This is a genomic window from Holdemania filiformis (genome assembly GCF_003459085.1).
Classification (GTDB): Bacteria; Bacillota_I; Bacilli_A; order Erysipelotrichales; family Erysipelotrichaceae; genus Holdemania; species Holdemania filiformis.
On the sequence record NZ_QRUP01000015.1, the window covers coordinates 1 to 57,671 of the forward strand.

At 52.4% G+C, this 57,671-nt stretch carries 49 protein-coding genes and 3 tRNA genes; 39 read left to right on the forward strand and 13 right to left on the reverse strand.

Features of this window, described 5'->3' with window-relative positions; genetic code table 11:
• Positions 1-122: 122 nt before the first annotated feature.
• Entirely contained in the window at positions 123-2,315 is a 2,193-nt protein-coding gene (locus DWY25_RS11910; RefSeq protein ID WP_244925972.1) for a glycoside hydrolase domain-containing protein, read from the reverse strand.
• 176 nt (positions 2,316-2,491) lie between these two features.
• On the opposite strand from DWY25_RS11910, the gene DWY25_RS17755 reads away from it, so the two are divergent.
• From DWY25_RS17755 to DWY25_RS11930, 5 genes are all read left to right on the forward strand, one after another.
• On the forward strand, positions 2,492-2,647 hold the full coding sequence (locus DWY25_RS17755; protein WP_181981805.1) for a hypothetical protein: 156 nt from the start codon (positions 2,492-2,494) through the stop codon (positions 2,645-2,647).
• Between the two features lie 255 nt (positions 2,648-2,902).
• Entirely contained in the window at positions 2,903-5,419 is a 2,517-nt protein-coding gene (locus DWY25_RS11915; protein ID WP_117895407.1) for a transporter substrate-binding domain-containing diguanylate cyclase, read from the forward strand.
• A 106-nt stretch (positions 5,420-5,525) separates the two neighbouring features.
• Positions 5,526-5,999: a MarR family winged helix-turn-helix transcriptional regulator gene (locus DWY25_RS11920; protein ID WP_181981806.1), complete on the forward strand. Its 474-nt coding sequence runs from the start codon at positions 5,526-5,528 to the stop codon at positions 5,997-5,999.
• A gap of 182 nt (positions 6,000-6,181) precedes the next feature.
• A complete protein-coding gene (locus DWY25_RS11925; protein WP_117895409.1) occupies positions 6,182-6,787 on the forward strand; it encodes a sugar O-acetyltransferase in 606 nt (201 codons plus the stop codon).
• A 170-nt stretch (positions 6,788-6,957) separates the two neighbouring features.
• A complete protein-coding gene (locus DWY25_RS11930; RefSeq protein ID WP_117895410.1) occupies positions 6,958-8,316 on the forward strand; it encodes an MATE family efflux transporter in 1,359 nt (452 codons plus the stop codon).
• A gap of 124 nt (positions 8,317-8,440) precedes the next feature.
• Here the strand turns inward: DWY25_RS11930 and alr are convergent, their stop codons facing one another.
• Genes alr through vanW form a run of 3 tightly spaced genes read right to left on the reverse strand, consistent with a single transcriptional unit; the run spans position 8,441 to position 12,144 of the window.
• A complete protein-coding gene (alr, locus tag DWY25_RS11935; RefSeq protein ID WP_117895411.1) occupies positions 8,441-10,264 on the reverse strand; it encodes an alanine racemase in 1,824 nt (607 codons plus the stop codon).
• Positions 10,261-11,313 carry a D-alanine--D-alanine ligase family protein gene (locus DWY25_RS11940; RefSeq protein WP_117895412.1) on the reverse strand — a complete coding sequence of 351 codons (1,053 nt, stop codon included), beginning with the start codon at positions 11,311-11,313 and terminating at the stop codon, positions 10,261-10,263. Before DWY25_RS11940 ends, alr begins: the two co-directional genes overlap by 4 nt.
• A gap of 3 nt (positions 11,314-11,316) precedes the next feature.
• Positions 11,317-12,144 carry a glycopeptide resistance accessory protein VanW gene (vanW, locus tag DWY25_RS11945; RefSeq protein ID WP_039864629.1) on the reverse strand — a complete coding sequence of 276 codons (828 nt, stop codon included), beginning with the start codon at positions 12,142-12,144 and terminating at the stop codon, positions 11,317-11,319.
• 260 nt (positions 12,145-12,404) lie between these two features.
• Here vanW and DWY25_RS11950 point away from each other — a divergent pair, with 260 nt between their 5' ends.
• The 12 genes from DWY25_RS11950 to DWY25_RS12005 all read left to right on the forward strand — a co-directional run bounded on the left by DWY25_RS11950 (position 12,405) and on the right by DWY25_RS12005 (position 21,110).
• Entirely contained in the window at positions 12,405-14,414 is a 2,010-nt protein-coding gene (locus tag DWY25_RS11950) for a prolyl oligopeptidase family serine peptidase (protein ID WP_117895413.1), read from the forward strand.
• Positions 14,411-14,884, forward strand: coding sequence for a hypothetical protein (locus tag DWY25_RS11955; protein ID WP_117895414.1), 474 nt, complete (start codon positions 14,411-14,413; stop codon positions 14,882-14,884). The genes DWY25_RS11950 and DWY25_RS11955 overlap by 4 nt, the downstream gene beginning before the upstream one ends.
• Positions 14,885-15,064: 180 nt before the next feature.
• Positions 15,065-16,429 (forward strand): MATE family efflux transporter, encoded by a 1,365-nt coding sequence (locus DWY25_RS11960; RefSeq protein WP_117895415.1) that lies wholly within the window; start codon positions 15,065-15,067, stop codon positions 16,427-16,429.
• A 136-nt stretch (positions 16,430-16,565) separates the two neighbouring features.
• Positions 16,566-16,641, forward strand: a tRNA-Asn gene (locus tag DWY25_RS11965).
• A gap of 8 nt (positions 16,642-16,649) precedes the next feature.
• Positions 16,650-16,726: transfer RNA gene (locus DWY25_RS11970), tRNA-Glu, on the forward strand.
• A gap of 398 nt (positions 16,727-17,124) precedes the next feature.
• Positions 17,125-17,200, forward strand: a tRNA-Lys gene (locus tag DWY25_RS11975).
• A 257-nt stretch (positions 17,201-17,457) separates the two neighbouring features.
• Positions 17,458-18,042, forward strand: a complete 585-nt coding sequence (locus DWY25_RS11980) for a GNAT family N-acetyltransferase (RefSeq protein WP_117895416.1) — start codon at positions 17,458-17,460, stop codon at positions 18,040-18,042.
• 217 nt (positions 18,043-18,259) lie between these two features.
• Positions 18,260-19,090, forward strand: coding sequence for an HAD-IIB family hydrolase (locus DWY25_RS11985; RefSeq protein WP_147336690.1), 831 nt, complete (start codon positions 18,260-18,262; stop codon positions 19,088-19,090).
• A gap of 18 nt (positions 19,091-19,108) precedes the next feature.
• Positions 19,109-19,807 carry an MmcQ/YjbR family DNA-binding protein gene (locus DWY25_RS11990; RefSeq protein WP_117895418.1) on the forward strand — a complete coding sequence of 233 codons (699 nt, stop codon included), beginning with the start codon at positions 19,109-19,111 and terminating at the stop codon, positions 19,805-19,807.
• 66 nt (positions 19,808-19,873) lie between these two features.
• Positions 19,874-20,470 (forward strand): GrpB family protein, encoded by a 597-nt coding sequence (locus DWY25_RS11995; protein ID WP_117895419.1) that lies wholly within the window; start codon positions 19,874-19,876, stop codon positions 20,468-20,470.
• 2 nt (positions 20,471-20,472) lie between these two features.
• The gene (locus DWY25_RS12000) at positions 20,473-20,904 is read left to right on the forward strand and encodes a pyridoxamine 5'-phosphate oxidase (RefSeq protein WP_117895420.1); all 432 of its coding nucleotides are present in this window, start codon (positions 20,473-20,475) and stop codon (positions 20,902-20,904) included.
• On the forward strand, positions 20,904-21,110 hold the full coding sequence (locus DWY25_RS12005; RefSeq protein WP_117895421.1) for a hypothetical protein: 207 nt from the start codon (positions 20,904-20,906) through the stop codon (positions 21,108-21,110). The genes DWY25_RS12000 and DWY25_RS12005 overlap by 1 nt, the downstream gene beginning before the upstream one ends.
• A 68-nt stretch (positions 21,111-21,178) precedes the next feature.
• Here the strand turns inward: DWY25_RS12005 and DWY25_RS12010 are convergent, their stop codons facing one another.
• Positions 21,179-21,949 (reverse strand): AIM24 family protein, encoded by a 771-nt coding sequence (locus DWY25_RS12010; protein ID WP_117895422.1) that lies wholly within the window; start codon positions 21,947-21,949, stop codon positions 21,179-21,181.
• A 225-nt stretch (positions 21,950-22,174) separates the two neighbouring features.
• Between DWY25_RS12010 and DWY25_RS12015 the strand changes: the two genes are divergently transcribed.
• Positions 22,175-22,996, forward strand: a complete 822-nt coding sequence (locus DWY25_RS12015; protein ID WP_244925973.1) for a Cof-type HAD-IIB family hydrolase — start codon at positions 22,175-22,177, stop codon at positions 22,994-22,996.
• Between the two features lie 71 nt (positions 22,997-23,067).
• On the opposite strand, the gene DWY25_RS12020 is transcribed toward DWY25_RS12015, so the two are convergent.
• A complete protein-coding gene (locus DWY25_RS12020) occupies positions 23,068-23,697 on the reverse strand; it encodes a hypothetical protein (protein ID WP_117895423.1) in 630 nt (209 codons plus the stop codon).
• Positions 23,698-23,992: 295 nt separating this feature from the next.
• On the opposite strand from DWY25_RS12020, the gene DWY25_RS12025 reads away from it, so the two are divergent.
• The 4 genes from DWY25_RS12025 to DWY25_RS12040 all read left to right on the forward strand — a co-directional run bounded on the left by DWY25_RS12025 (position 23,993) and on the right by DWY25_RS12040 (position 26,689).
• Complete coding sequence (locus tag DWY25_RS12025) at positions 23,993-24,598, forward strand: uracil-DNA glycosylase family protein (RefSeq protein WP_117895424.1); 606 nt, start codon at positions 23,993-23,995, stop codon at positions 24,596-24,598.
• Positions 24,599-24,600: 2 nt separating this feature from the next.
• Positions 24,601-25,104, forward strand: coding sequence for a hypothetical protein (locus DWY25_RS12030; protein ID WP_117895425.1), 504 nt, complete (start codon positions 24,601-24,603; stop codon positions 25,102-25,104).
• A gap of 61 nt (positions 25,105-25,165) precedes the next feature.
• On the forward strand, positions 25,166-25,813 hold the full coding sequence (locus tag DWY25_RS12035) for a Type 1 glutamine amidotransferase-like domain-containing protein (protein WP_117895426.1): 648 nt from the start codon (positions 25,166-25,168) through the stop codon (positions 25,811-25,813).
• Between the two features lie 222 nt (positions 25,814-26,035).
• Positions 26,036-26,689, forward strand: a complete 654-nt coding sequence (locus DWY25_RS12040; protein ID WP_117895427.1) for an HD domain-containing protein — start codon at positions 26,036-26,038, stop codon at positions 26,687-26,689.
• Between the two features lie 215 nt (positions 26,690-26,904).
• Here the strand turns inward: DWY25_RS12040 and DWY25_RS12045 are convergent, their stop codons facing one another.
• Entirely contained in the window at positions 26,905-28,044 is a 1,140-nt protein-coding gene (locus DWY25_RS12045) for a GGDEF domain-containing protein (protein WP_117895428.1), read from the reverse strand.
• A gap of 109 nt (positions 28,045-28,153) precedes the next feature.
• The gene (rpoN, locus tag DWY25_RS12050; protein ID WP_117895429.1) at positions 28,154-29,434 is read right to left on the reverse strand and encodes an RNA polymerase factor sigma-54; all 1,281 of its coding nucleotides are present in this window, start codon (positions 29,432-29,434) and stop codon (positions 28,154-28,156) included.
• Between the two features lie 165 nt (positions 29,435-29,599).
• Here rpoN and DWY25_RS12055 point away from each other — a divergent pair, with 165 nt between their 5' ends.
• The 14 genes from DWY25_RS12055 to DWY25_RS12120 all read left to right on the forward strand — a co-directional run bounded on the left by DWY25_RS12055 (position 29,600) and on the right by DWY25_RS12120 (position 45,647).
• Positions 29,600-32,392 carry a sigma 54-interacting transcriptional regulator gene (locus tag DWY25_RS12055; protein WP_117895430.1) on the forward strand — a complete coding sequence of 931 codons (2,793 nt, stop codon included), beginning with the start codon at positions 29,600-29,602 and terminating at the stop codon, positions 32,390-32,392.
• Positions 32,393-32,546: 154 nt separating this feature from the next.
• Complete coding sequence (locus DWY25_RS12060; protein ID WP_039864616.1) at positions 32,547-32,981, forward strand: PTS sugar transporter subunit IIA; 435 nt, start codon at positions 32,547-32,549, stop codon at positions 32,979-32,981.
• Positions 32,975-33,448, forward strand: coding sequence for a PTS sugar transporter subunit IIB (locus DWY25_RS12065; protein WP_117895431.1), 474 nt, complete (start codon positions 32,975-32,977; stop codon positions 33,446-33,448). Before DWY25_RS12060 ends, DWY25_RS12065 begins: the two co-directional genes overlap by 7 nt.
• Positions 33,449-33,461: 13 nt before the next feature.
• On the forward strand, positions 33,462-34,232 hold the full coding sequence (locus tag DWY25_RS12070) for a PTS mannose/fructose/sorbose/N-acetylgalactosamine transporter subunit IIC (protein WP_006059472.1): 771 nt from the start codon (positions 33,462-33,464) through the stop codon (positions 34,230-34,232).
• A complete protein-coding gene (locus tag DWY25_RS12075; protein WP_006059471.1) occupies positions 34,225-35,046 on the forward strand; it encodes a PTS system mannose/fructose/sorbose family transporter subunit IID in 822 nt (273 codons plus the stop codon). The genes DWY25_RS12070 and DWY25_RS12075 overlap by 8 nt, the downstream gene beginning before the upstream one ends.
• 114 nt (positions 35,047-35,160) lie before the next feature.
• Entirely contained in the window at positions 35,161-36,237 is a 1,077-nt protein-coding gene (locus DWY25_RS12080) for an SIS domain-containing protein (RefSeq protein WP_006059469.1), read from the forward strand.
• Between the two features lie 22 nt (positions 36,238-36,259).
• A complete protein-coding gene (locus tag DWY25_RS12085) occupies positions 36,260-37,630 on the forward strand; it encodes an MATE family efflux transporter (protein ID WP_181981807.1) in 1,371 nt (456 codons plus the stop codon).
• Between the two features lie 198 nt (positions 37,631-37,828).
• A complete protein-coding gene (locus DWY25_RS12090; protein ID WP_117895433.1) occupies positions 37,829-38,725 on the forward strand; it encodes a cation diffusion facilitator family transporter in 897 nt (298 codons plus the stop codon).
• Between the two features lie 165 nt (positions 38,726-38,890).
• Positions 38,891-40,957 carry a serine hydrolase domain-containing protein gene (locus DWY25_RS12095; RefSeq protein WP_117895434.1) on the forward strand — a complete coding sequence of 689 codons (2,067 nt, stop codon included), beginning with the start codon at positions 38,891-38,893 and terminating at the stop codon, positions 40,955-40,957.
• Positions 40,958-41,238: 281 nt separating this feature from the next.
• Entirely contained in the window at positions 41,239-42,147 is a 909-nt protein-coding gene (locus tag DWY25_RS12100) for an ATP-binding cassette domain-containing protein (RefSeq protein ID WP_117895435.1), read from the forward strand.
• The gene (locus tag DWY25_RS12105; protein WP_117895436.1) at positions 42,140-42,964 is read left to right on the forward strand and encodes an ABC transporter permease; all 825 of its coding nucleotides are present in this window, start codon (positions 42,140-42,142) and stop codon (positions 42,962-42,964) included. Before DWY25_RS12100 ends, DWY25_RS12105 begins: the two co-directional genes overlap by 8 nt.
• Before the next feature lie 333 nt (positions 42,965-43,297).
• On the forward strand, positions 43,298-43,642 hold the full coding sequence (locus tag DWY25_RS12110; protein ID WP_117895437.1) for a cupin domain-containing protein: 345 nt from the start codon (positions 43,298-43,300) through the stop codon (positions 43,640-43,642).
• Positions 43,643-43,746: 104 nt separating this feature from the next.
• On the forward strand, positions 43,747-44,910 hold the full coding sequence (locus tag DWY25_RS12115; RefSeq protein WP_117895438.1) for an iron-containing alcohol dehydrogenase: 1,164 nt from the start codon (positions 43,747-43,749) through the stop codon (positions 44,908-44,910).
• A gap of 50 nt (positions 44,911-44,960) precedes the next feature.
• Positions 44,961-45,647 (forward strand): hypothetical protein, encoded by a 687-nt coding sequence (locus tag DWY25_RS12120; protein WP_117895439.1) that lies wholly within the window; start codon positions 44,961-44,963, stop codon positions 45,645-45,647.
• 76 nt (positions 45,648-45,723) lie between these two features.
• Here DWY25_RS12120 and DWY25_RS12125 read toward each other — a convergent pair whose 3' ends face one another.
• The gene (locus tag DWY25_RS12125; RefSeq protein ID WP_006059457.1) at positions 45,724-46,152 is read right to left on the reverse strand and encodes a GNAT family N-acetyltransferase; all 429 of its coding nucleotides are present in this window, start codon (positions 46,150-46,152) and stop codon (positions 45,724-45,726) included.
• Positions 46,153-46,272: 120 nt separating this feature from the next.
• Between DWY25_RS12125 and DWY25_RS12130 the strand changes: the two genes are divergently transcribed.
• Positions 46,273-46,740, forward strand: a complete 468-nt coding sequence (locus tag DWY25_RS12130; protein WP_117895440.1) for a hypothetical protein — start codon at positions 46,273-46,275, stop codon at positions 46,738-46,740.
• Positions 46,741-46,902: 162 nt separating this feature from the next.
• On the opposite strand, the gene DWY25_RS12135 is transcribed toward DWY25_RS12130, so the two are convergent.
• The 3 genes from DWY25_RS12135 to DWY25_RS12145 form a co-directional block, all read right to left on the reverse strand.
• The gene (locus DWY25_RS12135; RefSeq protein ID WP_117895441.1) at positions 46,903-48,204 is read right to left on the reverse strand and encodes an ABC transporter substrate-binding protein; all 1,302 of its coding nucleotides are present in this window, start codon (positions 48,202-48,204) and stop codon (positions 46,903-46,905) included.
• Positions 48,188-51,142 (reverse strand): response regulator, encoded by a 2,955-nt coding sequence (locus DWY25_RS12140; protein ID WP_181981808.1) that lies wholly within the window; start codon positions 51,140-51,142, stop codon positions 48,188-48,190. Before DWY25_RS12140 ends, DWY25_RS12135 begins: the two co-directional genes overlap by 17 nt.
• Positions 51,143-51,637: 495 nt before the next feature.
• Positions 51,638-52,975: an HdeD family acid-resistance protein gene (locus DWY25_RS12145; protein ID WP_117895443.1), complete on the reverse strand. Its 1,338-nt coding sequence runs from the start codon at positions 52,973-52,975 to the stop codon at positions 51,638-51,640.
• Between the two features lie 160 nt (positions 52,976-53,135).
• On the opposite strand from DWY25_RS12145, the gene DWY25_RS12150 reads away from it, so the two are divergent.
• Positions 53,136-54,743 carry an amidohydrolase gene (locus DWY25_RS12150; protein WP_117895444.1) on the forward strand — a complete coding sequence of 536 codons (1,608 nt, stop codon included), beginning with the start codon at positions 53,136-53,138 and terminating at the stop codon, positions 54,741-54,743.
• 186 nt (positions 54,744-54,929) lie between these two features.
• On the forward strand, positions 54,930-55,427 hold the full coding sequence (locus tag DWY25_RS12155; RefSeq protein WP_117895445.1) for an HIT family protein: 498 nt from the start codon (positions 54,930-54,932) through the stop codon (positions 55,425-55,427).
• 285 nt (positions 55,428-55,712) lie between these two features.
• Here DWY25_RS12155 and DWY25_RS12160 read toward each other — a convergent pair whose 3' ends face one another.
• On the reverse strand, positions 55,713-57,542 hold the full coding sequence (locus tag DWY25_RS12160) for a GGDEF domain-containing protein (RefSeq protein WP_117895446.1): 1,830 nt from the start codon (positions 57,540-57,542) through the stop codon (positions 55,713-55,715).
• Positions 57,543-57,671: the final 129 nt, after the last annotated feature.

Sequence of the window (57,671 nt, forward strand, 5' to 3'; positions counted from 1 at the left end):
AATGGCTGTGAGCTTATCGCTTCTTCTTATTTTCCTGATTTGTCACAGCCCCTGTCTTTTGGCAACCGCCGGGGCTGCACTTTAAAATCAGAGATGTCTTACGGTTGTAAATTCCAATCGGGTCAGAAATGATGAAATTCGTCCAGCGAAAAGAGCTCTGCAAGTTTTTGTTTTAAAACCGATAAATCCGATGACGCGGCGGCTCGTTTACGCGGCGCCTGTGCGGGATCCAAAACGGTGACAGTAATTTTTGCTTCAAGCTGATCGTTCTGCGGACACCGGACGGTAATGACGGCTGTTCCTGACTGACTGGCAGTTATGGTGCCCGTCTCATCGACCTGCGCGACGGTCTCCTCGCTGCTGCTATAAATCCAAGTCACGGGATTGGCGTTATGGGGAACCGGTTCAAGCAGAATCGGTGTGCTTTTCCCACTGCGCAGCGAGATGTTCTTCGTTTTCAGCTGGATGGCAGTGACCGGGATTACTCTTGATTGTATATATGATCTCGCAATGTCGTTCAGTCCTTCTCGCATCCGCAGCACTTCGCTTTGCACAAGCTCGCGGTCGGAGCTGCGGGCGTAGGTCGCGCTGCCGTAGCGGTTGATTTTCATCTTGGGCCGCTTCAGCGACTGAACCAGCTGCGTTACGGCTGTTTCGGATTCCTCAGATAAGCTTTGAAGAAATTTGGCTTTGTTGATATCCCGGATCCCCTGTTTTAACATTTTATAGCGCGGCGACTCATAAAAGCTTTCATCGGCTGAATCTCGTTCCGCAGGATAGATCAGCCACGGATCGCCCGGCTCAAATGTGCGGTAGGAGACGTCGGTCAGCGGATCTTCATTCCAACCATCCCAGGACCATCTCAAGAAACCATCGGTTCCCTGTTTCATGGTGTACCACATCGTCCAGGCGGTATCGGCCATGTCGGAGATAGTATAAGCGCTGGGATATTGTCCGGTACAGGTGTAAATCGTCGTCAACAAGCCCTGTTCCTGACGATGCCGGGCCAGATTGCGCATCGCGTCCGATTTCTCGTTGACATTGATCAGACTGACAGAGATGTCGTCGATTCGATCCAGAAACGCATAATCATCGCCGCTGGAATAATTCATCGCTGAGGAGATTTTAAAGGATTTCCCAGCTTCGCTGCGGATCCCTTCAATCAGATCCACGCAAGGCTGCAGCACTTCCATTTCCCGCTCATCCATGGCGATGTAGGTGAGATCGAACCAGCCTTTCTCAAGCGTATGACGCATAAAATCTTCCAGGAATGCTGTCCAGGCGGTCCGCCATTCCTCGCTGCCCGGCGTTAATGTCAGACGCTGGGACGTGCCGCTGGTTTCGTCATAAACCGTCACAATGTTGCCCCAGGGCGCGATGCTGTAAGCTTTGATCTGTCCCCGGCCGGTCTGCGGATCGAGGACGCCGGCCTGGATTGCCAGCTCGATCCACTGATCAAAGTCGGTATAATCGAAGCTGAAAGAGCCGTCCGCGGTTTTTGTCCAGTGAATCATCGACGGGTCGCTGTCATACGACTGGTGATTCCAGGCTTCTTCCACGATCGTGGCGATGACGCCCCGGCCGCCCATTTTGGCGTATTCTGACAGCTGATCGAGCAGATAGTTTTTATGTTCCTCGCTAAACGGGGTTACCGCATAGTAGCGGGCAGTCGTGTAGGGATGCTGCCACAGCTCAACCTGGGTCGCGCCTTCCTGCGGATCCGGGGCGGCCAGATCCAAAACCTCAAACGTTAGCGTCAGCGTTGTTGGGGGCTGCCCGGCGGCAGTGACCTCCAGCGTTCCCGTATAGACGCCACAGACGGCATCCTTGGGAATCGTCAGTGAAACCCAGGCGGATTTCAGCTGTCCGGCTTCAATGCGCGTTGTTCCGCTTCGGTGGATAACGTCAGGATACGCGGCAACCGGCGCTTCCGGATGAGCGCTGCCGATATTGGCGAGTGTTTCCTGCAGCCAGCGGATATCGATATTTTCGGCGCTGATGCGGTGTTTGCCATTGATGAAATCACTGCTGCGGATTGCGGCTTGTTCCAGGGGCTGACTGCCAGCCCCTACAGTGACTTTCGCGTCCAATACATCGTTTTGCCACACGGTGTCTGTCCATTCGCTGAGCGTGGAACGGCGGATCGAAGCGTAATCGGATTGCAGCGTGTGGCGGTAGGGTGTGTCAAAAACGGCGTTCATGACATCGGAAGCGGAGGGGGATTCAGCCAGAAGCTTTTGAGGGAAAGCGGCGCTTGTCCCCATCAGGACAAGGCATAAACAAAGCGTCATCAGACGGCGTAAACGAGTTTTCATAAGTCTCCTTTCGCATGCATTTTCAACCGCCAGGCGGTCATCGTGGTCAGGTCTGGCCTTATTATATCAATAAAATACACCGCGACCTATCTTAAATTATGAAGCTTCCTTTACAATATCGGGCATGGACGTTGCCACCATGACTTGAAGCTATTGGCAGCGGGAGTTCTGGAAAAATGAAAGAGGAAGCAGGAATGCTCAAACTGACGCCGAAGCTTGATAAAACCAAACCGTTTTTAACAGGGAAGCAGCGAGGGGGAATAACCCGGAAGGGGGGAGCCTTTGCGGAAATTGTTCGGATCCCCTGTGATTTTTGCGGCAGAGAGGCTTGATTCGGAGAACGGCGGACAGGGTAAAATATAAGGAATTCCTTAAAACACTGAAACACCGCTGTTTTTACTTAAAACGAGAGCGGGGGATCCCGGTATGGATTGTCGGAATACGAAAAATTTGTTATACTAAAAGTTATTAAGGATAAAAAATTATAACTATCATAAACGGGCTGATAAGCCGGTTTGGAAAAGTCTGGAATATGATTTTAAATCGCAGAATAAGAAATACTGAATTCGCGGGCAAGGAGTGAAGGAATGAAACCGGTGAGGACAACGGGGAGAAAACAGATTTATTTCTGGGGAAAAATCGGAATGATTCTTCTGCTTCTTTTTATGTGGGATTTTCCTGCCGTGCAGGCTCAGAAAAAACGTGTCGTCCGGATTGCCTATCCGATTCAGGCGGGTCTGACGCAAATTGATGAAGATGGCAAAATGAGCGGTTATACCTACGAATATTTACAGGAAATCGCGCAGTATACGGGATGGGAATATGAATTTGTAATCGGCTCCAACCGCGATGAGGATCTTCTGGCGCTGATGGATCAGGTGGCGGAGGGATCGATCGACTTAATGGGCGGCATGATGTATTCCGAATCCATGAAAGAACGGTATGATTACTCGGCCTACAGCTACGGCATGGTGGAAACCGTGCTGCAGGTTTCGGCGGAAGATACGCGGGATATCGTGATTGATTCGCGGATCGAACAAGATCTGACAGTCGCTGTTCATGAAAATTCGGTGGCCCGGAAAAATGAGTTTCTGGAATTCTGCGAAATTAACAAGGTGAATCCCCGATTTGTTTATTACACCGACTACGCCGACGTGCGGGCACTGCTGCAGAACAACGAAGCCGACGCGGTGCTGAAAACGAGCGCCGACCGGGTTGAAGGCTTGCGGACAATCGCCCGCTTTGCGCCTAAACCGTATTATTTTATCGCTTCCAAGAAGGACGACAGCGGGCTGATCAAAGAATTGAACTACGCCTTGCAAAGCATTGAACAATCCGATCCTTACTTTTCAACGCGACTGGAAGAAAAGTATTTCGGAAATTTAACCAACCGGCTTGTGCTGTCCGACAGTGAGAAAGCGTATATTGATAAGACGCAGAGCGTGCGCGTGGGCTATCTGCGCGATTATCCGCCGCTGGAATTTGAGGATCAGGGTCAGCCGGCTGGAATCGCCGTCGATTATCTGCGGTCGATCAGCGAGAAAACCGGGCTGGCGTTTGAGTTTGTTCCGGCGGACTCGACGGCGCAGCTGGATCAAATGGCGGCCGCGGGCGAAGTGGAAATGATCGCCGGGATGACCTACGACTATGATTCCGCCCAGCAGCGAAATCTGGGAATGACGCGGGTTTACTTGAATTCTCAATATGTCGCGGTCTTAAACCGATACATCGACGAAACGGATTTGAGCGGCAAGGTGATGGCGATCAGCGAAAACAGCTGGTTTACAGGCAGTGAAGACACCAGTCTGACCCGGGCGTATGCTTCTATGCAGGATTGCATGGAAAGTGTTTATGATGGGAAAACGGATTATACCATTGCCGACGGGTATGCGGCGCAGTATTATCTGAACCAGCCGAAATATAACAATCTGCGGCTGATTCCGCTGACCGCGCAGACGCATGAGATCTGTTTCGGCGTCGCCAACCGCGGCAATCAGGAACTGCTGACGATTTTAAATAAGGTTATCCTGGCGACCAGCGATGAGGAAGCTCAGTCGCTGATTTACAAAAACACCGTGTTCCATCACACGATGACGCTGACTGATTTTATCCGCGAGAATTCGCTGACCGCCGTCACGCTGATCAGCGGCGTCGGTCTGTTTATTATCGCTGTGCTGGCTTATGCCGGACATCAGCGGTCCAAAATGAATCGTGAGATCTCGCTGGAACTGAAAAAACATCTCCAGGTGTATCAGTTGGTCAACGATATGTTTTTTGAATTTGATATTAAAACGCAAAAGCTGATGATCTTTGATCCCGCGGCGGGACAAAAGGGAGAAGCGGCGCAGGTGCGTGAGCTGCCTCAGCAGGATTTCCGATGCACAAAGATCAAGCAGGAAATCGCCCGGCTGTTAAAGATGGAAAGCGGCGGCAAAGCGATCCGGGAGATCACGCTGAACGACCCTCAGCAACAGCCGCACTGGTTCCGCATCGCGATGCAGACGATCACGGATGAGAGCGGACGCTGCGTTTATGTGATCGGCCGGCTGAACAACATTGACGAACAGGTCAAAGAAAAAGAGCGGCTGCGGTTAAAGGCGGAGCGCGACAGCCTGACGCATATTCTCAATGCCGAAACCTCGCGCAAACAAGTGGAAGCGGAATTGGAAGCCAGGCCGCAGGCCGGCGCGTTGATTTTATTGGACATCGATCATTTTAAAGAGGTAAACGATACCTACGGCCACTGGGCGGGCGATCAGGTGCTGGGGCAGGTGGCCCAGCTTCTGCAGGAAGTGTTCAGCGGCGAAATTGTCGGACGGCCGGGCGGCGATGAATTCCTCGTGTATATCCGTCAGAGCGAACCGGAGAATGTCCGGCAGCGCTGCGAAGATCTGCGCCGGCGGATTCAGGATATCCGGCTGTCGGCGGCCGAACGGCTGAGCATCAGCGCCGGCTGCGCGGGCGCCAGCGCGGACAGTACGTTTGAGACGCTTTATCAACAAGCGGATAAGGCCTTGTATCAAGCGAAGGAAAAAGGCCGCAACCAGATTGTGTACGCCTTTCAACCGGCAACGTTAGCCGGTGAGGACGCTGTTCAAGAGTAAAAACAGAAACATGGAAAAGGAAGGGGAAATCCCAGGGATTCATACAAGGGGGATTTTCCTTTTTTCGGATGTGCGGTACAATGAGAGAAAGGAAAGGGGCCTGCGGATGGAAGCGAAAGAAAGACAATATTATGTGCTGCTTTCTGCGTTATGCACGACATATACGCAGTCGATCGATCAACAGATCGCAAAGTGGATTAACCCTCATTATTTAAAGGTGCTGGAATATATTCGAAAGCATGAAGGCGTAAAGCCAAGCGAGCTGGCCGCGGTTTTCCGGATGTCGAAATCGAACGTCACGAAGATTGTCAGCTATTTTGTGCGCAATGATTTTGTTGAGCGGGAGGTCGAACAGAAGGATCGCCGCAGCCTGCATTTAAAGACGACGCCTTATGGCCGGCGAGTCTGCGGAGAGGCGGATGCGATCATCATGCATTTTGCGGCCGTGATGGCGGAAGCCTTTGAAGATGAAGACCGCGAACCGTTTATGCGGCGGCTGGCCCTGGCGATGCAGAAGATCAACGAGGAATCGCATGTCATGCTGGACGAGGAGGATGATTTCTCCAACACTGACTTTTAAAATGAACGTGTTCAAGGGGAGGATCCACTCGAATAGAACGTTGTTTCTTACTTGAAGTCAGGATACTCACCCGGCGACAAAAAGGAAAACCTAGGGAAATAAGATAATCTTGGCACTTTTCTTCAACGGAGTCTTTCGTTACAATAAGCTTACAAGGAAAGTGAAGAAAGGGTAAAACAACGATGAATGAACAAGCGAAAATGTTGGCGGGAAAGCTGTATACGGCGCAGGATCCGCAGTTAGCCGAAGAACACCGGCGTGCGCTGCGCTTAACCCGGCGTTATAACATGACGGAGGAGGATCAGACAGAAGAACGCGAGGCGCTGATGCAGGAGCTGTTGGGCAGTGTCGGCGAAGACGTGGTGATCATGCCGCCGTTTCGATGTGATTATGGTACGCAGATTGAAATTGGCGATCATTTTTTCGCGAATTATGACTGTCTGTTTCTCGATGTGTGTTCCATTAAAATCGGCGATCATGTCATGCTGGGACCGCGGGTATGCCTGTATACCGCGGCGCATCCGCTGAGCGCGGAGGTCCGGGATACCGGATTGGAGTATGGCAAGCCGATCACGATCGGCCATTCCGTGTGGATCGGCGGCAATGTCATCGTCAATCCCGGCGTGACGATTGGCAATGACGTGGTGATCGGCGCCGGTTCGGTGGTCACCCGCGATCTGCCTGACGGCGTGATCGCCGCCGGCAATCCCTGCCGTGTGCTGCGGCCCCTTACCGAGGAAGACCGGCAATTCTGGCGGGCCCGCCAACAGGAATGGCAGACGGACTAAGCGGATCCGGGGAAATAAATCTGCTTGACAAGCGGACGTGGAAAGCGTAAACTAACCACGGGTTACGGCAAAGAGCGCCGCGAAACCGATCAAAAAGGAATCAAAAAATCAGTGAGGCAAAACCACTCTAAAAAACACAGAGTGGTTTTTTATTTTGAAGGAGGAATACGATGGAGAATAAAATGGGGACGATGCCGATGAAGAAACTGTTGATGACGATGTCGCTGCCGATCATGCTTTCGATGTTGATCCAGGCATGCTACAACATTGTCGACAGTATGTTTGTCGCACGGTATTCGCAGGACGCGCTGGCGGCGGTATCGCTCGCGTTTCCGATTCAGATGCTGATCATCGCGGTGTCGGTCGGCACGGCGGTCGGCGTCAATTCACTTTTGGCTCGGCGCTTAGGCGAAGGCCGGATGGAGGCGGTAAACCAGGCTGGTCAGCACGGCGTCATCCTGGCGCTGCTCAGCTCGGCGGTGTTTGCGCTCTTCGGTTTAAGCGGGGCGCGGATGTTCGCTGATCTGTTTACCACATCCGAAGCGATCGCTTCCCAGGCGGCGCAGTATATCGGGATCGTCACGGTCTTCTGCTTCGGCGTGTTCGTACAGATCGTCATGGAACGGATTATGCAGGCGACGGGCAACGCGATCTACAACATGGTGATGCAGGGCATCGGGGCGCTGGTCAATATCATCCTGGATCCGATTTTCATCTTCGGTTTATTCGGGCTGCCGGAAATGGGAATCACGGGTGCGGCGATCGCGACGGTAACCGGACAGATCCTGGCGATGGTGTTGGGCGCCTGGATCATCCATAAGAAAATCCCCTTTATCCACTTGGGATTGCATCATTTCCATTTTTCGCTGGAAACCTGCCGTCAGATTTATTCGGTCGGGTTCCCCGCGATTATCATGCAGTCGGTCGCTTCGGTGATGACGCTGGGGATGAACATGATTCTGATGCCGTATTCAGAACTGGCGATTTCCGTTTACAGCGTTTACGCCAAGCTTCAACAATTCATCTTTATGCCGGTTATGGGAATGAACAGCGCGCTGATCGCGATTGTGGGCTATAATTACGGTGCGCAGAAAAAACAGCGGATCTACCAGGCGACGCGGTATTCGCTGATCGCCGCTGCGGTGATCATGGCACTGGGAACGTTCTTGTTTCAGCTTGCGCCGCAGACCTTATTGGGAATGTTCAACGCTTCCGCTGAAATGCTGGAAATTGGGATTCCGGCGCTGAAAACCATCTCATTGTCGTTTGTGTTTGCCGGGGTGTCGATCGTGCTGTGCTCGATTTTCCAGGCGCTGGACGACGGGATGCTTTCGCTGTGGGTGTCGCTGGGCCGCCAGCTGATTCTGGTACTGCCGCTGGCCTGGCTGCTTTCCACCTGGGGCGGGCTGAACAGGCTGTGGCTGGCGTTTGTGATTTCCGAGGCAATATGTATGCTTTTCAGCATTGCCATGTACCGCCGGGTCAGAGTCCGCCAGATCGATGGGCTTAACCCTGATCTGGAAGCTTGATCAAAAAACATGGAAATCAGAAAAAACAGAAAATAAAAAAACTCGCACGATCACCGGGCTCTGAAGGAATTCCATCAGGACAAAGCCGGCGGCCTGCGAGTTTTCTTTGGGTAAAAGCAGCGGATTAAACGAGAATGCGCGGCATTCGTCCGCGAAGCATGCTTAACGTTTCGGGGACAATCGTTCCGGTTTTTTCGGCGACTTCCAGCGCGGAAATGGATTCGCTTCCCTGAACGCCGATCACGACGACTTCCTCGCCGATTGCTGCGGGCAGAGTACCAAGATCCACCAGGCATTGATCCATGCACATCGCGCCGATCAACGGACGCCGCTGGCCGTGAATCAAAACCTCGACGCCCTGGAATGAGGAACTGCGGAACAGGCCGTCGGAATAGCCGATAGAAAGAATCGCGATGGTTGTATCGCAAGGGGCGGTCCAGGCATGATTGTAGCCCGCGCCTTCACCTTTTCTTAAAGACCGTAAGGCTGCGATCCGGGTGTGAACGGAAGCGACAGGCCGCAAATCCAGCTCCATCCGGGAACGGAACGGGGCAACGCAGCCGAACAGTGCGATTCCAAAACGAACCAGATCACACCGCAGTTCAGGATAATTCAGAAATCCATAGCTGCCCTGCAGATGAAGTCGGCCGGGATCAATTCCCCGCTGTTTCAAAGCGTCTGCGACATGGAAAAACCGGTCGATCTGAGCCTGCGTATGCGCAACGGCTTCCGCGTCCAGGTTATCCGCTTCATAGAGATGCGAATAAAGGCCGGTAATCCGAAGATGGGACAGCGAATAGTAACGCACAATAGCGTCCAGGTCCTCCGCGGCTTCGCCCAGACGGTGCATTCCGGTGTCGATGGGCAGGTGCGCGTTGATCGTGAAGCCGGTCTGATCCAGCTGACAGGCCTGATCGTAACTGGTCAAGGTTAAGGAAAGCCGCAGACGCGATACTTCTGCCGCCCGCTGCGGAGGAACATAGCCTAAGATCAGAATCTCCGCGGTCGGATTGATTGCCCGGATCACCTTGGCTTCCTCTATCGTGGCGACGGCGAAATGCCGGACGCCCTGCCGGCTCAGGAAATCTGCGGTCGGCTCCAGGCCATGACCATAAGCGTTCGCCTTTAAGACTGCCATGATTTCCTGATGCGGCGCCATGGCTTTTCTCAAGACCGTCAAATTGTGCCGCAGCGCAATTCCGTCCAGCTCGACCCAGGCCCGGTCCCGGCCTTCCGGAATCGGATCAGGATCCAGCGCTTTGACGAATAAGCAAGTCGATTCATCCAGCTGTGAGCTTTCGACCGACGTGTTTTCAGTGGGCGGAAATGTTTCGGCCAGCGGCTGCGTCCACAGCTGCCAGCGGCGTTGTCCGTCATCATAGAGGTAGGGCCTGGCCTGGGTATAAGCTTTAAGAAAAGCAGCGTATTCCTCCAGTACCCAGTCATGATCGGCGATGATTTGCGCATGCGGCAGTCCAACGTAGCGGTAATGCCAGGGTTCTTCACTGATTCCGGTAATTTCCGTTTTGTGCTTGGGATAACGGAAAATAAAGCCGAACTGATCGGCGCATTCCCGCATCCGATCCGCCAGGGGGCCGGAGAAATCCGGACAGATCAGATCTTGATCCTTGCCGGCGATGCCCAGGTCGATGGCCAGTCCGGTATGGTGTTCGCTGGCCCGGACTTCGGCGACGAACTGATGCGCGTAATCCCAGCCCCGTTCGTTTTCAGTTTCGGTCATGATGGTTCGTTGTTGGTCATAACTGCGCCAGCCGCTGACGAACGTCACTTCCGCTTCCCCGCCGCAATGCGTGATCCAGTCATTTAAAGCCCGGGCGCAGACCGGCTGCAGCTGAGTATTTTCATCAATCCAGACCAGCTCGCGGGTCCAGCGGGATTCGTCGGCTTCCAGGCGATGTTCCCGGTTGACAAGGCGTACGCAGTTCATGCGTTTTTCCCTCGCCGCAGCGCTTCTTCAATCAACGTGTCCAGAATGGTTTCGAACGAAATTCCTGCCTGGCCCATCATGCGCGGGTACCGGCTGGTCGCAGTCATGCCGGGCAGTGTGTTGATCTCGTTGAACAAGATCCGCTGATCCGGGGTCAGGAAACAATCCACGCGCACCAGTCCCTGGCAATGATGAATTTCCCAGAGCTTCCGTGCCAGACGGCGCATTTGTTCGCTGACGAAATCCGGCAGCTGCGCCGGACATTCCACCTGCGCGTGGGTATCGACATATTTTTCTTCATAATCGAAGAAATCGCTGTTCAAATGAATCCGGTCGACTGCGCCCAGAACGAGTCCGTCCGGCGTTTCCAGTACAGAACAGCCGATTTCCTCGCCGCTGACGGCTTCTTCAATTAAAATCCGGCTGTCATGCTTCGCGGCGCAGGCACAGGCGGCGTCGAGTTCTTCCCAGGTGTTGATCTTAGTGATGCCGATCGAGGAACCGCCGCGGGCCGGTTTAACGAAGCAGGGCAGATGCAGCCGTTTCAGTGATTCCCGCTTTAGATCGATTTCAGAATAAGCGAAGACGACGAACGGACTGACTTCGATTCCGTTCTGCCGCGCCAGCTGATGACTGAGCGCTTTATCCATGCCTAACAAAGAAGCGTCCATGTCGCATCCGACAAAAGGAATGTGGAACAGTTCAAACATTCCCTGAAGCGTTCCATCCTCACCGTTACGCCCGTGTAGAACAGGAAAGAACACGTCGACGTCCACGGCTTCTCCCGTTTCATCTTTCAATTCAAAATTCCTGCGCGCCAACGTCAGCCGCAGCCGCTGATCCGACGCTGTATGCCATTGATCCGCTTCGATTTCCGCGGCGCTTGCGCTTGTGAGAAACCAATCGCCCTGAGGATCGATGCCGATCTTCACCACGGTGTACCGCTCGGGATCCAAAGCCCGCAGCACCCCGGCCGCGGAATGTAAAGAAACGCTGTATTCGTCACTGCAGCCGCCGAACAAAACGGCGACGTTTAATTTTTTGTTCATGGTTTAGTCCTCCTCGGTAATTTCAGTTTCCGGCGGCAGCGGATAATCGATCCGGCTGCGGCTGGTGTAACAGGCTTCTTCGCGCACAAGCTCGCCGTCTGCTGCGGCGTAAAGCGTGCGGCTGATGTCCTGGGTGCGGTAAATCTTCCCTTTTTTGCGGGAGTAGACCAGTGCGGAACCGGTCACCTCGTAACGGTAACAAGGCGGCTGGGCGCACCGGAACTGCGCGTGGACGGAATCCTCGTCAAAATCCAGAATCAGCTGGAACGGCTGATCCGTATCGTTGCGGAATTTCAGATCACTCCACCCCTCCTGGATGGTCGCATCGATGCCCGCCGGCATTTCCGCATTCGGATTGGCCGGCAGCGAGATGACCAGGTGCGGATGCTTCTCAATCACCGTCAGCGGCGTATGCAGAACCATCCAATATAACAGCTCGCTCATAAAGCACAGTCCGCCGCCATGAACCGGCACGATTTTACCATCGTGCAGACCCAGACCCGGCCGATACGGATCATCATGATCGGCGCCCCGCGCCAGCTGCCAGAACGAGAACACCTCGCCCGGCTCGATGATCAGCTGCTGCATCCGGCGGGAGACCACCTTCAGATTGTGCGCTTTGTTGTACTGGTACTGAATATCATACCCGCTGTCAGGATTGATCAATCCCTGGGTACATTCATACTGGATATAAGGCAGCCGTTCTTCGGCCTGCCTGCGGGCATAACGATTTCCGTCATGCTTCATTTTCTGATAAAAACACCAAATCTTCTGTTTTCTGCGCAGCGGCAGAAGAAAAGGCAGAAATTCGGTAACCCGGCGTCGGCTCATACAATTCACTCTCCTTGAAGTTTCCCTTATTATGCCACCAGAAGATGACTTTCCCATGGCCGCTCCGGTGACTTGTTTGTCACTTTCAGTATAAAAGGAAAAGATCTTAAGTTCTTTACTTCCCCATGACGCTTTGTGAAGGACTATGACATGTTTCTTAAGAAACGATGACGGCGCGCAGAGCTGCGGTTGAGGATGCTCATTCTCCGCGCATTGTGGTACAATGAGATCAACGAAATTTCAAGGAGGAAAACAGAATTATGAATTATCCGCAATGGAAAAAATCAGACTGGTCTGAAACCCGCTTCGGTGTGACGATGAAGGATGAGTATATTGGCTTGGAACAGCCGAAGGATCCTGCGGTGCTGAACTGGGTTGCCGCGGAAAACGCGCTGACCGACCAGTTCTTCAGCACGCTGCCGGGCTATGCTCAAAAAAAGGAACAGCTGCAGGCGCGCCCGTTTTATGCCAGCTATTCCGCGGTCACAGAAACGCCGGAGGGCTATTGGGCGACCCGCGCCAATCAGGACGGCACGCGCACGCTGGTCGTTTTAGACAAAGAGTTTAAAGAAATCCGGGAAGCGGATCTGAGCCTGATTCCGGACACAATCACGGTGTTCACCGCCAATCCGTCGTTTACGGATCCTGATTTGATCTATTATACCGGGCTGGAAGACGGCGCCGGCCGTCCGTGCGTGCTGGTTGTCGATCAAAAGGAAAACAAACTGATCCGCAAACTGGACGGGATTTTCTATTCGTTGTGGGATAAGACCGGCCGCCGGATTCTGTATTCCGACGCTGACGCCGATCCGGAAAAGGGGCTGAATGTCAATCACGTTCGCTGCTACGACTGCGACACGAATGAAATCCAAACCTGTTTTGATTATCATGAAAATGCCGTGCTGGTGCGTTTGGCCTGCTCAGCCGACGGGGCCACGGTCGTTGCGGAAGTGATGGAAAATTATGCCGATACCGTGATCTTTGTGCAGCAGGACAACGGTGCATTTCTCTCCGTCAGCGAGAACTTGAAAGGTGCATTCACCTATGTCGATACGCTGAACGGGGAGCTGATTTTCCTGACCCAGGCCCAAGCGCCGCTGGGACGTTTGATCGCCGTGAAGCAAGGTCAGACGCTGGCGGAAGGCCGGACGCTGGTTGAGGAATGTGAAATGAAGCTGGAAGACGCAATCCGTCATGGGGATCAGCTGGTTCTGTTCTATTTAAAAGATGCGGCGTCGTTAGTCCGGGTGGTCGGCGCCGACGGAAAGAAGGTCTGTGATCTGCCGCTGCCGAGCGCTTCAGGCGCGTGTACGCTGGCCATGCAGAACGGACGGGCGATCCGGAAATCGGATTCGTTGATTCTTGAATTTGAATCGTTTGTCCATTCACCGATGCTGCTGAAACTGACCGGCGATCAGCTGACAGTGCTGTATCAGCCGAATCCGAAGACGGCGGAGGATATCGAAGTCCGGCAGATCTTCACCGAGGCTCCGGACGGCGAGCGCATTCCAGCCTTTGTCGTCATGCCGAAGGGGCTGGAAAAGACCGGCTGTACCCCGACGCTGATGTATGGCTACGGCGGCTATAACAACGCGATCCTGCCGTCCTATAATAATCCGTTCGTCGATCTGGACATCGTCGACTGGGTCAGCCAGGGTCGGATCTATGTCAGCATCAACCTCCGCGGGGGCAGCGAATACGGCACCCGTTGGCATGAAGGGGGAAGTCTGGCGAACAAGAAAAACTGCTTCACCGATTTCATCGCGACGGCCGAGCGCATCCAACAGGAAGGCTGGACCTGCCCGGCTAAAACGGCGATCTGCGGCGGTTCCAACGGCGGTCTGCTGATGTGCGCGCTGCTGACGATGCGGCCGGATCTGTGGGGCTGCGTCATCGCGTCGGTGCCGCATACCGATATGATCCGCTTCCGCAACGACGACCGCGGTCCGATGTACATCACGGAATATGGCGATCCGATGGATCCGGCGCTGTTCCCGCTGATGCTTTCCTATTCCCCATACCACAACATTCAGGCAGTGGATTATCCGGCAACCTATATCCAGACCGGTGAATGCGATAACAACGTACCGCCGTATCATGGCAAGAAAATGGCCGCGAAGCTGCAGGAAAACAACCAGAGCGATCATCCGGTGCTGTTGCGCGTGCTGGCACTGGGCAGTCACGACCGCGGCAAGGGGGAAGCCCATCTGAAAACGATTGCTGAAATGCAGAGTTATATCGACTGGGCGTTAGGCGAGGTCCAGGAATGATCACGGTCTATCTTGTTGGTCCGCTGTTTACGGAAGCGGATCAGGTTCAGCGCCGGAAGGAAGGGGAACAGCTGCGCCGGGAACTGGCAAAACGGGATGTCGATGTTCAAATCGTCAATCCGATCGACCTGCCATTAAACGAAGGCGGCGCGTCGACGCCGGCAGCGATCTTTGAAGCTGATTATCATTTCCAGTGCGAAGCGACGCACGTGTTCCTGGATTTGGCGAACGAGGATACGGGCAGCCACATGGCGCTGGGGATTCTTCTGGAAAAGAAGCTGAGCGGCAAGCCGATCCAGCTGTATCCGGTGTATTCCGATTCCCGGATCGGGCGGAATCAGGCCTCGGGTCTGGATTGTCCGATCGGTTATAACGCGTTTGTGATCGGCGGCTTAAAAGCGAATGGAATCCAGACTTATTCCAGCTTCGATCAGGCGTGCGATCAATTCCTGAAGGATCTGGAAGGCTGAACGTCTGGAAAAGACGGACGTTCAGTTTAAAAGCAATATAAATTACGGAAAGAAGCAGCGGGAGGAAGCGAAAGAAAGCTGAAAACCGCGGCTTTTTCTGTTTACATCAAGGGAAGGATGATCTTCTTTGAAAAATATGATAAACTGATACCATTGATTTTAAAGAGGGAGGAAGGGAAAATGAAAAAAAGATTCTCGAAGTTTTTCGGTACGCGGCAGTTTTATAAGCTGGCGCTGGCCGTGGCGGTGCCGCTGATGATGCAGCAGCTGATCACCAGTTCGGTTAACCTTGTCGATAATTTAATGGTCGGCCAGCTGGGGGATGCGGCGCTGGGCGGCGTGGCGGCGGTCAACCGTTTCTATATCATCGCGACCTATGGGACTAACGGCGTGCTGGCTGCCGCAGCGATCTTCATCGCGCAGTTCTTCGGGGCGCGGGATGAGGAACGGATGAAGCAGTCGTTCCGCTTCTCGATCTTAAGTGCGTATGCGATCATGATTCCTTTCTTCATTCTGGGGATTTTAGCGCCGGAGGGAATCGTGCATTTCTTTACGAGCGACCCGGTGATCATCCAGCTGGGCAGCGCGTATATGCGGATTGCGGCTTTTACCTTCTTGCCGATGGCGTTGTCCTTGGGGATTTCCAGCGCGATGCGGGCGGTGGGTGAAACCAAGATTCCGTTAGTGATCAGCGCCGGGGCGGTGCTGACGAACACCGTACTGAATTATTGCCTGATTTTCGGTAATTTTGGTTTTCCGCGCTTAGGCGTTGAGGGCGCGGCGATCGCGACGCTGATCGCCCGGGTGTTGGAAGCCACTGTCTTATTGATTGTGCTGTCAAAACTGGATCTGCCGTTTAAAACCAAGCTGTCGCAGCTGTTTCATGTCTCCGGTCAGCTGGCCCGCAGCATTCTGATCAAGGCTGCGCCGTTAGCGCTTAACGAGGTCATGTGGTCGCTGGGAATGGCGACATTGTTCAAGTTCTACGCGACACGTGGCCCGGAGGTCATGTCCGGTTATTCAATCGCGAATACGATCGGCGATATCTTCTTTGTCTTATTCGGCGGCATGGCCGCGGCCACGACCGTTCTGGTCTCGCAGCCGTTGGGCGCGAACAAGCTGGATGAAGCGCGGGATCATGGTTATCAGCTGCTGGGCTTCAGCGTCATGCTTTCACTGTTGTTCGCAATCCTGATGTTTGGTTCCTCGTTTGTCGTTCCGCACTTCTACCAAGTATCCCCGACGGCCAAGCAGGTCGCGGTGGATGTGCTGCGGATCATGTCGGTGATGTTCTGGATTTATATGGGCAACACGCAGTGCTACTTTATTCTGCGTGCCGGCGGGGATACGCGTTCCACGTTGTTTATGGATTCAGGCTATATGTGGACGGTGAATATTCCGCTGATCTGCTGCTTCACCTATTTTACCGGCGTCGATATTCTGGTGCTGTACGTCATTGGTCAGATGACGGATATCCTGAAGCTGGTCATCGCTTATTCATTAGTGCGAAAAGAAAAATGGGTTGTGAATTTAACACAATTCTGAAATGAAGACAGACCTGCCGATCCGGCAGGTCTTGTTTATGTTAGAAATTGGAAACTGAAAAAAACCGGAATTTTAAAAAAAACGAAAAAAAGTGCTTGCATAGGATAAAGGGTTATGATATTATAATTAAGCAAACGCCTAAATAGCTCAGTCGGTAGAGCAAACGGCTGTTAACCGTTAGGTCACAGGTTCGAGCCCTGTTTTAGGCGCCATTTTTTTTGGCTCGTTGGTGAAGTGGCTTAACACAGCGCCCTTTCACGGCGTCATTCACGAGTTCGAATCTCGTACGAGTCACCATTAAAAATGAAAAGTCCGCAAGGGCTTTTTTGTTTTATGCGGGGCATGCCCTCACAAGCGTTCAGGCCTTGACTGCAGATCAGGCATCCAAGAGAGACTTAGATTGCAGAATATAGAAGTCGTATAAATCCCTTACCGCGGGGATAAGCGGAGTAAGGGCCTGGTGAACGATGAGTGCCTTTATGGCAAATTAGCCTGCGTTTACGCTTTCAAAGGATGGGAGTAATAAATTTTTTAAAAAAGCAAAAAAAGGCTTGCATTTCATAGGACGCTGGAATATAATATCAAAGCACGGCAAGAGAAAGCCCTTGAAAATTAGGAAGCTTTCAACAAAACATTGCATTCCACCGTCAGGTGTGATAAGATGATTTTGCTAAAATCTTGCTGTTGATATATATGTCTTCTTAGCTCAGTTGGTAGAGCAACTGACTCTTAATCAGTGGGTCTAGGGTTCGAGTCCCTAAGAGGACACCATTTGCTTATGAATAGGTCGAATACTTAAGGTATCCGGCCTTTTTTCTATAAATCCTGTTTTCAATGTTGAAAATAGTTGAAAACGCAGATCTTGAAAAGTGAGGCTGTCGGAAAAACTCCGTCCCTATCGACGGGAAAAAGTTCTGATAAGGCAAGAAAGCAGGCTCTGGGGAAAAGAATATTTTTGCTTTATAGAATTTTTGCGTATAATGAAATCAAACCGAGTAGTGGCGAGAGGATAACGGAGGAAGAAAAGAATGAATACACCGGAATTGGAAACAGAACGTCTGCGGTTAAGAAAATTCACAGAAAATGATATTTCGGCAATCTATGCGATTTTCAGTGATCAGGAGGTCAATACTTATCTGCCGTGGTATCCGCTGGCAAGTTCGGCTGACGCTCAATCTTTTTTTGAGAAACACTTTCTATCGGTATATGCCAAACCGCAAGGGTATGCTTACGCGATTTGCCTGAAAAGCGACGATATCCCGATTGGCTATGTCTGTGTAAGCACGAGGGAAGGTTACGATCTGGGGTATGGATTACGCAAGGAATTCTGGCGGCGCGGAATTGTGACCGAAGCGGTCCGGGCGGTGATTCAACTGGTTAAAGAAGAGGGACTGTCGTATATCACTGCGACCCATGACGTTAATAATCCGCACAGCGGCTGGGTTATGCAGGCGGTCGGGATGCGTTATCAATATTCCTATGAAGAAATGTGGCAGCCGAAAAACATTTTAGTCACATTCCGAATGTATCAGCTTAATCTGGATGGAAACGAGAATCATGTCTACCACGGGTATTGGGATCAATATCCGAAGCATTTCGTAGAGAAAGTTTGATTGACATTAATGGCAGAGTTACTAAAGAATTCACAGCCAGCCAGTTATACAAAAACAGAAATAGAATGACAAAACTTACGGAATTTGCATTGAAGGAATTGACGGCTTTTCAAGATTGTAGTATATTCTATTTAGAATATATCTATATAGATATATCGAGAGAAAGGACCGGCGGAGTACCGTGAATACGGACGCTGAGACCGGACTGGAAAGAGCGATGAAACTATTAATTTCGGATTTAGACGGGACGTTATACCCGCGAAAGGAGTCGCTGAATCCTCATCAGCGGGAAGAAAACTTCAAGGCGGTTAAGCGCTGGGTTGACCGCGGACATCAATTCGCGGTGGCCACAGCACGGGGATTGCATCATTATCCGGCAATTCGGGAAGCGCTGGGCTTCGATGTTCATTTCATCGGCGGCAACGGCGCCGCCGTCCGGCTGGTGAATGGCGAAACAATAATCAAACAGCTGCCATGCAGCGTTTACATCGATTTGTGCCGATTTGTGCGCGATCAAGATTTAAATGTCAGCGTCACCACCGGATATCACAATCAATGGATCTGGTCGCACAACGACCGGTATCCGCGCGGTGTAGCGGCGTATGACGGGATCTGGGATTCCATCGAAATTGCGAATCTGGAGGAAATGAATCCGGAGGACGGTGTGGAGCGCATTCAAATTTTTGTGCCGCCACATCAGCGCGATGCCTTCCGGGAAACGCTGGCGCAGCGAAATTATCCGGGGATCATTACGACCAGCGATCAGGATATGATCGATATCGGCCCGCTAAACAGCTCGAAAGGCATCTCCATTTCCGAATTGTGTCAGCGGTATAACATCGGGCAGGATGATTTAATCGTCGTCGGCGATTCGGAGAATGATATTCCCATGTTTAAAACAACACCGCACAGCTACTGCATCGATCTGGCGGAACCGCGGGTAATCCAAAGCGCTTCGCACAGCGTCGCTTCCGTGCAGGAACTGATCGATAATTTGTTGGAAGAAGAACTGTCGGAATTTAACTTTTCGGGACAATCCGCGGAGTAAAACGAGGGAGTGGAGGAAATGATTGAGATCGAAACCTTATTTCATTTTAAAAAACCGGTGCCTGAACGACTGCGAGCGTATGGTTTCCATCCTGCTGAGGGGCGGTTTTTATGGGAAACGCCGGTTTTGGATAATCAGTTTTTGCTTCAGGTTATCGTGACGGAGACCGGACAGGTTGATTACACGGTCATCGACCCGATCACCCAGGAGGAATACATCCTGATCAAATCCGAGTCTGCGCAGGGGAACTTCGTAACGGAGCTGCGCCGCTGCTGTGAACAGAAGCTGGCCGAGATAGCTTCAACCTGTTTTATCACCGACGAGTTCCAGGCGGAACAAACTCGCCGGATTATCGGGTATATCCGTGAGCGCTATGCGGTGCAGCCGGAATATCTCTGGGAAGGATCGGCAGATTCCGCCGCGCTGCGTCACAAAACGACGCTGAAATGGTTCGGCGTTCTGATGACGATCGACAGCCGGAAGCTGGATCCTCAACGGCAGGGCTCTGTGGACATTCTGGTCGTGAAGACACGGCCGGAAAGGCTCAATGAATACATTGATCAACCGGGCTGTTATCCAGCTTATCACATGAATAAAAAGCACTGGCTCACGCTGGTGCTTGATGGAACGCTTCCGGATCCGGAAATTGAGGAACGGATCCAGGAAAGCTTCGCGTTGACGGAAGCGGGAGGAAAGCCCGCTAAAGTTCAGAAATAAGGAGATCCGATTGATGATAGCCCGAAAGATCCGCAGGCAGCGGACTTTGAAGAAAGGAGGAAGTTCATGCCGAAAGCCTTAGCTGAAATGACGCTGGAAGAACTATGGCGGCGGTTCCCGATCGAGCTTGTTCCGCCCCGCCCGGAATGGCCGATGATGTATGCCGATGAATCCGCCGGTTTGAAAAACAGACTTCCCGCAGACTGGATTGTCCGCATGGAGCATATCGGCAGCACGGCAGTCGGAACGATCTGGGCAAAGCCGATTGTGGATATTTTGGTGGAAACGACAGGGGAGGCGGATTGGGAGGTCCTGAAAACCATCCTTTTGGATGCGGGATATTTGTGCATGAGTCAGTCGGAAAACCGGATGGCTTTCAACAAAGGATATACGCCGCAGGGCTTTGCGCCGTCTGTCTTCCATCTGCATCTGCGTCGTCCGGGCGATCATGACGAGCTGTTTTTCCGGGATTATCTGATCAATCATCCCGAAGCCGCTCAGGCTTATCAGCAGCTGAAGCAGCGGCTGGCTGGTCCTTACCGCTTTGATCGCGACGGCTACACCGCGGCGAAGACGGAAATGATTCAGAAGTACACGCAGAAAGCGAAAATGGAAAATCAGGACAGGCCGATGCAGAAATTCATCGAGAACAAGGAGAAATAACGATGATCAGAAATCCGGAACAAACGATTGGAAAGCTGGCGGACAACGCCGGTTATGCTGTATGCAGCTTCATTGACGAACAGGGATATCCGGAAACGCAGACGTTACCGCAGCCGCTGCGGCGTGAAGGCATTCGTGAGTTCTTGTTTGACATCGATCCCACCGCTTTCGCTTTGACGCCCTTGACCGGTTCCTGTCCGGCCAGTCTTTACTTCATGGACCAACGTTTCTACCGCGGCGTCTGCTTAAAAGGCTGGCTCATGCTTGGCGATGAGCGGGAAGAAATTTTAGAAGACGCGGGGGGAAACGAGAAGGAGACAACGGAAACGACGGAGCTGAAAAAGCGTGTCATTCTGAAATTTACGGCGGAGAGCGGCCGCTATTACAGCCATTTCCAATCGTCGGATTTTCCTGTCAGCGAGGAGAAGATGTAATGGATAAGGTTGAAAAACTGTGGCGAAGCGTTCAGGAAAGCGGTGTACCGGTTTTAAAATTAACGTTTGCCGAAATCGAAGAAATACTGGGTTTTCCCATTGATCATGCTTTCCTTTCTTATAAGAAAAACAGTTTGGCTTACGGCTATGAAGTGAAAAAAATATCCCAGAAGGAAAAAACAGTCGTCTTTTGTCAGCGGATATAAAAAGATCCGGTATCTCCGGATCGGAAGGGGATGGAAGCTCAGACTCCGCCTTTTTTGTATTTACTGAATTACAGCGGAAGTTTCGTGACCGGCGCTAATAAAACCTTTCCCGTACCGCGGTAAACGTTGACCAGTCCTTCGCCGGAAGCGGCGGAACCGATCAAGGATTTACTGGAACGCTCCACGGTAAACTGCAGTGAATTGCTCCAGGCAATCGCAAAGTTGCCATCAACCTTCAGCACGTCGTCTTTCAGCGTGATTTCCACAAATTCTTCTTTCGGACAATCCGATTCAATACAGAAGACGCCGGTACCGTTCAAGCTCAAATTAAACAAACCTTCGCCGCCTGCTACCGCGGAGGAGAAATTCGAGCGCATCACGGCTTTATGCTGCAGGCGGGAATCGCAGGCTAAGAACAAACCATCGTCCAGAACGACAGAACCATTCCACTCTGCGGCATCCATCAAGATTAAATGTTTGTAAGTCGGTTCCAGCACCAGGGTGCCGCTGCCGGTGTATTCCGGCTTGATCGCCGATTCACCGGTCGCTTTGCCGCGGATTGCTTTCCCTAACAAATCGCCGACGCCCTTAACGCCGGTTGTCGCTTTAACGTCGCCGACCATCCATTGCATCGCGCCAGCCTGAATGGTGATATCAGCCTGCCCCAGATCGCACAGAACCTGCCGTTTGCGAACATTCATTTCATTGCAATAATAAGCGGTCATAGCGGAGCCGGGCATAACGCTGAGGTCGCGCAGATATTCGATGACGGTAAACGGGCCGAGCTGATCAACGGTGCGGACGTCGTCGTTATCCTGAAAATTCTTTATCTGATACATGGGATTCCTCTTCTTTCTTTTTTCAATTATACCATGCGAGGAGGTGCGTCAAGCCGGACTTTTGTTAACTTTCGGTTAAGTTTCAGGGCTTCCCGAAAATTGGAATCTAAAAGACAACAAGGAAATTTTCAGCGTTCTGATTGTTGATTTTACAAATCCATGTCCGCATTCCCCGGTTTTTGTTCTATAATGATGAAGACTGTAAAATCAGAGAGGAATAGAAAAATGGCGATCAAAGCAATCATGTGCGACGTTGACGGAACGTTGCTGAACAGCCAGGGAGTCGTTTCTCCCTATACCATCGAACAAATCAAAAAAATCAAAGCACAGGGTGTTCTGTTTGGTCTGGCGACCGGCCGCGATGTGCACAGTGTTAAAAATCAACTGGAACGCTGGGGTATTGGCGGACTCGTCGATGCCATTGTCGGCACAGGCGGTGCGGAAATCGCGGATTTTCAGCTGAATGTGGAAAAAAGTAGTTTTCCGCTGGATGGGAACGTTATCCGCCAGGTCATCCGGCATTATGAAGATCTTGATGTGAACTTTGCGATTCCCTGGCAGGGAGAATTGTATGCGCCTAAAGATGACCGGCTCATCCAGAGGCTTTCCCGGGTTGATCATATTCCCTACCATGTGGTCGATTATGAAGAATTTCTGAATCAGCCGCGGCCGAAGGTCATGATTGTCTGCGATCCGGAAACGATGGAACGGGTCGTTGCCCGCAGTCATACGTTTACCGTTCCGAAAACCAAGTCGGCAGGACTGATCACGGCCAGCGTTTTGTTTGAATACATGGATCCGCGGGTATCAAAAACGCAGGGCCTGAAAGAAATTATGGCGCTGCATGGTTTTACGATGGATGAGCTCTGCACCTTCGGCGACGCGGACAACGATTACGACATGACGATGAATGCCGGGATGGGCGTCGTCATGGCTAACGGCAGCGAGAAAACCAAAAGCGCCGCGGATGCTATCACGGACGATAACGATCACGACGGCGTCGGCAAGTTCATCGCGGAACATTTGTTGACAAGTAAAGAAATTTAAATGATCCATCGTTCAGAAGGAACGATGGATCGTTTTCACTTACGTTTTTACTTTTGAGTCTCCGCCTAAGGTTATTCTTTTGAAGGCAGCTGAAGGGAATGATCGGAACCCTGGAAAATCAGCGTCAGCGCCCAGACATCATCCTGTTTGGCAAAGGTATCAGGCTTGAAAAACTGTTCTAAGTCAACGAGAATTGTATCATTCTCCGTGGAAATCCGCTGGAGAATGACAGGGATCTCTTCGTTCAATTGAAATGGAATTTCCTGCTTCAGGGATGCGGTTGACAGAACGGTGTCTTCCGGCATCGTAAAATCCGGATCGTCGACCCGCAGTTCATCTTTTACGCAGATATTGTCACATTGCAGGATCAGAGTGTAGCCGGCGGGCAAGCTGTCGCTATAAACGGCGATGCGCCCGCGGGTTCCGGATAAACTTTGATCGCCAGTCCACTGGACTTCCCATTCTCCCTGATTCAACTTATACACCGTGTAATGCAGCGATTGGACGGTACTGTCCGCGGCGAACTGAAAGACCTGAGGTTTCTCAGAACATCCAAATTGATTGGCGATGGCGGTGTCCTCCTGATTGAAACTGGCCGCTTTCAGAATAAATTCCGATTCCAGTTCGGGAACTTGTTGGCAGCCGCTCAGGAAACCGAGCAGAAGCCCGGCAACACTCATGATTTTAATGATTGGCTTCATTTTTTTTCTCCTTATCTCTAACGTCTGAACTGATAGGAATGAACATCCTTTAGCGCTTATGGCTCATGGATCGTCGGTTTCCTTTGTTTAGCTATTCTCAAAATGAAAAATGATGATCGGCTGCCGCTGAATTCCCCGGGATTCTTTGCTCTGCTTCAGCGGTCTTCCTCTCTTTGAATTAAAGCATTTTCCCTCTGCTTTTGCAATGAAATTCCCCTTGGAGCCTGAGCTGACGAGCGGATAATGTTGACCCAAACCGTGGTATAATAAAATAAATGAGAACAGGATATAGACTATGAATAAGGAAGAAAGATTGGAAAGCTTTGAACAATTGAAAACGCAGCTGCAGCATTGCCGCGTCTGTGAGAATCTGATGAAGGATGAACCGCATCCAATATTTCAGGGCAGTCTGGATTCTAAAATATTTCAGATCAGCCAGGCTCCGTCGCGGCGCGTCATGGAAACCGGGCTGCCGTTTAATGATGCCAGCGGGAAAAAGCTGAAACAGGAATGGTATCAGATTACAGACGAACAGTTTTATGATCCGCGGCTGTTTTACATCGCTTCGATTGCCCGATGTTATCCAGGCAAAGCGAAGGGCAGCGGTGATCTCCGACCGCCGAAGCACTGCGCCGAGCTGTACTTACGGCGGGAGCTGGAGCTTGTTCAGCCGCAGCGGATCGTTTTGATCGGCAGCTATGCCGCGCAGTGGTTATTTCCTGAACTTTCACTGGAAGACTTAATCTTTCAGACGCAGGACTTCCGGGGAATTCCCGTTTTTACGCTTCCTCATCCATCGCCGTTAAACCGGAAATGGCTGAAGGACCATCCCGATTTTGAGCTGCGGCGGATGCCGGAAATCCGGGCTCAAATTCACGCCGCAATCCGTAAAGGAGAATAAAGATGATTTCCCGCTTAATGAAAGCCTGCCCCGTTGGGATTGCGATGGTGCTGAGCGTCAGTATTCTCTTTCATCCCTTGGAAAAACGATGCGTGTTTAAACCGGAAGCGTTCGGAGATCCGGAATTTTCGATCGAACTACCGGCGGGTTGGAGCTGCGTGTGCGATCAGAATATCCATACCCCGCTGATTAGTGAAATTCCGCCGAATTTTGGTTTGACACTCAGCGATCCCTCCGGTCGGAATTCGCTCAGGATGATTTATCAATATGGCGTACCCACCTGGACGTTCCCGCTGGCGGATTCTGAAGATCAACTTGTTACTTTGAAACAGGGCGGCCGCGGCCGGCTGGCAATACTGAGGGAAGGCGAAAGCGTCAGACTGCAGCTGTTGTTCTTTGAAGGTCAGGCTCAGAATTATACCGTAACGGGAACGTTTGACCGGGATTTTTACGATCAGAACGAAGCGCTGATCCGCCGGGGGGTCACTTCCGTTTCCCTGCGTTAAGCTTAAAAAACAAAAAATAGCCACAGAGCATTGAAATTATGAATTTCAGGAGGATTTGAGAATGCAGACTTATTTTCTGACCAGTGACTTTCCCAACGGCTTCCCTGAAGCTTTTATCACAGCACTGAAGCAAACGATCGTCAGGCAGGAACATTTTGTTTTCGCCGCATCTTCATTTGACAAGGCCGAAGTGAATGAAAAATATGCCCGGAAGATCATGGACATGTTCGCCGCCGCCGGATTTCATTTTCAGACGCTGACGATTCTGGACGATCGGCTGCCCCTGGCTCAAATCGGTCAGGTTCTGGAACAGGCCGACGTGATCTGGCTGGCGGGCGGGGATACGCTGTCTCAGCATGCCTCGTTTGAACGAATCGGGCTGCGGGAGAAATTGAAAACAACGACAGCCGTTCTGATCGGAATGAGTGCCGGTGCGATCAACATGGGCGATCAGATCGTGTTGGCCAGGCATGAGCTGGACAATGTCCCGGAGCTGACACAGTACCATGGATTAGGGTTGGTTCCGATGAGTCTGGAACCCCATTTCAACCTGGCAAGCGCGCAGCATCGGGAAGAAATCCGACAGGCCAGCCGGATTGCGCCGATCCTGGCGTTATGCGATGACGCTTTTGTCCAGGTGACCGGCGGAAAAATTCAAATCGTCGGCGAGTATCAGATTTTTGATGAAACGAGAAATAAAAATAGTTAAAAGGGAAAGTCCGGCGAAAACCCGGGCATCTTACGAAAAAGCGCCTTGAAGAAAAGAAGCTGAGATTTCTCTGTTTGGACAAGTCGAATGTCGGCCGAGCGGCTGACGGGATTGTTTGATTTTTCAACTTGAATTCATTGCCGGTCTGATTTATGATAAACAAACGGAGTACAAGTTAACCTATAAACAGAACCGGGCGGTTTTCGCCCTCAAAGGAGAAGCATGAATAACACGCAAATTGAAAATTGCAAAAAATTCTATGTCCTTGCGCAATCCAAATTAGCCGGCGATACCAGCGGGCACAGTCTGGATCACATTCTGCGCGTGGTAAACAACGCAGTCTTGATCGCCCGCAGCGAACCGCCCTGCGATCTTTATTTGATCGTTGCGGCGGCGCTGCTTCACGACGTTATTGACGATAAGCTGACGGCGGATCCTCAAACGGAGCATCGGTTTTTGGAAGAGCGTCTGGCGGAAATTGATCCGTCGATTCAGGCGTCAGTATTCGCGATCATCGATCATTTGTCTTTTTCCAAGAATCTGAGTGAAAAGCAGGTCTTATCCCAAGAAGGTCAGATCGTCCAGGATGCAGACCGGCTGGATGCGATCGGCGCGATCGGCATTGCCCGCACTTTCTATTACGGCGGTCATGTCGGCAATCCGATGTACGACCCTGAACTGCCGCCGCGCACGCAGATGGACGCCGCGGCTTACCGCAGCGAGCGCAGTACGGTGATCAACCATTTTTATGAGAAGCTGCTGCTTCTGGAAAGTAAAATGAACACGGAAACCGGCCGGCGTCTGGCCCGGAAACGCACGGCGTTTATGGAACAGTACCTTCAGGAATTCTTTGACGAATGGAACGGTCAGGCTTAACCCCTGTTTTAACAACAGCGAACAAGCCCTAAAAAAGCGAAACAGGTCAGAGTCCTCTCTGGCCTTTATTCTGTCTTTTCAGTCCTAAAAATCATGAAAATTCATTTTTGGATTCGACTTTAATAAAATTTTGAACAGGCTTCAGGAACGAAGCCATTAATTCTACATTGGAAAAGCCAAATATAAAAGCAACGCTCAGCTCGCTGAACATTGCTTTATCGTGGATGCGTCATCGCTTTATCTTGATACATCGCGTTATCTGCCCGCCGGTAGATATCCTCGACAGAATGATCGCCGGCCTCATAAACAGCCCATCCCACCGATAAGCCAGTTTCCACAGGCCAGTCCGGCCGCTTCTTTTGATAAAGAGCTTTCAGCTGGGCGCAGAGTTCGCTCAAGTTCTTTTGTCCGGAAGTGTCGGCAATCAAGGCCGCAAATTCATCGCCGCCGGTCCGGTACAGAATCGCCTGCGGTTCCAGGCATTCCTGCAGAATCGCCGCCGCTTTCTGGATATACAAATCTCCCTGAATATGCCCCAGTTCATCATTCACCTGTTTTAAATGATCCAGATCCACCACAAGAATTCCCATCGTTTTGAACTGACGGGAGGCGTTGAGATTGCCGATATCCACTTCAAAAGCATTGCGGTTGCGGATTTGCGTCAGCTGATCTGTAATTGCCAGATCTTTATAATGCGGATTGGAAATCCGGCGGAAAACAAAGAAGGCGATTCCGGTGGCCAGAACACAGGCGAAGATTAAGATGAGCGGAATAAAGTTTCGCAGCTGATGATAAATTTCAGCCTGTCTCCCGGCGTCGAATTCAACGCCGACCACGCCGATGACCGTCTCGTTCTGATAGACCGGCGAATAGGCTATAAAAATTTTCCCCCAATCCGTCGACTTGATGGCATCCGGCATAATCTCGTTCCCGGCCAGCGCTGTCCGCAAATCCTGCTGAATCTCCGGTTCGATCAGATCGCCGGGATACCGGAAATCCTCGCTGTCCGGATCCAGGCCATCTAATAGATAGATCAGGGTATCGTTTTCTGTGACCGTCGCGGTATATAAATAACGAACGCCGGTTGCGCTGCGAACATCGCGCAGCGACTGAGCCGTCTGTTGATACAGTGGAGAGGCCATGTCGTCCCGGTCATGGATTTCAGTAAAGGTAAGCGGATCCAACGACGTGTTGACATAGCTGACGATGGCATGAACCCGTTCTTTTAATTCTGAAATCATCCCATTATACGTATACGAGTAACATAAAATAAAAACGATGGAGGAAGACAGAAAAACAATGACTGCCGTAAGCAGGGATACCTGAAGATCGACGCGTCTTTTCCATCGCTGCATAACTTCACCTTCGAACTTTTATAAGTTCCCTTTGTAAGTTCATTATAACAGAGATCAGAAGATTCGGTTGTTAATAATTGAAACAAGCCGGAAAAAGGGAGAATCCGGGCTACTTTTCTATTTTCCCTGAAGGGGTGCGGCACAAAGCGGTACGGGCCCATTGACGGCGGACACGGGAATCAGGAATCCGCAGTTTTTCCCGGTATTTGACGACCGTCCGCCGGCTGATCGGACAGCCCAGCGCCTTCAGCCGGTCGCTCAGCTGTTGATCGCTCAGCGGCGCTTCCGCGTCTTCTTCATGGATCAGGCGCTTCAACTGTCGCAGCACCTGATCCTGGCTCAGATCATTCCGGACTTGGGCGGAGAAAAAAACAGAGAAGGGATAAAGCTGACCGTTGAATTCCAACCCCTTGCCGGCCAGCGACCGGGAAATGGTTGAGGGATGCAGACCGAGCTGATCGGCGATCTGATGGCGGGTTAAGGGAATCAACGGTTGTCCGCGCAGAAAGAACGCGCTTTGATTCAGACAGATCGCACGGGTGATCGAAGCCAGCGTCTGATTGCGTTTTTGAATCGCCAGAAGCAGGCTTTTGGCTTCCGCGGTTTTCTGCTTCAAGTAATCCTGAACTGTTGGATCGTCGATCGGCATCGGGTTGAAAATGAGCTCGCTGAAGCTGTGGGTTAATGCGATTTTAAACTGACCGTCCTCGATCTCCACCTGGACTTCGCAAACCAGCGGCGCCGCGGCCGCGCCCTGACTGCGGCCAGGCTTGGGATCGCAGCGGCGAAGCAGGGTGATCGCTTCGTTTAACTGATCCGCTGTGCAATGCAGCATCCTGCACAACGACGTTGTACCACCCCGGGCCAGCGCTTCCAGGTGTTCGGTCAGCCGCCGGGCCAGTTCATTTTCCGGATGCTGCTCCATAAGCTGAAGCAGCAGGCATTCACGCAGATCGTGCGCGAAGATTCCGGCTGGCTTCAAAGTTTTCAGCTGGGACAGAATTCGATTTAATCTTGTTTTGTTGATGTGCACCAGACCGCACAGCGCGTCCAGCTCCTCCCGCAGATAACCGTCGTCGTCCAACAAGCCGATCAAGGTTTCCGCGATCACCTGATCCGCCGGATCCAACAAAACTGCCGCCTGTTGCCGCAGCTGTTGTTTCAGGGAAACCTCAGCGGCGACAAATTGTCCGGCTTGTTCATAGAGATCATCGCTCCGGGCAGTCCGCTGATCGCTCCATTCCAGCAGGGGATTGCTCAGCATCTGCTCGTTCAGATAAGCTGCCAGGGCGTCGGAGCTCATGTGCAGGATGTTCAAAGATTCCAGCATGGCCGGTTTCAAGCGGTGCTGCGGCTGGATGTTCGGCGTTAAAGCGAGCGTACTTTTCATGCGGTCCCCTCCTTTTTTCTTATTGTAGCACAATCCGCTCCCTGTGAGAGCGCTCTCAAAATTAATCCGCGTTGGATTGACAAAGTCGGATTCCGAACCTATTCTTAAATTGTAATCTTTTTTGATCGAATTATTCTAAGGGAAGAACCCAAGGAGGGGAAACGTATGGAAAGTCCGGCAAAGAAAAAAATTCTCGACGCGCTGGCGGAAGCGACCCGGCATTTTGCCTGGAACGATCTGTCCGGCTTAAGTGCTCAGGGACTGGCGGAGTGTTTCGGGGTGAGCCGCAATCTTGTTTCGCAATATCTCAACGAAGCGCACGGCGAGGGGACGGTCATTAAAATCAACACGCGTCCGGTCTACTTTTTAAACAAAGCCGCGCTGTGCGAGCGGACGAAGGCGGAAGATCTGGAATCCACTTACGATTCGGTGGAGGAACTCATGCGGGAGGCAGCGGCGCGGAAGGAGAAGATCGTGTCTTTCCGCAAGCTGGTCGGACATCAGGAAAGTCTGAAGCAATGCGTCGAGCAATGCAAGGCGGCGATCACCTATCCCGGCATCGGCCTGCCGATTCTCCTGCAGGGACAGACCGGCACGGGCAAAAGCTACATCGCGCAGCTGACCTATGAATACAGCGTGGAAAAAGGAATTCTCGACAAGAAGGGCAGCTTCGTCACCGTCAACTGCGCCGAATATGCCAACAATCCGGAGTTGTTTCTGACGAATTTGTTCGGCTATAAGAAAGGCTCTTACACCGGTGCGGAGAAGGACAAGGCCGGGTTACTGGCGCTGGCCGACGGCGGCGTGCTGTTTCTCGATGAGATTCACGCTTTGAAACCGGAATGTCAGGAGAAGATCTTTCTGTTTATGGACAAAGGGATCTATCACATGGTCGGCGATAATGAAACATGGTATTCCGCGAAGGTGCGGCTGATCTTCGCGACGACGGAGGATCCGCAGAAGGTGCTGTTAAAAACGCTGCTGCGGCGGATTCCGATTCTCGTTCAGGTGCCTTCGCTCGTCGACCGTTCTCTGCAGGAAAAGCGCGAGCTGGTGCATGAGATCGTTGCCCAGGAAAGCGGGAAGATCGCCCGGCAGGTCGTGTTCAGCGAACTGGCCTACCAGACGCTGGTCAATCATGCCTACCCCGGCAACGTCGGAGAATTGGGCAACACGATCCGCGCCAGCGTTGCGAAAGCTTATCTGCGCGATCCGGCCGCCGATCCGGTTGAGCTGCATCTGTATGATCTGCCCAGCTTCCTGCTTCAAAGCGGAACCGCCAACGGCGAGCTGATGGAATATGACGACGGCAAGATGATCGACACCCGCCAGATGATGAAGCAGAAGTATTTTGAAACGATGCTTTATACCTTCAATAAAGGTCTGATCGAACAATACCGGAATCATCTGCCGATGCCGGAGTTCATTGAAAAAGCGTATATCCTGCTGGAAGGCTACACGGATTATCTGTTTTTCAACAATCCCGCAGGCAAAACGCCTAAGGACGATCTGACGGCCAGTCTGGTTGAGAATATCTATCAGATCACCGCGCAGAAATACAATCTGGAAAAGTTGAGCAATTCCGAGGTCGTAACGATGTCGCGCTTCATTCTCGATTTCGCCAGCCACAGCGTTTCCTGCCTGCCGCTGGATAAGAAATACCACAAGGAAATTCAGGATTGCATCGAGGCGATTCAGCGCCTGTTTCCGATCAACGCGACGGCGATCCGCAACGTTGCCCGGCTGATTCAGGACAGTCTGAACATCAAGCTGGAAGGGATCGGATATCTTGATCTGTTGATCTACATGATGTATTTTAACCGCGAAATGGAAACCTCGCAGATTCCGGTGCTGATCATCGCGCATGGCTTCAACATTGCCAGCAGTATTGCCGAGGTTGCCAACCAGCTGCTTCGCCGTAAGATCTTCGACGCCATCGACATGCCGATCGAATGCGGCGTGGACGTGATCATCCGCAAGGTGTCCGACTATCTGAAACATCTGGAAGGGTGTAAGGAAGTGCTGCTGATGGTGGATATGGGATCGTTGGAGGAAATCTACAAGTACACGGAAAATCTAAAGAATGTCGATATCGGCATCATTAACAACGTCACGACCAAGCTGGCGCTGGATATCGGATGCATGATCATGGAGGGAGAAGGGATCGAAACGATCCTGGAGGAAGCGGCCAACCGCAACCAGCACCGCTACCTGATCGTCCGCAACCGCCAGAAGGCCAACGCGATCCTGTCGATCTGCCAGAGCGGCTTCGGCACGGCGGAGAAGATCAAGAAGCTGCTGGAAAAGAGTCTGCCGGCAGGGCAGAACATCCCGGTGCTTTCGTATGAATACGACAGTATCGAGACGATGGGTTCTCAGGCTCCGGTGTTTGACAAATACAACATTCTGTTCGTTGTCGGCACGATGGATCCGAAGATCAAGGGTGTGGAATTTATCTCGCTGGAAGAGCTGATCGAACAGAAGAACATTGAGAAGATCTCCGAGCTGCTTAACGAATTCATGAGTCCGGACGAGATCCAGCAGTTTAATGACAACCTGCTGCGGAACTTCCCGATGGAAAATCTGTTGAACTATCTGACGATTCTCAACCCGGAAATCATTCTCGGCAACGTCGAAACGATCATCCGGTCGATTGAAGCCCAGCTGGGCCTGCGGATTACAAGCAACGTCAAGGTCGGTCTGTATCTGCACATCAGCTGTCTGATCGAACGGCTGATCATCAACAAGACCGTCGCGCCGTATGACAAGCTGGACGAGCTCCAGCAAAAGCATCAGGATTTCATCGCCGTCATCCGCAAGAGCTTCGCCGAGGTGGAACGGATTTACAATGTGTCAATTCCGTTGTCGGAAATTGGCTATTTGTATGAATACATTGCCCTCGGCAGTGTCGAGAAAGAGGAAAATAGTGTCGAAGATGAAACGGGTTACTTTGAATAAAAGCATGAATCGCCCCGCATTGAAGCTGAAATTTCAGAAAGAATTCCGGAATTTCAGCTTTTTTTCTTCCAAAAAATAGAAAATAAGAAAAAAAGCACGAATTGGCATACTAATTGCTTATATTTGAGCGTAAGTAGAGAAGGGAGGACAGCCCGTGAGAAAGATAATTCTGGCTTCTCATGGATCCATGGCCGAAGGGGTGCTCAGCGCCGCCAAAATGATCATGGGCGATTGTGAAGAAATCCAGGCTCTGGGGTTGGATCATTACGAATCCCCAACGGAAATCGCCCGCCGGATTGAACGGCAGGTTACAGCCGAGCCGGATTGCGACTTCATGATCTTCTGCGATATCCACGGCGGCAGCGTGCATAATCAGCTGACGGAACTGTGCCGGTATCCGAATGTGTATCTGGTCGGCGGCATGACGTTGTCGATGATCCTGGAATGCCATCTGAACGTTCAGGACATCTCCACGATGGAATTGTTGGAAAACGCCGTGCAGTCGGCAAAGGACACGATCACCGTGTTGTCGCACAAGCAGGCGGTGGAACAAATTGAAAAGGGAATGGAGGATGATGTTTTATGGTAGAGCTGTGCAGAGTGGATGACCGGATGCTTCACGGACAGGTCGCGGTGACCTGGGTGAATCAGGTCGCGCCGGATGCGATTCTCATTGCCAACGACGAGGCGGCGACCAACGAGATGAGCAAGCTGGCGTTCAAGATGGCCAAACCGGCCGGCGTGAAGCTCGCGATCAAAACGGTGAAGGACGCAGCGGTGCTGCTGAATGATCCGCGCACGAAGAAGACCCGGATTTTCCTGATTGTCAGAACGGTTCAGGACGCCTTGGAGCTGGCGAAAGCGACGGGCAATCAGATTACCACCGTCAACATCGGAGGAGTCAAGAAAAAGGAGGGAAGCAGACAGGTGGCGGCGAACGTTCACATGGATGATGCGGACATCGACGCCTTACGGGAATTGAATTCTCTGGTGGACAAAGTTGAAATTCAGATGGTTCCAAGCGAATCAAAGACCGACGTAAAAAAGATTATTTGAGGAGGAAAAACTTATGATGCAAGCAGTTTTGGTAGGATTGACTGTCTTCGCACTGGAGTTCATTGAAACCTGGTGCTCCTACCCCATGACAACACGCCCATTGATCGTGGGCACGGCGATCGGAATTGTTTTAGGGGATGTCGCGACCGGCGTAACCGTCGGCGCCAGTTTGGAATTGGTCTTCATGGGCGTTATGGCGATCGGCGGCACAGTTCCGCCGGATGCCTGTTCCGGTACCGCTGTCGGTACCGCCTACGCGATTATTTTGGGTCAGGGCGTAGAAACCGCCTTTACTCTGGCGATCCCGGCTTCAATTTTGTGCCAGACCTTGTTCGTACCGTTAGTCGCGCTGCGTTCCCTGTGGTCGCCGATGATCGACAAGATGGTAGCCAAGGGCGATTATAAAGGCTTACAGCGCATGATGCCGGTCGTTTCCGCAACGATGTATGTCTTCAAAGCCCTGATCTGCGGCGGCGCGGTGGCGCTGGGTTCCGTTGCGGTCCAGCAGTTTATCGACGTTCTGCCGGCTGTCTTCTTAGATGGCATGGGCGTTGCGGCCGGAATGTTGGCCGCGGTCGGATTCGCGCTGTTGTTGAAGATGATGTGGACCAAAAAGCTGGCGGTTTACTTCTTCGTCGGATTCATTCTCTCATCGTATCTGGGTCTGCCGTTGATGGCGATCGCAATCCTGGGCATCCTGTACGTCATCGTGCTGTATGTCGAAAGCAGTCACAAACCAACGCAATCATCCGCTGAAGAAGAGGAGGAACTGTTCAATGATTAAGGAAAAATTCAATTTAACTGAAGACGAAAATAAGATGTGTTTCCAGATCGCGATGCGATCCCATACCATGAGCGCTCCGTATTGCTGGGAAAAAATGCAGGCGCTGGCGTTCTTATACACAATGATCCCGGTTATCAACAAGTATTATCCGGAAAAAGAAGACCGGATCGAAGGCTACAAGCGGCATTGGGAACTGTTTAACACGACCCCAAGTGTTTCCGGCTTCATCACCGGCCTGGTTGCTTCGATGGAAAAACAGGGCGCAGAGGATCCAAACTTTGATAAATCTTCGATCTCCGCGGTGAAGTCTTCCCTGATGGGACCGTTCGCCGGCATCGGCGATTCGATTTTCCAGAGTACCTGGCGCGTTATCTCGATGGGCGTCGGCTTGAGCTTAGCGGCCGGCGGCAACATTCTCGGACCGATTGTCTTCTTATTGATGTATAACATCCCATCCGCATTCGTCCGTTTCTTAGGTCCGTATGTCGGTTACAGCTTAGGCGCGAAGTTTATGAGCAGCGCCGCGGAAAACGGCATCATGAGCTTTATCACCAAGGCGGCCAGCACGGTCGGTCTGATGACGGTCGGCGCGATGACCGCGACGATGGTTTCCTGCAATATCGGCTTCGTATTCACGATGGGCGGCGCGGAACAGTCGATCCAGGCAATGCTGGACACGATTTTCCCGAACCTGCTTCCGCTGTTACTGACACTGTTCTGCTTCAAGCTGCTGAATAAGAAAGTCAACGCAACGCTGCTGATTTTCGGCCTGATGGTCTTCGCGATCCTGGGGACCTGGATTGGTATTTTCTAAGCGAAGTCTGTAAAACAACCGGATTTCAAGCTACAATAAAAGAAAGAAGAATGACGATCAGGCAGGGAATCCTCTGCCTGATCAGATTCTATTCCATTTGAAGGAGGAAAAGAAATGGTGACATTACTAGATTGCATCTATCGCGTACCGTCGGTGATCGAAGGGATCGTCGCACGCCGGGAAGAAACCTTTGCGCCGCTGCTGGACGCGGTGAAGGACCGCCTGGGCGAGCTGAACGAAATCATGTTTATCGGTTCCGGCACAAGCAACACCTGTTCGCTGACGGCGTACCGCTTTGTTGAAAAAGCAAGCAAGCTGTCAACCAGCACGATGATTCCCAACGAGTTCCTGGCGAAAACCGTCTACAATCCGAAGGCCTTGTATGTCTTTGTTTCCCAGTCGGGTACCTCGACGCTGACGCAGCAGTCGCTGAAAAAGGTCAAAGCGCTGGGCTGCCTGACGGCGGCGATCACGGAAGCGCCGACAACCCCGCTGGCAAAAGAAGCGGACGTGCATATCGACATGGGCTGCGGCTACGAAGAATACGGCATGCGCACGATCGGCTACTGCGCGAGCATCCTGACGGAAATGTTGATGGGCGTGGCCCTGGGTCAGGCGCGCGGCGTTGTCAGTGAGACGGAAGCGGCGGCCTATACGGAAGACGCGCTGGCAGTGACGAAAGACCACAAGGAAATCTGCGACCGGACGCTGGCCTGGTTTGATCATAACAAGGAAGCGTTGATGGACGTCGATGCCTTTGTTCTGTATGGCCCGGGCAGTCTGTACGGCGTTGCGATGGAAGGCGCGCTGAAAATTCTCGAGATCGCCAAGCGCTTCATGTGCGTCGGTTATGAAATGGACGACGGTTTGCACGGACCGACGATGGGCTTCACGAAACGGCATGCGGTCATCGTACTCAACGACGGCGGCAAGGATAACCATCTCGCGATGGGCATTGCGAAATACATGAAAAACGACGTCGGCCATGCGTATGTGATCGGCGCTAATCCGATCGACGCCGATGATTTGGGCTTCACGCCGGCCTCGAAGGACTTCGCGTGCCTGGAATATGCGCCGGTTGTGGAAATCCTCGCTTACCGGCTGGCGGTGGATTACGGCATTGAATTGAAGGACATTAAAACGCAGGATCCGCTCCCGGAGATGAAATACTTCAATACGCACGATGAATAAGCAGAGGAAGAAGCACGGGAACGTGCTTTTTCTCAACCCTCAACGCTTCGGTTTGCTGAAAGCGATCCTGTTAATCGCAGTGCCGGTAGCGCTGCAGACGATCATTTCCGTCGGGATCAACATGGTCGACACGCTGATGGTCGGGGCGCTGGGTGAAACGCAGCTGACCGCGGTGTCGCAGGCCAGCCAGCTGTTCTTCATCTTCCAGCTGACATTGTTCGGGACAACCGGCGGCGCTAACGTGCTGATCGCGCAGTATTGGGGAAAACAGGATGGCGAAGCGATCCGGTCGGTGATCGGCTATACGTTCCGCGTGATGCTGAGCGCAGCGGCGGTACTGGTTGCGATCGCAGCGTTGTTTCCGCGCGAGGTCATGACGCTGTTGTCGAACAACCCCGAAGTGATCGCGGTCGGTACACAGTATTTGCGGATCGTCAGCGTGTCCTACCTGTTTTTTGGGATCACGACGGTTCTGGGCAATACGCTGCGGGCTGTCGGCGATGTCAATGTGGCAATGGGCGCTTCGCTGGCGTCGATCGGGGCGAGCGTGATCTTCAACTGGCTTTTCGTATTCGGCAATCTGGGCGCTCCGGCCTGCGGCGTTGTGGGCAGTGCGCTGGCGAACATTCTGGCGCGGATGCTGGAATGCGCCATTCTGATCATTTATTCGCTTGGGTTTGAGAAAAAGATTCGTTTCCGTTTCAGCTGGATTCTCCATCCGCAGAAGGTTCTGTGGCCTTCGTTTGTCAAAAACTGCGCGCCGGTGGTCGCCAATGAATTGACATGGGTGCTGGGCAGCTCGGTGCTGACGATGATCTCCGGTCACATGGCTTTCGCGTTTGCGACGGCGTATGCGATCTTCAACGTCGTGGCGCAGATTTCCTGCGCGCTCTCGCAGGGGATTTCCGCAGCCGCCTCGGTCGTCGTGGGCAACTTGATCGGCGAAGGGAAACAGGCCGAGCTGGATCAGCCGATTCGGCTTTTGCAGCGGGTCGGGGCGGTGAGCGGGACGCTGGCCTGTCTGTTTATTCTGGCGATCATTCCGCTGATGCCGAAATTTTACAACATTACGCCGGAAACGTTCGGCGTGCTCGTTCAAATTATGACCGTGGGCGCGTTGATTGAAATCTTCCGCTGCATGGGGTTTGTCAATAATGTCGGCATTCTGCGCGGCGGCGGGGATGCCCGGTTCGTCTTTTTCAACGATGTATTTTATTTGTGGGTGTTTTGTATTCCAGTCGGCTGGTGGTGTTCGCAGCAGGCGGGAATTCCGGTATTCATGACCTTCTTTATCCTGCGGTGCGACGATGTGATCAAGGCGTTTGTGGGGGACTGGCGGATTCATCATGGGCAGTGGATTCATCAGGTGACGGTTCAAGAGCGGACGTCATGATCTGACCCGGGATGGCCACGTTGGATCTGGGAAAGAACGCAAAAAGCGAAATTGGATTCCATCCATCATACCGCACGGCAACTAAACGAAGTGATTGTGAAACAGAGATTCCTTGTTCCAAGAGCCTGAAAAATCAGAAATTAAATCACCGGAAGACCGCAGACTTCATAAGATAAGAGGAATGCGAGGGATTAAATCATGACAGAGAAATCTCATTTTTCCGATGCTGCTGAAAAGCTGGCGCTGAACGTCAGCCTGGCCAGCTTTCTTATGAATTTACTGCTTTCTGTTTTTAAGCTGTTTGCCGGGATTGCCGGTCATTCGCAGGCGATGATTTCCGATGCCGTCCATTCCGCATCCGATTGCGCCAGTACCGTCGTCGTGATGATCGGCGTGCATTGCGGACATCGCCAGGCGGATGCCAATCATCCATTTGGCCATGAACGGCTGGAAAGCGCCGCGTCCCTGATTCTGGCTGTCATGCTGGGAATAACAGGCGTCGGCGTCGGGGTCAGCGCGATCAGGACGCTTTGTCATCCGGCAGCCTTGCAAGTCCCGGGCAAGGCGGCGCTGATGATGGCGGTGGTTTCGATTTTGGTCAAGGAAGGCCAGTACTGGTGGACACGCTGGGCCGCGCTCACCGTGGATTCTGATGCTCTGATGGCAGATGCCTGGCATCATCGCTCCGATGCCTTGTCATCGGTCGGCGCCTTGATCGGGATCGGCGGTGCGCGGAAGGGCTGGCTGTGGATGGATCCGGCCGTTGGTTTGATCATCTGCGTCCTGATTCTGGCCGTAGCTGTCAAGCTGTTCTGTCAATCGTTAAACAAGATGATCGACCAGTCCTGCGACACAAAAGCGCTGCATGCGATAGCCGAGACGATCCTCAGCCAGCACGGTGTGGTCACGATTGATACGCTGCGCACCCGGATTTTCGGAAACCGGATTTATGTCGAACTGGAGATCGGCGTCGACGCCCAGCTGCCGTTGGTTGACGCTCACGCGATCGCTGAAAATGTTCATCAAGCCGTGGAGGAAACGATCCCGCGGGTGAAGCACTGCGCCGTGCACGTTAATCCGGTGCAGAAAGAATAAACCGGACTCTCCTCTTTTGCTCTGCCCATCCCCCGGCTCCGCTCAGATCCGGATCCAGTCAGGTCCTGATTTTCTCCGTTGATCGCCGCCGGCTTGTTTTTGCCGGTCAGCTGTGTTTTAATTACAGTCAGATCGAAAAAAAGATCAGGAAGTTGAGGGATTTTAATGAAAAAATGGAAATGCCTGCTGGCGTTGTTGATCATGGCGTCCGGCTGCACAGCGCAGCCGCAGCCGACGCCAAGCAGCGAGCCGGCGCCGGATACCGCGGGACTGACGCAGACCGCGGATCAGCTGGCGGAGATGTTAGTCAGTCAGCTGGGCGCCGCAAGCGTTCAATATGCGCTGATGGATGGGGATACGATCCTCGTGTCGGGTCAGAAGGGCGTGTTTGCCAAGGGCTCCGATCAGGCGTTAAGCGCGGACGATCAATATGCGATTGGATCGGTCTCCAAGGTGTTTACGGCCGCGGCCGTCATGAAGCTGCAGGAAGAAGGCAAGCTGAAACTCGACCAGCCGGTCGCAGAGCTGCTTCCGGAATTCACGATGGCGGATGAGCGTTATTCTGAAATCACCGTGCGGATGCTGCTTAACCACAGCGCGGGACTGCCGGGTTCGACCTTTGACGAGGGCTTTGTGTTCACACCGAGCACAACCGCTCATGATACGTTCCTGGAAACGCTGAAAACGATGCGGCTGCAGGCGGATCCGGGCGCATATTCCGTGTATTCCAACGATTGTTATGTGCTGGCGGAGCTGGTTGTGGAAAAGGTCAGCGGTCAGGATTTTACCAGCTACCTCCGCTCGCAGTTTTTAGAACCGCTGGGCATGACCCGGACGCAGACGCCGGTGGAAAACGTTGATTTCAGCGCCATGCCGAAAGTCTATTCCGCAAGTCAGCCGGAGCGGGAGATTCCGGCGGATATCGTATCGGTGATCGGCACCGGCGGTCTTTTCTCCACGGCGGAGGATTTATGCCGCTGGGGCCAGGCGTTCATGCCGGGTTCTCCGGTACTCAGCGCCGATTCTTTAAGCGCGATGAGTGAAAACGAAGCCGCAAAAGGGATCTGGCCAAGTGAGGAAGCCAACAGTCTGGATTACGGCTTAGGCTGGGACAGCGTCGCGCTCGCGCCGTTTGCCCAGGGCGGCATCCAGGCGCTGACCAAAGGCGGCGATACGATGTATTCGCATGCCAACTTCACAGTCGTTCCGGAATACGGCCTGACCTGTGTCGTTCTGAGTTCGGGCGGACTGAGTTCCTATAATCAGATGATGGCCGCGACATTATTGGAACAGGCGCTGTTGGAAAAAGGCGCGATCAGCGAAGCACTGCCGCATTACCAGCTGCCGTCCGTGCCGGAAACAATCCCGGCGATCCCGGATGAAGTCAAGGACTATGCCGGACTGTATGCGGACTCCACGTCGCTGTACCGGATCGACTTTACCGACGAGGGGATGCTGAACTTCACGGTCGAACAGATGCCGGATACCCCAACACCGCTGACACATGTCGGAGAGGGCAAATTCCTGCTGCCTTCGCCGATGACCAATCAGCTGTTCAGCTTTGAAGAAAAGGGCGGAAACACCTATCTGAAAGTCGAAGCCGTGACGGAAATTTCGGGACTGGGTTATACGGCCGCCACGGTTTACTACGCGATGAAGGTAGAAGAAAATCCGCTGTCCGACACTGTAAAATCAGCCTGGCAGCAGCGCAGCGCCACATCGTACCTGCTGCTCAGCGAGGACGCCTCGTCGCAGATTTACGAAATGATTCTGCCCGTCGCGCCGGCACCGATCAGCACGTTTGCGGAAGGCTATGTCAACGCTCACCGGATCGTCGATGAGAACCGCGCCGAGGCGATTGTCCAGATTCCGGGCAGCGGCAGCCGCGATCAGTTTGATTACCAGTTTTTCACGAAAGACGGAATCGAATATCTGCAGGCCGGCGGCGATGTGTACGTCAGCGCAGAAGCCGCGAAGATTCTTGAAGACGGCTTGACTGTCACGATCGGAGAAGACGGATATACCCAATGGCTGTCGATTCCGGCAGAGCTGGAAGGCAAGACGCTGACGGTGAGCACAGAAGCTGACGGGGTCTTCGTCTACAATCCCGCGATGCTCTGCCAATACAACCGCGTTACGGACGGCGATCAGCCGGTCACGCTGCCGGCCGGAGGCTATCTGGGGCTGGCAGGCGATCCGCAGGCAATGTTTACGATTACAATTTCTGATTAACAGAATGGACAGGACTTCGTAGGGAGATCCTGATTCCGAATAAGTTACAGACTGCCGGAGCTTCATGACTCCGGCAGTTCTTTTCTTTTTCGCGGGATTTGTCCGTTCAGTCTGAAGGAGCGCGGACAGGCTGGGGGCGGATGAATTCAGCGATTATCCGGCGGCATGCGGAAATTCTGAATTTTTCTTTTCCGATTCTTTCTTTATTATTTAGCATTTTCACCCCGGTTTTCCTCTCTTTTGCCCTGTATACTGAGGACGCATAAAGGAGGAGAAAGGAAATGGACTTTATTTTGACCATGCACGAACTAAGCAAGCGGTACCGTCATTTCCAGGCGTTGGACAAACTGACGATGCATATCCCAAAAGGTTCGATTTACGGCTTGATCGGCCGGAACGGGGCGGGAAAAACAACGCTGATCCGGACGATTGCCGGACTTCAGCGGCCGGACGAGGGTTTCTATTGCCTCAACGGCGTAAAACACACGGATCCGCGCATCGCGGCCGTCCGGCGAAAGACAGGCGCGATTGTCGAAACGCCGGCAATTTATCTGGACATGAGCGCTTCTGAGAATTTACAGGCGCAGAATCTGCTTTTGGGCAAACCGAAAAACGATCAGGTGGAGCGCCGGTTAAAAAGGCTGGGACTGGATCAGACGGGGACTAAGAAAGCCCGGAATTTTTCTCTGGGTATGCGTCAGCGGCTGGGGATTGCCTCCGCTCTGGCCAGCGATCCGGAGTTCTTAATTCTCGATGAACCTTTCAACGGTCTGGATCCGCAGGGAACCGCAGATCTGCGGCAGCTGATCGTAAGCCTGAATCAACAGGGGATGACGATTCTGATATCCAGCCATCTTTTAGACGAGCTGTCGCGTCTGGCAACCCATTACGGGTTTATTGATCACGGCACGCTGATTCAGGAGCTGAGCGCCGAAGAACTTCAAAAGCAATGCCGCGGCGGCTGGCGGTTAACGGTCACCAACCCTCAGCTTTGCATTCAGGTCGCCCAACGGCTGCATTACGCCTGCGAGCAGGCGGAGAATGACGTGCTGATCGATGGCGGCGGCAATATTTCCGAGCTGCTGCTGAAGCTGGCGGAAGCGGGATGCCCGGTGCAGGCGCTTCATCAACAGGATGAATCGTTGGAAAGCTATTATCTTGATTTGATCGGAGGGGACAAGCATGCGTAATCTGATGAAGACCGGTTTATTTCGGCTGAAACGACAAAAAGCGTTCTGGATTTCTCTGTTGTTGATGATGATTTTCGGACTGGTCCGCACGCTTTCGCTCAACGGCGATCCGGACAGTACGCTGGCTTCCGGATTCTTTATCTATGTCATGATCCTCGGTCTGGTGATGGCGGTTTTCTGCAGTCTGTTCATCGGGACGGAATACAGCGACGGCCCGCTCCGCAATAAGATCATCGCCGGATGTTCCCGGCCGAGCCTTGTTTTATCTAATTTTCTGCTTTGTTCGCTGGCGGGGATGGTGTTCTGCTTCGGTTATTTGATCAGCGCTCTGGCGGTGGGACTGCCGCTGTTCGGCGGCCTGGGAACGTCCTTGCCAATCCTGCTGGAAACGGCGGGCTGCACCCTGTTAGTCAGCTGCAGTTATGCTGCGTTGTTTACCCTGATAAACCTGCTTAATTCCAACAAAACGGTCAGCGCGATCACCTGTCTGTTGACGGCGTTGCTGCTGCTGGGGCAGGGCTTTGACAGTCTGTCGCGTCTGAATCAGCCGGAACGCCTGCAGATTGTCGAAGGAACGCCGGAAGGGGAGTTTCCGACGGCGGAATGGATTGAGAATCCGGCCTATTTGAATCCCCAGGAACGGAAAGTCGTGAGCTTTCTGGCTGATTTCCTGCCGGGCGGCCAGGCTTTGCAGCTGTCCTGGATGATCGGAGAACCGGCACATCCTCAACCCGTTCTTGCACTGTATGCTTTGATCCAGATTTTAATATTCAATGGAATCGCCGTTCTTCTGTTCAGCCGGAAAGATCTGAAATAATTTCCACTTTCCCTCTTCTGTTTTCCATCGCTGCGCCGCGCCCGCAATTTGCGTTCCGCTGACGGAATTAACCGGTGGGAATCGGATTCACTTTTATCAATCTTCTCAAGCTTCGGGTCAATCCGGCGTTGCCGTCAGGGATTATCCGTGATCGCTGAGAAGATTTTTCATTTTTTCAGGCGGCTGCCGGCGGATGGAGAAGAACTTTCCGCTTTTTGCATCCTCGACAGGATTAGTGCGCGGAACTCTGGAAAGCATGGTAAAATAATCGCAGAAGCAAACGATCCGGAGGGGTCGTTATAAACGGGGAATGTCCCCGGGAAAGGAATCCCAATGAGCTATATTAAGAACATCGAACCGGAAGTTAATTTGAAATTAGCCGATCAAATCGCCGTGCTGCCGGGACAGATCGTTAGTAAAACGTTGGCGCAGAACGATGCTGTCAGCCTGACGCTGTTCGCTTTTGATCAGGGTGAAGAAATCAGCACGCACGCATCGGAAGGCGACGCGATGGTGTTGGTGCTGGAAGGGATCGGCCGCTTTACGATCGACGGTCATGTGCATTTCTGCAAGGCGGGCGAAACGATCGTGATGCCGGCCGGGAAACCGCACGCCGTCTATGCCGAGGCCAAATTTAAAATGCTGCTGACGGTGGTTTTTCCCCAGCCCGGACAGTAACCGGCCGTTGAGCCAAGCATAAGGTCAGACTTCAGAGAAAAAAGTCAGCCGTCAGGTTGACGTTGTAAACGAAACACGTTATTCAGAAAGGACAGGACGAAAGCATGAATAATTTTATTTACGACATTCCAACAAAAGTTTACTTCGGACAAGGCCAGATCGTACATCTGCCGGAGTTGATTCAGACCTGCGGTTCGCGGGTGCTGCTGGTCTACGGCGGAGGCAGCGTGAAGAAAACCGGGTTGTACGATACGATTACCCACCTGTTGAGAGAAAACGGGATTGAATGGCAGGAACTGTCCGGCGTGCAGTCCAATCCGAAAATCGGATCGGTGCGCGAGGGTGTCCGGTTAGTCCGCGAACATCAGCTGGATTGTGTGCTGGCGGTCGGCGGCGGCAGTACGCTGGATTGCTCGAAAGCGATCTGCGCGGGCGTTCCGTACGCCGGGGATCCCTGGGAGCTGGTGCTCGACCGCACGAAAGTGCAGGCTTGCCTGCCGCTGATCACCGTGCTGACGATGGCGGCAACAGGCTCGGAAATGGACAACATCGCGGTCATCTCCAATCCGGAAACTAAAGATAAACGAGGTTTCAGCAGCTATGGGATGTATCCGCGCTTCAGCATCCTCGATCCAGTCTATACCTTCACAGTCCCCCGCAGCCAGACCGCGGCCGGGACAGCGGACATCATGTCGCATATTATGGAGTCCTATTTCGATCAGGTCCGCGGCGCTTCCGTGCAGGACGGCTTGTCGGAAGCTTTGTTAAAAACCTGCATTCAGTCGGCGCCGGTAGCGCTGGCTCACCCTGACGACTACGAAGCCCGCGCGAATCTGATGTGGGCGGCGTCGCTGGCGATCAACGGCCTGAATTCGCTGGGGAAAAACCGAGCCTGGACATGTCATCCGCTGGAACATGTCTTAAGCGCCTATTATGACATCACCCACGGCGTCGGTCTGGCGATTCTGACGCCGCGCTGGATGAAGCATGTGCTCAACGAACAGACCGTCGACGTCTTCGCCCGGTTTGCCCTGAATGTCTGGGGCGTGGATCCGCAGCTGGACTGCTGGACGGCGGCGCAGCAGGGTATTGAAAGACTTTCGGTGTTCTTCGCTTCGATGGGTCTGCCGATGACGCTGCGCGAGGTGGAAATCGACGAAAGCCGGCTGGAAGAAATGGCGGAGAAGGCTGCGGAAACAGATTTTAGCCGCGCTTTTGTACCGCTGACCCGGGAAGATATTCTTCAAATTTACCGTGCCTGCCTGTAAGCGGAACGTGTTTTATGGTATAGTTAACAAAGTAAAGTCGAGGGAAAGTCATGAATAAAGTCATTCAGTTTGTCCTGATTCTCGCCGTCGGCCTGATTCTGTACTTCCTGTTGAACCGGATGATGCAGAAGCTGATGGTCGAGCTGTCGGAAATCCTGTATAAGGAAGTCAACCCGGAGAAATATCTTCAGGTGCTCAACAGCTGGAAAGGAAAAATGTTCTTTTCCAGGAAAACCCGTTCGCTGATGGCGATTGACGCGCTGTTAATGCAAAATGAAACGGCGAAGATCGAAGAAATCTTCGAGCAGCTGGATGCGGCGAAGATGAATCCCGCAAACAGGCTGGGCCTGGCGCAGAAGGAAGTTTCCTATTATATTGATACTAAAAAATTCGATAAGGCGCTCAAGGCGTATGATACGCTGAAGACGATCGCCGCGAAATTCAACAATTCACAGGTTGAAAGCATCCTCAAGGAATGCACATTTCTGGTTGAAATTTATATTCACCACAACACGGAGATCCTGGATGAGGTGCTGGATCTGGCGTCCAAGATGACCAATCCGTTCTATCAGGGAATTTTCCTGTACCGCGCGGCCAAGCTGTATTATTATAAAAACGATGAGGAAAACTGCCGCAAGCTGTTGAGCGAAGCGATGGAGAAACTGAAAGGCACGGCCTGGGAAGTGATGATCCGGCAGATGCTGGAGGAAAACCTGGCGCTGGTTGCCGAACGATAAACCATAAGAAAAGGGAATCCCGTGCGGATTCCCTTTTGTCTGTTTTGGGTTTTTCTGTTTGGATGACAGCCGGCGTTCAGAGCGTTTTGATCATCGTGACATGCGGGCAATACTCATCCATGTGCGTTTCCCCCGTGGAGATAAATCCCAGCTTCTCATAGAAACCGGCGGCGCGGCACTGGGCGGACAATTCAACTTCCCGCACGCCCTGTTGAGCGAGATGCTTCATCATCGCGTTCATCACCGCTTCTCCCTGACGCTGTCCGCGGTAAGGAAGGCTGACGGCCACCCGGCCGATAATCCAGCGTCCGCTTCCGTCTTCCTTGGCAAACGCCCGGCAGGTGGCGACCGGCTGCGGACCGTCGCTGATCACGCAATGCAGGCAGGTTTCGTCAGTTTCGTCAAATTCATTATGAAATCCCTGTTCCTCGACAAACACCGCCTGACGGATCGCGGCGGCTTGTTCGAAACCAGGTTGTTTTCCAGTGAAAAAATGCAGTTCCATGAAAATTCCTCCTTGGCTGGCTTAATCCTAGCTTGATTTGATGGGCTTGTCAACTGCGATTCGCGGCTCTTTCTAAAGCTTGCGGATCATGGTATAATGTTCACCATGAGGTGAGTATTCATGGAAATCGCGATTGTCATCGTCAATCTGATTTTATTATTTTATTTTACCCGGATGGCTATTCATTCCCGGCAGGTACAGGTAGCGGGGAAGCTGGGACCGACGTGGATCATTACCGTGTTCTTTGTCGGAATCGGAATTATCCGGCTGTTTCAGAATCATTCGTTATTCTCAATCATCCAGACTGTGCTGATCGTCTTGCTGGGGGTGCTTTACAGCCAGATGCGCAGCGGCTTCAGCGATCAGGGAATCGTTCTGTTGGGCAATCTCTATACCTGGGACCGGATCACGCAGGCTGACGTTACGGACACGGAGGAAACTCAGGAGATCAAGGTTGAATTCACCGTGAAGAAGGTTAGCCGCTTCGTTTATTTCACAACGGCGCAGCGGGATGAGGTCGAAGCGATGCTGACGCGTTATGAACAGGAACGGGCCGAGCTGGAACTGAAAGCGAAAGCCAAAGGGTAAAAGCACGAAGAAACGTCATAAACATAAAAAAGACTTGAATGAGGCCGCGCCTTAGCGATGCGGCCCTCATTCAGGTCTTTTGTTTATCAAAGAGTTATGGAGGAGACAGAGTGAAAGCTTCTGCCGCAAAAGATTGTAAATAAGATCGGCAGGGAAGCTTTGTTATTGTCCCGGATAGGTTGCGATTTCCTGCAGCTGCAGCGTATCGTATTCTTCACACACGGCGTCGACGCTTGCGCCTTCGCCCAGCTTGACACACAATTCCTTGATTGTATTCCAGGTGTTGAAATGCAGTGAGAAATCCTGGTTTGGAATTTGTTCATCCGCGGTCAGACTGGAAATCAGCGGCGCGGCCTGCGGCAGCGTGGCTGCTTCATTGCCGCGGGCTGAGGAGGTCTTGCGCTGCAGCCGGGCGAATTCGTTGAGGGTTTCGACAGTGCCCAACGCTTCCACCGCAGCCAAAGCTTCATCTAAATGCTTTGAATTGGGATTCACGGCCAGCCGCTGGTCGGCGCCGACCACGCAGATGGCGCCTTCTTCCAATACCGGCATCGCCGTCATGACCATTTCAAAAGGATAATCCTCTGAGAAGGCGGATCCCCGGCAAATCGTACTGATAAACGCGCATTGGCCGTCACGGAACCGGTTTCTCTCTTCTTCGCTGTTGGGCTGGGTGCTGAGCGCCTGCTCAATATCCAGATAGCCGTTGTCAATCATCATTTTTAAGAAGGTAAAGCCCGCGCGCATATACGTGCTGATCGGCAGAGTTCCTTCCGTCAGCTGCGCCAGTTTCTGCTCTGGATTCTCACCCCGATACAACGGCGCCAGACCGGCTCCCATCGCTAAAAGGCTGAGTCCGTAATCCATATTTGAGCCGTAGGGCACAATTCCATTTTGCTTCAGCGTTTCACAGACAGCGAGAAATTCTGACAGATTTTCCGGAACTTCCAAGCCGAATTGATGAAGCAGGTCGACATTCCAGAGAAAGCCGAATGCCGTATAGCTTAGCGGCAGGGAGAACACTTTGCCATCATAGATGCTTTGATTTAATGCCGCTTCCGAAAGATTGTGGACAAAATCCATTTGGGCCAGGTCGTAGATATACCCTTTCCGATCAAATTCAAGGACGTCCTCGGCCGGGATGATATACAGATCGTCGGCCTCCCCGCTTTCCATTCGTTTCAACAAAAGCTCGCGGTAGGACAAGCCCTCATCGGCGTAAAAATTGGCGCTGTCGCTGTAAAGAATAAATGTTTTTGTCTGTTCGGCGTTGATGATTTCGTTGAAGCATTGCTGGATCAAGCTGGAAATGGTTTCGCCCTGGGCAAACAACGTAATGACAATTTCTTCATTTTTATCATCGAGATAGACTTCCGGCCCGTTCGGTTTCGTGGAACAGCTGGAGATCAGACAGAGCGCGGTCAGCGCCGCGGTGACTTTGTAAAGCTTAGCTTTGATACTCATGATCCTTGTCCTCATTTCTTGGATTTGTTGATGGCTGTTCATCCGGCTGATAACGGCGGAGTGTTTCAAACAATAAGGAATACTCAATCGGCTTGGCGATATGCCCGTTCATGCCGGCGGCGATGCATTTCTGCACGTCCTCTTCAAACGCGTCGGCGGTCATCGCGATGATCGGCAGAGCGGCTTTGGCCGGATCTGCCAGATTGCGGATGGCTTCGGTGGCCTCATAGCCGTTCATTTCCGGCATGTGAATATCCATTAAAATCAAATCGAAGGCGTCCGCCGGCTGTTCCCGGACCAGATCGAGCGCCTGTTGTCCGTTTTGTGCGCAGGTCAGCTTGATTCCGCAGCTGTTTAACAGTTCAATGACAATTTCCCGGTTTAATTCGTTATCCTCAGCCAGGAGAACGCGCATACCGCTGAAGTCTTCAGCGGGACCGCGGTTATTTTGAGTTTCTTCAGCTGTTTCGGAATCCGGATGATTCCGGGTCAGCGCCCGGGACAACTTTTCAATCAGCTCGTTCCGGAAGATCGGTTTTGTCAGAAAACCGTCGATGCCCGCATCCAGCGCTTCCTGCTCGACGTCTTCCCAATTGTAGGCGGAAAGAAGGATGATCGGGATTTCATCTGAAATCTGGGCGCGAATTCTGCGCGCGGCTTCAATTCCATTGAGATCGTCCATTCTCCAGTCCATGATGATTCCTAAATAATCCTTGCCTTCCTGATGGGCAAGCAGGGCGGCGTCAATTCCCTGCTGCCCGGTATTGGCGCAGGTGACCTGGACTTTTTCAACTTCCAGCATTGCGCGGAGACCTTCGCACGTGTCCTGGTCATCATCAACGACCAGGATCCGGCAGCCAGCCAGCGCCGCTTCCTGGAGCTGGGGTGTTTGCGCTGTGGACAGCGGCAGCGTCACGGTGAATTTGGAGCCAACTCCCAGCTGACTTTCCACCTGAATGGTTCCGGACATCATGTCAACAATATTTTTAGTGATGGCCATGCCCAGGCCGGTGCCGGAAATCTGGCTGATACGGCTGTCCTGGGCCCGCTCAAACGGGGTAAAGATCCGGCTCAAGAATTCCGGCGTCATGCCGATTCCAGTATCTTCAACGGTGAAAATCACCTTGATTTTATCATCTCCGTCCGGTTCTTCATGGAGGCCGATCGTGATATCCTGATCCGGCGGTGTGTATTTAACAGCATTAGACAACAGGTTTAACAGGATTTTCTGAAGATGCAGGATATCGCCGATCACCGTGTCATAGTCCAGCGCGCTGGATCGGATATGCAGCGTCTGGCGTTTCTTCGTCAGGTCCGGCTTGACCAGAATCAGAACGTCCGAGATGAGCTGGGACAGGTTAACGGACTCCTTTTTCAAGCTGATCTTGCCGCTTTCAATCCGCGACATGTCGAGTACTTCGTTGATCAAATCCAGCAGATGCTGGGAAGCCAGGCTGATTTTATCCAGGCAGTGCGCCACTTTCTCCGGTTCGTTCAGATGCGCCTGCGCGATTGTCGTCATTCCGATAATCCCGTTCATCGGCGTGCGGATATCATGCGACATCGAAGAGAAAAAGACGGTGCGGGCCTGGTTGTTTTCCTGCGACTGCCGCAGCGCGTCGGCCAGATCCTGGCGCATGTGATGCTCCGGCGTCGTTTCGTGCAGGACAGCGAGATATTGATCGGCGTGAACGGGAATGAAATAAATCTCAATCCAACGCTGCAGCTCGTTTGCGGTGCCCTGTTGATATTCACAGCGCTGCCGCTGGTTTAGCTGCCCGTTTAAAAATGCGTGGCCGGCCGGATCCTGCTCCGGCATCCCGCAGCTCAAAAATAAACGTTCCGGATGTTGGACGGCGTCGTCCGGTTCAATGTTGAACAAAACGCGGACGTTTTCGGAAAGCATCTCCACCTTGCGTTTTGACGGCGTATATAACAGAAAGGCAAAATCAACATTCTCGGAAATGATCTGAAACAGCTGCTCGCGGCGTTTTCGTTCCTGTTCGCGGCTGCTCGACGCCTGCCGGCTTAACAGAAGAACGGTGATCAAGACCAGCGCGACTAATAATCCAGCCAGCGCAAAGGAAATCAGCTGCAGGATTTCAGCGGATTCCTGCTGCAGGATATTCTGCGGCAGGATGGAAATTAAATACCAGGGATGGCTGCAGTCAAGCGGAATAAAGCATAGAAAACTGTCTTGCTGACGATAATGGATCCGGATTGTTCCGGAGCGTTTTTCCGCAATCAGATTTTTCAGCGCGGAGGATACAGCCGGATCGTTGCGCTGCTTTTCCAGAAATGTGTACAGGTCGTCGGTGCCACTGGCGGAACTATCAATAATCCAGGCCCCGTCGTCAGCCTGGACGACATACGCGCTGCCGGCGCCGCCGCTGAACGTGAACAGGGAAGGGCTGTGATAGTTAGCCATCGTTTTATCCGCATACAAAGCGCCGGCCTGTTCACCATCGATCCACACCGGTGTCTGAAAGGTGATCTGCAGGCGGCCGCTGGCTCCGATATAAGCGTCGGAATATCCGGTTTTTCCCTGGCTTAACGCGATCTCGTCAAAGCTTAAATCCCGCGGTGAAAGCCCGGCGCCGGTTGAATCCCAGCCCTGACCGTCCGCACCGATAAAGTAAAAACGAAAAAAGGCGGTGGCGTCCGTATATTCAGCCAGCGCCCGGACGATGTCCGGGGCTTGTCCGGTATCAATCCGGCTGAACAAATTCGCACAGGTTTCCAGCTGCTGCTGATCGCTGGAAAAATTATTAAGCAGACTGTCGGAGATCATCCGCGTTGAATTTAACAGCGTTGTGTTGGCGCTGATGTTCATTTTTTCTTTGATTTGACCCATCGCGGCGACCATCAGGCTGCCGGTTCCCACCAGCAGCAGGATCATCCCCAGGACGAAAGCGACGGATTGTTTCTTATATTTCATACGGTTCACCTTCATTTTCAAAAACGGGTGTTGCGGCCGCGGCCGCTGCCCGGAAAGGCGTTAAAGCCAAAGCCGGGCTGAAATCAGAAAAGCCGGAGGGAACGTAAACAGGACGGAGATTCAGAGGTTTCCGCAGCCTACGAGATTAGAAGACGTTATATTCTGAATTAAAGTATAACATTGAAATAGTTGAATAAATACTAATATTAGTATTAAATAAGCGGATTTGGTTCAGAATCTGACGCATCTTATAACAAATGAGGAATATCGGCTTTTTTCTTTCGCTTTGCCGGGGAAAAGCCGAAGATCCGGCAGCGCGTCGATGAGAATTCCGGGACAAAGAGGAGAAAATCCAAGGTTTGTTTTCTTACGGCGGATCTGCCTGGTTTCGCTCTTTTTCTGCGGAAATCATGCGGGAAAATAAAAAAAACGGAAACCGGAGCCGGCCTGGAACCGGTGGGTTTTCCGTATAAGAAGAATCAGCGTAAATGAGTTTTAAGAGGACGAAAGCGAGGAACCAAACGAGCTGCCATGCTCGCCGCCCTTGCCGCGGGTCCGCTTGTAGATTGTCCGTTCGACGACCATGCCGCCCGGCCGCAGATATTCCGTGTTGAGAAATTCCAGATAGGTGCCCGGGGTAACGATACCGCCGATCGGAATCAGATCCAGCTCCTTGCAATGAAGCAGCTCATCCGCCAACAGAACGCAGTTGGTGCTGAAGACGAAATAGGTCTTGAATTTTCCATTGGCAAACTTATACATGTGCGCGTGCGTTGCATTCCAGACGCGTGACGCGTAATCCTTGGCTTCGCCTTCAGCCGTTTCCCCCTCGGCTAACAGCTGGGCGTCCGGCCGCCAGGTGTAGGCGCGTTCCATCATCGCGTCGATGCGTTTTTGAAGCATGGCTTTCTGACTCTCGTTTAACGTCAGACCATAGCTGATAATCGTTTTGTCCTCGGATTTCAGCGCGTGTTTTAAAAATGTTTCCCGGTCGGATACGACCAGCACGCCGTCGCCCAGCGTGCCGAACAGACCGCGGTGATGCGGATCATGGCAGCCGTAGGAATAGATTTTACCCTGAAAGCTGATGTCGACATGTCCCAGCGATTCCGGCCCCGATTCTTTCAGGTAGATAAACACTTCCAGATCTGTGCTGGCCTGCGGCGCAACCTGCGCGTCCGGATTCAGCTTGTTCGTTTTGATCAGCGCGTTGATCGACAGGAAGAAGCGCTGCGGAATGATCGCTGAGATTAAAACGGGGATGGAGATGCGCAGATGTTCGCGGATTTTGACGCTCATGCCCGCGCTTAATAAATCCTTCAACGCCTCCAAAACCGTGACGCCGCCGTAGAAAATCAGATAGGCCCCGGCAATATAGGCGACGATCCACAGCTTGTTGATCGGTTTCAGCATCAACATCGCCGCGAAGACAGCGTCCGCCAGACCTTTTAAGAACAGGACATAGGTGCCTTTCAGGCAATCCCGGCGATAGACGTAGAAATTAATAAACTGGATTGCGGCGTTCAGCAGCGCCCACCAGCCGATAACGTAATGAATAAACTTGAAGAACAAGCCCGGATTGAAGAACGTGTAGACCGCCAGGCCGACACATAACAGACTGGTCAGCATCGTCGACAGATTCAGACTGGCTTTTTGCTTATTATTCAACGCCCGCAGAATTTGATTGAGTCCGATCCACAGAAAACCGATCATGAATAAAATATAGATCAAGGTCCAGATCTTCGAATACTCTGTGAAAAACAACGCACCCAGAACAATAAAAAAGATCCCGGTTAATAAGGAAGAAGCACTGCTGAATTTATTGGTAAGCATACGATCCCCTCCCTTCCCTGCGCTTGAATTCTTACCTATTATAGAACAAATAAGGAATGAAAGAAAGCAAATCTCCCCGCGATTGACAAAAGCCTGAAAATGCCTATCGAGGAAAAGAAAAGGAAGGGTATAATAAAGACAAAAGAAAGAAGGTTGCGGTATGGCAGTGTTGTATAAAAACGGTGTGATGGTGACGATGAACGGCGATCAGACCGCGGAGACGTTAATTGAAAAGGATGGACGAATCGCGATGGTGGGTTCGTTAGCACAGGCGCGGATATGGCAGAAAGCGCACCCGCAGGAAAAACTGGAAGAACGGGATTTGGCGGGGCATGCGCTGCTTCCGGGATTCATCGATCCTCACAGCCACATCACGGCGCTGGCGCAGACCGTGAATCTCGTGCATTTTGACGACGTATCCTCGATCGGCGAACTGCAGCGGAAAATTAAGGATTTCATCGGCGAGCGGCAGTTGCCGGAAGGAACCTGGGTTCAGGGTTTCGGCTACGATCATAACTTCTTAACTGAAAAACGGCACCCGACGCGCGCGGAGCTTGACGCGGTGAGCGAGTCGCATCCGATCTTGATCGCCCATGCTTCCGGACACATGGGCGTTGTGAATTCCGCGGCGCTGAAGCAGCTGGGGATCGACGCGTCCACGCCGGATCCGGAAGGCGGCAAGATCGGCCGGGAAGCGGGCAGTCAAAAACCGAATGGATACCTGGAAGAAACCGCGTTCACGCTGCTGTCGCGGGGATTTGCGGCTCCGGATCTTGATCAGCTGCTGGATCAGCTCGATCAGGCGCAGGAAAAATACTTATCCTACGGCATCACCACGGTGCAGGACGGGATTACAAAACGGCCGGACTGGGCGGTGCTGCAGGCGATGGCGGAACGGAAACGGCTCAAGGTCGACGTTGTCAGCTACGTGGATCTCAAGGATAACGAAGCGTTGATCGGCGAGCATCCGGAGTATGCCCAAGGCTATCAGAACCGGCTGCGGATAGGCGGCGTCAAGATTTTTCTGGACGGATCTCCGCAGGGGCGGACGGCCTGGATGAGCGAGCCTTATCTGGGCGCTGATTCGCAGTATTGCGGGTATCCGGTCTATACTGATGATCAGGTCGACGCGTTTATCGATGAAGCGATGGGGCATCACTGGCAGCTGCTGACGCATTGCAACGGCGATGCAGCCGCGGAGCAGCTGATCCGCTGTACGCAGCGCCAGCAAGCCCGGCATCCGGAGGCTGCCGCGTTGCGTCCGGTCATGATCCATGCCCAACTGGTTCGCCGTGATCAGCTGCCGCGGATGAAAGCGCTGAATATGACGGCGTCGTTCTTCACCGCGCATTGCTGGTACTGGGGCGATATTCATCTGCGCAACTTTGGACAGCCGCGCGGCGGAAATATCAGTCCGATGCGCTGGGCGATCGACGAAGGCTTGAATGTGACGATGCATCAGGATACGCCAGTCATCATGCCGAATATGCTGGAAAGCGTCGAATGCGCCTGCCGCCGTGTCACGAAAGGCGGCCAAGCGCTCAATCCTGAATTGCGGATCACGCCGCTGGAAGCACTGCAGGCCGTGACGATCAACGCCGCCTGGCAATACCATGAGGAAGACCGCAAGGGATCGTTAGAGGAAGGCAAGCTGGCGGATCTGGTGATTCTGGAAAAGAATCCGCTGAGCTGTCCGGCTGAGGAAATCGGATCGATCGCGGTACTGGAAACGATCAAAGAAGGCGTTTCTGTTTATACCCGGAAATAAGAAGCAAAGCTGAAAGTCCTGCGCTGCGGGACTTTTTCCTGTCTGCCTTCTGTCAATTCTCTGACAATTCTCTGACGATTCGAGGAGGACGCTTGTTTTATTATGCGGAAGCCGGTAATCTGGAAACAGAAGGGAAGCGGGGCCGGAATCGCTCTCCGCGATGCCCTAAGGAGGAACTGACAAAGAATGTGGGAACATGATTTTGAAGCAGTACGGCTGACGGATCAGGAGTGCGACGTCTGCGCCCGGCTGCGGTTAACAGAGCGCGGGGAGAATCCCAACCTGGTCGCGGAACTGTCGACCGGGTATGTCGTCTTGGGGGACGATCAGTATATTCGCGGCTATACGGTGTTGATATGCAAACATCACGCGACGGAATTGTTCGATCTGGAACCAGATTTCCGGGCGAAGTTTCTCGAAGAAATGGTGCTGACAGCCCAGGCGGTCGCAAATGTCTTTCAGGCTGAGAAAATGCATTATGAGCTGCTGGGAATCGGCCGGGGTGTTCACATGCACTGGCATCTGTTTCCCCGCCATGCCGGCGATACGCCGCAGCCCGGCCCGGTCTGGCTGACGCCGAAGTCAATCCTGCATGGTCCTGAGGCGCAGGTTTCCGATTCCCAGAGGCAGGCCTGGATCCAGGCGCTGCGTGAAGAAATCAACCGGCTGCAGGCTGAGCGGTAGTCTTTTAATGATGCCGGAAGAAGTTTGGGTAAGGAAAGATTGCTTAATTGGATACGACGAAAGTCATGAAATTTAAAAGAATAAATAAAAACAGCAGAGGCTGTTTTCAGGGTTGGTATAGAAGATCCATACAGAAGCAGGCAGGATAAAACGCTGACTAAAGCGTTATCCTGCCTGGTCTTTTTATCTTTATTCGAATCTGAGGAAGAACTGTTTTTATTATATTAGGAAAGTGGATCTCAAAAGATAAGGATAATATAAAAACACTTACGAGTTATATTTTCGCTATTCGTTGTCTTTCCTGTCCCGGGAATCGGAGTGAGCCTCAGCCAGATGGAACTGGTTCTTTCCCTGTTGTTTAGCGCAGTACATCGCCTGGTCCGCCCGGCTGAATAAGCTTGGATAGGTGTCTCCGGCTTGACTGAGGGCGGCGCCGATGCTCAAGGTCACCTCCGCGTCGATCTGTTCGCGCTGCAGCAGCTTCGGCAGCGTCGTGGTAAGCTGCTTTACTTTCTGATGGATAACCGCCGGATCGCTGGTATGCAGGAATACGATAAATTCATCACCGCCGATCCGTCCGATTAAATCGTTCTGACGGAAACAAGTTTTTAGCAGTGTGCCGACCGCGGTCAGCACCTGATCGCCGGCGAAATGCCCCAGCTCGTCATTGATCACTTTGAAGTCGTCAATGTCGATCATAAACAGGCAGCCTTCCGCGTTTTCGCTCAGTTCTTCTGTAATCTGTTGTTCTGCGGCCCGCTTATTTAAGACGGAGGTCAGACCGTCATAGCTGGACTTTTCAATCAGCTCACGTTCAATATATTTCTGTTCCTGGATGTCGGTCAGCTTGCCGATGATCATCACCGGTTCGCGGTGATACCGCTCATAGACCGCCTGAAACTGACAGTTAAACCAATGATAGCTGCCGTCGCGCGTCTTTATCCGCAGCTGCACGCTGCCGTATTCTTGAAACCGATGGACGTTTTTGAAGGCTTCTTCAATTTTGTAAAAATCCTCAGCGTGGATAAATGGTGTCAATTCGTGGTTCTTTTTTACATGGCTTGCGGATAATTCTTTCACCGGCAGGATTTTCTGGGCGTTGCCGGTCAGTTCCAGCGTATCCTGGATTACGTCGTATTCAAAGATCAGCGTGTCGGAAAACCGCGACAGAAAGGCATAGCGGCGCTGTTCCAGATTCATCTGGCGGCGCTGGCGGGCGAGAATGAGGTAGAACAGATAGGCCAGCCCGGCGGTCGTCAGGATCAGAAAGAGGCCGATCCGCATTGTAGTAAGCAGGATCTGCCGGGAATTTTCTGAAGCTTCGTTGGCGTGGGTAAAATTGACGAGTGTCCAGCCGTTAACGGCTAACGGGGTTAAAGATACATATAAAGCGCCTTCTTTGTGCGTCTGGATTCGAAATGTGCCGGAACTGCCGGTCTGCAGGGTGGTGCGGATCTGCTGCAGGGTGGTTTCTGAATTAGAATTTCCTTCTAACAGCGCGTAGAGATTGGAATAATGGCTTTCGTTGGAATTCGCTGTGTAGAGAACAGACCCGTCAAGCAGCACGATCCAGCTGTTAAGCGGCGCCTGAATCCGCTCGGACTGACTTTTCTGTAACAAGCGGTTGACGTCGACGGAAGCTTGCAGGATCGCTTCCAGCTGAAGATCGCGGATGACCGGCGTCAGCACGCAAAATACGGATTGTTCGGAATCTCGAGTTTCGATGCCGGTGATGATCGTTTTATTCCGCATTAGCTGTTCGCGCTGAGCGGAAGAAAGCTGAATTTCCTCCGGCGACCGCCACTGCACTTCAAAGTGCTCATTCTGTCCGGATAACAAAGACAGCGCCGGGTTCAGCGCGGCGTTTTCCGGTTCCGGCTGCGACTGGGACAGCAGTGCGGCCAGCGTCTGCAGCGTTCCCTGGATATCATCGACGGTCCCTGAAAACTGAACGCCTTCGCTTTCGATATAGGCTGTATAATTTTCCATGACCTGCTGCTCAAACTTAACGTTCAGCCAGCTTTGATACGTGCTGAATAATATGAAAATCAGGCCCGCGAAGACCAAGGTCCCAAGAATCAGCAGCGAGCTGTTTTTCCGGCTTTTCCTCTGCATGTTGTTCACATCCGTTCTTATGATCGAATCAGATTAGATTGGATTTGTGAGGGGATTGGAGATCCCCAGCTTAGCTATGAAAATTATATTCAACAAATTGAAAAAATACAACATGAATTCTGGAAATCA

Coding starts and splice junctions, on each gene's coding strand:
- DWY25_RS11910 (WP_244925972.1), bottom strand. CDS start 2,315: ATGAAAACTCGTTTACGCCGTCTGATGACGCTTTGTTTATGCCTTGTC.
- DWY25_RS17755 (WP_181981805.1), top strand. CDS start 2,492: ATGAAAGAGGAAGCAGGAATGCTCAAACTGACGCCGAAGCTTGATAAA.
- DWY25_RS11915 (WP_117895407.1), top strand. CDS start 2,903: ATGAAACCGGTGAGGACAACGGGGAGAAAACAGATTTATTTCTGGGGA.
- DWY25_RS11920 (WP_181981806.1), top strand. CDS start 5,526: ATGGAAGCGAAAGAAAGACAATATTATGTGCTGCTTTCTGCGTTATGC.
- DWY25_RS11925 (WP_117895409.1), top strand. CDS start 6,182: ATGAATGAACAAGCGAAAATGTTGGCGGGAAAGCTGTATACGGCGCAG.
- DWY25_RS11930 (WP_117895410.1), top strand. CDS start 6,958: ATGGAGAATAAAATGGGGACGATGCCGATGAAGAAACTGTTGATGACG.
- alr (WP_117895411.1), bottom strand. CDS start 10,264: ATGAACTGCGTACGCCTTGTCAACCGGGAACATCGCCTGGAAGCCGAC.
- DWY25_RS11940 (WP_117895412.1), bottom strand. CDS start 11,313: ATGAACAAAAAATTAAACGTCGCCGTTTTGTTCGGCGGCTGCAGTGAC.
- vanW (WP_039864629.1), bottom strand. CDS start 12,144: ATGAGCCGACGCCGGGTTACCGAATTTCTGCCTTTTCTTCTGCCGCTG.
- DWY25_RS11950 (WP_117895413.1), top strand. CDS start 12,405: ATGAATTATCCGCAATGGAAAAAATCAGACTGGTCTGAAACCCGCTTC.
- DWY25_RS11955 (WP_117895414.1), top strand. CDS start 14,411: ATGATCACGGTCTATCTTGTTGGTCCGCTGTTTACGGAAGCGGATCAG.
- DWY25_RS11960 (WP_117895415.1), top strand. CDS start 15,065: ATGAAAAAAAGATTCTCGAAGTTTTTCGGTACGCGGCAGTTTTATAAG.
- DWY25_RS11980 (WP_117895416.1), top strand. CDS start 17,458: ATGAATACACCGGAATTGGAAACAGAACGTCTGCGGTTAAGAAAATTC.
- DWY25_RS11985 (WP_147336690.1), top strand. CDS start 18,260: ATGAAACTATTAATTTCGGATTTAGACGGGACGTTATACCCGCGAAAG.
- DWY25_RS11990 (WP_117895418.1), top strand. CDS start 19,109: ATGATTGAGATCGAAACCTTATTTCATTTTAAAAAACCGGTGCCTGAA.
- DWY25_RS11995 (WP_117895419.1), top strand. CDS start 19,874: ATGCCGAAAGCCTTAGCTGAAATGACGCTGGAAGAACTATGGCGGCGG.
- DWY25_RS12000 (WP_117895420.1), top strand. CDS start 20,473: ATGATCAGAAATCCGGAACAAACGATTGGAAAGCTGGCGGACAACGCC.
- DWY25_RS12005 (WP_117895421.1), top strand. CDS start 20,904: ATGGATAAGGTTGAAAAACTGTGGCGAAGCGTTCAGGAAAGCGGTGTA.
- DWY25_RS12010 (WP_117895422.1), bottom strand. CDS start 21,949: ATGTATCAGATAAAGAATTTTCAGGATAACGACGACGTCCGCACCGTT.
- DWY25_RS12015 (WP_244925973.1), top strand. CDS start 22,175: ATGGCGATCAAAGCAATCATGTGCGACGTTGACGGAACGTTGCTGAAC.
- DWY25_RS12020 (WP_117895423.1), bottom strand. CDS start 23,697: ATGAAGCCAATCATTAAAATCATGAGTGTTGCCGGGCTTCTGCTCGGT.
- DWY25_RS12025 (WP_117895424.1), top strand. CDS start 23,993: ATGAATAAGGAAGAAAGATTGGAAAGCTTTGAACAATTGAAAACGCAG.
- DWY25_RS12030 (WP_117895425.1), top strand. CDS start 24,601: ATGATTTCCCGCTTAATGAAAGCCTGCCCCGTTGGGATTGCGATGGTG.
- DWY25_RS12035 (WP_117895426.1), top strand. CDS start 25,166: ATGCAGACTTATTTTCTGACCAGTGACTTTCCCAACGGCTTCCCTGAA.
- DWY25_RS12040 (WP_117895427.1), top strand. CDS start 26,036: ATGAATAACACGCAAATTGAAAATTGCAAAAAATTCTATGTCCTTGCG.
- DWY25_RS12045 (WP_117895428.1), bottom strand. CDS start 28,044: ATGCAGCGATGGAAAAGACGCGTCGATCTTCAGGTATCCCTGCTTACG.
- rpoN (WP_117895429.1), bottom strand. CDS start 29,434: ATGAAAAGTACGCTCGCTTTAACGCCGAACATCCAGCCGCAGCACCGC.
- DWY25_RS12055 (WP_117895430.1), top strand. CDS start 29,600: ATGGAAAGTCCGGCAAAGAAAAAAATTCTCGACGCGCTGGCGGAAGCG.
- DWY25_RS12065 (WP_117895431.1), top strand. CDS start 32,975: ATGGTAGAGCTGTGCAGAGTGGATGACCGGATGCTTCACGGACAGGTC.
- DWY25_RS12070 (WP_006059472.1), top strand. CDS start 33,462: ATGATGCAAGCAGTTTTGGTAGGATTGACTGTCTTCGCACTGGAGTTC.
- DWY25_RS12075 (WP_006059471.1), top strand. CDS start 34,225: ATGATTAAGGAAAAATTCAATTTAACTGAAGACGAAAATAAGATGTGT.
- DWY25_RS12080 (WP_006059469.1), top strand. CDS start 35,161: ATGGTGACATTACTAGATTGCATCTATCGCGTACCGTCGGTGATCGAA.
- DWY25_RS12090 (WP_117895433.1), top strand. CDS start 37,829: ATGACAGAGAAATCTCATTTTTCCGATGCTGCTGAAAAGCTGGCGCTG.
- DWY25_RS12095 (WP_117895434.1), top strand. CDS start 38,891: ATGAAAAAATGGAAATGCCTGCTGGCGTTGTTGATCATGGCGTCCGGC.
- DWY25_RS12100 (WP_117895435.1), top strand. CDS start 41,239: ATGGACTTTATTTTGACCATGCACGAACTAAGCAAGCGGTACCGTCAT.
- DWY25_RS12105 (WP_117895436.1), top strand. CDS start 42,140: ATGCGTAATCTGATGAAGACCGGTTTATTTCGGCTGAAACGACAAAAA.
- DWY25_RS12110 (WP_117895437.1), top strand. CDS start 43,298: ATGAGCTATATTAAGAACATCGAACCGGAAGTTAATTTGAAATTAGCC.
- DWY25_RS12115 (WP_117895438.1), top strand. CDS start 43,747: ATGAATAATTTTATTTACGACATTCCAACAAAAGTTTACTTCGGACAA.
- DWY25_RS12120 (WP_117895439.1), top strand. CDS start 44,961: ATGAATAAAGTCATTCAGTTTGTCCTGATTCTCGCCGTCGGCCTGATT.
- DWY25_RS12125 (WP_006059457.1), bottom strand. CDS start 46,152: ATGGAACTGCATTTTTTCACTGGAAAACAACCTGGTTTCGAACAAGCC.
- DWY25_RS12130 (WP_117895440.1), top strand. CDS start 46,273: ATGGAAATCGCGATTGTCATCGTCAATCTGATTTTATTATTTTATTTT.
- DWY25_RS12135 (WP_117895441.1), bottom strand. CDS start 48,204: ATGAGTATCAAAGCTAAGCTTTACAAAGTCACCGCGGCGCTGACCGCG.
- DWY25_RS12140 (WP_181981808.1), bottom strand. CDS start 51,142: ATGAAATATAAGAAACAATCCGTCGCTTTCGTCCTGGGGATGATCCTG.
- DWY25_RS12145 (WP_117895443.1), bottom strand. CDS start 52,975: ATGCTTACCAATAAATTCAGCAGTGCTTCTTCCTTATTAACCGGGATC.
- DWY25_RS12150 (WP_117895444.1), top strand. CDS start 53,136: ATGGCAGTGTTGTATAAAAACGGTGTGATGGTGACGATGAACGGCGAT.
- DWY25_RS12155 (WP_117895445.1), top strand. CDS start 54,930: ATGTGGGAACATGATTTTGAAGCAGTACGGCTGACGGATCAGGAGTGC.
- DWY25_RS12160 (WP_117895446.1), bottom strand. CDS start 57,542: ATGCAGAGGAAAAGCCGGAAAAACAGCTCGCTGCTGATTCTTGGGACC.